Genomic DNA, 56,552 nt, shown 5'->3' with positions numbered 1-56,552 from the left:
GTTTTCCGTCAGGTTGTTGGTAAGCGTAAAGTGAGTGCCGTATTGACGGCTACTTATTGGTGAGATCTACGTTCCATGGCAGACGTTCTGCCACTTTGTTCGACGGCCACTCCGGTAGTACACTCAGGATATAGCGAAGGTAGGCTTCCGGATCGATACCATTGAGCCTGCAAGTCCCGATCAGCCCATACAGCAGGGCTCCACGTTCACCACCATGGTCGCTGCCGAAGAAGATATAGTTCTTTTTACCCAGGCATACTGCCCGTAACGCCCGCTCCGCTGCATTGTTATCAGGCTCTGCAAGGCCGTCACCGCAGTAGTAGCACAGCGCTTCCCACTGATTGAGCACATAAGCGAAACGCCTCGCCCAGCCGGGATTTTTTCGACAGTGTCGTGCTTTTCTCTACCAGCCACTCATGCAGGGATGTCAGCAGCGGTTTGCTCCGGGATTGTCTGACTGCCAGCCGCTCTGCTGACGGGAGACCTCGTATTTCCTCTTCTACCGCGTACAGCTCGCCGATACGTTTCAGGGCTTCCTCTGCTGTCGCCGTTTGCGAGCTTATATAGACGTCGTGGATTTTTCTGCGGGCATGGGCCCAGCATGCGGCTTCTGTCAACGGGCCACCGTCGCGCTCGGCGCTGAACAACCTGTCGTAACCTGCGAAGGCATCGGCCTGCAGCACACCATGATAGTGGCGAAGATGCTGCTGAGGGTGTTTCCCCTGCCGGTCCGGTGAAAAGGCGAACCACGCTGCGGGCGGATCTGACGTTCCTGCGTTCCGGTCATCGCGCACATACGTCCAGATGCGCCCGGTTTTCGTCTTCTTTCTGCCCGGAGCCAGCACCGGCACAGGAGTATCGTCCGTGTGCAGTTTGCGGCAGTTCATCACATAGCGGTAAAGGTCTTCATCCAGCGGAGCCATTAACCGGCAGCAGGCATCCACCCAGTTGGAGAGCAGCGCCCGGCTCAGCTCCACGCCCTGACGGACAAAGATTTCGCACTGGCGATAGAGCGGCAGGTGTTCACAGTATTTCGCGGTTAACACCCGGGCCAGCAGACCCGGCCCCGCGATACCCCGATCGATGGGCCGTGATGGCGCAGGGGCTTCAACGATGCAGTCGCATTGGGTGCAGACCTTTTTCACCCTGACCATGCGGATCACTTTCAGGGCGCTGGAGACCAGTTCCAGCTGCTCCGCGCTGACTTCACTGAGGTACTTCATACCGTTGCCGCATTCCGGACAGCAGGTTTCAGCGGGCTCCAGCCGGTGTATCTCGCGGGGAAGGTTTTCCGGTAAGGGGCGACGATGGCGGGATTGCCGCAACTGGCGAGGTACCAGTGGATCGTCTTCCCGTCCGTTGTAGCGATCACTTTGCTGCTCCTGCTGTTTCAGCAGGGCTTCGGCCTCTTCAACCTGTTGGCGAAGTTTTTCTGAGCGGGTACCGAACAACATCCGGCGCAGTTTTTCTATCTGTGCCCGCAGGTGCTCTATTTCGCGCTCTTCGTTCTCTATTTTCTCTTCAGCGCGGGCCAGCGCCGAACGCAGGAACGACTCAGTCTCTGCAACGAGGCTGAGTTGACTGTCTTTCTGGCGAAGCGCGTCTTCCAGCGCGGCGATACGGGCGAGATAGTCCTGACTCATGACCTCATTTATAATGCGGTCATGTTCTTTTTACAACATTGTCAGTGAGTTAAGGCGTGCTGTTTTTGGCTGACGCCAGTCCAGCTTATCGAGGAGCATGGCAAGCTGTGAGCGGGTGATCGCGATTTTGCCATCGCGTACAGCAGGCCAGATGAACTGGCCTTCTTCAAGACGTTTGGTCAACAGGCACAGGCCATCAGCATCCGCCCAGAGGATTTTTACGGTATCCCCCTTGCGGCCACGGAAGATAAACAGATGGCCGGAGAACGGGTTCTCATCAAGAGCATGCTGTACCAGCTCACCCAGGCCATTGAACGATTTGCGCATATCCGTGACGCCAGCAGCCAGCCAGATACGGGTGCCTGACGGGAGGGATATCATTGGCTTCTCCCGGTCAGCTCACGCAACAGCACTGCAAACAACTCCGGCGAAGGATTTTCCAGGCTTATTTTACCGTGGCGGAACTCCACACTACAGGAGGAAGCGTTCAACGGACTCTGCCCGGAACCGGTATCTGATATTGCCGGGTCAGGTACGATCTCGACAGGCAGCAGTGACAGCTCTGAAGATGAGGTGATGGTAGCTGGCAGGCGACGTGATACCCGCCCCTCGTTTTGCCACATGCGCAGCCACTTAAAAATGAGGTTGTGAGCAACACCGTTTTCGCGGGCGATCTTAGCAACATTGGCATCAGGTTGGGATGCCAGCTCAACGATGCGAAGTTTGAAGTCATTGGAATAAACAGTGCGGGATTCCGTTCGCCAGTCGACAGCATTGTCCATGAATAGAGCTCCTTCTAAATTAGGTGGAGCTCTAAGCTAGCGCTCCCGGAACCAGAATCACAGGCGGCAGTGGCCAGACGCTTACGGTTGCATCTTCCAGATATGCCAGCAGGGCGGACCAGCGCTTCAGTGCATAGTCGATGGCTTTGCGTATTCCTGAGTTGGGAGCCGTCTTCTGCTGTTTTATCAGTAGCCAGCTTTCAAAAGCCGCCAGTCGTGGTCTGGCATAACGTTGCCGCCATCGTCGTCGCTGTTCCGGGGGACGTTTTTTTATCCGTCGCTCCAGTTTATACAGCTCGCGGATTGTCTGCAGGGCTTCCGCTGCCACTGGACTGCCGCTGGCTTTATACTGGTCGAAGAACTTACGCCGCACATGGGCCCAGCATCCCGCTTCCTTCACTCCACCTTCATCGAACAGGGCACGGTACCCGGCATAACCATCCACGACCAGCGTGCCCTGCCAGCCTGCCAGTATCGCACGGGCATACTCCCCGCTACGGCCGGGCTGGCAGTCATACACCACGATACTGCGTTCTGACCCGCTGGCGCTGGTATATGCCCACAGGTATCCCTTCTGGCTTTTACCCTTTTCCGGGTTGAGCAGCAGCAACGGCGTTTCGTCTGCCTGCAGCACAGGTTGCTGCCGTAGATCCTGGCGCAGGGCATCTGCCAGATGTTTTAAGGCGCCCCCGACTGCGCCGAACCACCCGCCCAGCGTGCTGCAGGGGATATCGACACCACTGCGCAGGTATATTTTCTGCTGACGGTACAGCGGCAGGTGGTCACAGGCTTTGGCTATAGTGACCTGAGCCAGCAGTCCCGGACCGGGCTGGCCTTTTTCGATAAGTTGTGGCGGTAACGGAACAGCGTGGACTGTCTCACAGCAGGGGCAGCTGTAGTGCGGGCGCACCGTGCGGTGTACCGCCACCCGGGCCGGGATATACTCCAGCCGTTCGCTGACCTCATCGCGCAGGGGGCGCAGGATATGACCACACTCAGGGCAGTCGTGGCAGTCCAGGTCCAGCCTGACCTCTTCACGGGGAACCTCTGCGGGCAAAGGCTGGCGTTTTGGGGAGGCAGGAGATTTTTCAGACTCTTCCGGTAACAGTGTGGCCAGCTGTTGTTCAAGGTCGGCCGTATCGGCGTCAACATCTTCTTCGGCCAGACTTCGCTCTTCTCCCCGGAAGGTTTCACTCTTACGGCCAAATCGCCAGCGACGACTGGTCTTCAGGGCGTCTTCCAGAGACTGGATTTTTTGTTGCAGCGCCTGATTTTTTTCGCGTTCACGTGTCAGCTCCGCGAGTAACCACTGTGCCATCTGGCGCAGTTCGTCGGGGCTCTGCTCAACCGGTAATGTGCTGATATCCATACGATGAGCATGGCATAATCACGACCAGCAATCACGCTATATCCGCAGATTAATGCCCGTGGCTCAGGTTTCCCAGCCCGACGGGCTGTGCCCGTCAACCTGACGTCAGTCCACGCCTTTAGTCAGCCAGGCAAACTGCTCAGCGGTGAGGCTCCATGTGGTTTCGCCCTCCCGTGGCCAGGTGAAGTGGCCCTGATGCAGACGACGGGTACAAAGCCAGACACCGTGCCGGTCCCACTGGAGAACCCGGATACGCGAGCGGGCTTTATTGCAGAAGACTACGGCGGTGCCGGTATCCCGGGTCACAGCCAGACGGGCGTCGACCAGACGGGTCAGGGTATCAATACCCTGACGCATATCAACGGGGTCGCGTGCCAGCCAGAGAGTTTCAGGAGTCAGCACAGGTTGAGCACCTCCATGATAGCCGGTAGTTGACCGGGCAGGCAGGTAACGGAACAGCATTTCAGGTTCAGGGTGACGCTGGCGGTACCGGGAGAAGGCCCCGGGATGATAACGGCGGGAATAAGCGGGCCCGAAGCTGGCAGTGCAGGGGGAGACCATCGGGCTATCCAGCGGGTAAGGGTTTTGGTGCAAATCTGATGCTGACGGGCATATTGTGCGCGGGAAAGCCCGCTGTTTTTCCACTGAGTGACGTGCTGTTGCTGCTGTTGTCGGGAAGCATATTGCATGGCAGAGCCCCATTTTCAGTTACTGTCCGATAGTGATGAGGTTGCCGAATGGCGGGAAATTCAACAAGGTGAGTTCACCGCGCGTTTACCCCACAAACTGACTTAGAGCCTATCTCAATAGGCGATAAAAATAGACTTTCAAACAACTGTGATTGACAGTCAAGGACTGTAGAAACTAAATTGCTGCAAAGACCTGAGTTCCTGACTCACTTAGTGCTTATTACCTGTTACCTATTGAGGTTGGCTCTTAGCCTCTTCATGTTAGAAGGACTCTATAATAATTTACATGCCCTTCCACTATTCGTCTTAGCCAATGACCGTTTCTCCCGGACTGAATTGCATGAAACCCTTAAGGTGGTCACATAGATTTGGCTTGGCACACAACCACCGCCTGACGTACTAATTTATCCTCCAGATACAGAATGCTCAATGTTTTTTCTGGAGCTAAAAACTCTCGGCTGAAGCCGATGGTTTCAACATTAATGCTATGATGGATAATATCAACACCAACCAACTCAAGTTTTATTGACAATCTTTACAAAAATGTAGAGTTATGTTGTCAGAATGGTATACGAGAATACCAAACAGCAGTTTTGGTATTAATACAGCCGCGCTTTAATCAAGGGCCGTAGTAAATAATTCAGGACGCTACGCTTACCACTGATAATGTCCACTTCAGCAACCATTCCCGGAATGATAGGAAGTGTTTTATCGCCACGTTTTAACTGACTAGCATCAGTTTTTATCAATACCTGGTAAAAAGATTCTTTACCATGAGCGGTGTCTTCTTCAATAGTGTCAGCACTGATTTGCTCAAGCGTACCTTGCAAATCGCCGTAGATAGAATAATCGTAAGCCGTAATTTTAACTCTTGCTGGCATCCCCGGGACCAGGAAGGCCACATCGCGTGGTTTTATCCTGGCCTCAATCAATAACGTGTCTTCAACAGGAGTGATTTCCATTATGGGTTCACCTGGCTGGATAACACCGCCTCTGGTGTTGATTAAGATGGTATTCACCCGACCACGTACCGGGGAAGTTATATCCGTTCGCTGCAGCTGGTCACGTCTTTGTAGCACTATGGGTTCAAGGGCGCTGAGTTCGGCCTTTCTTTGCGAGCGTTCAGTGTAGGCATCCTGAGAGTAGGTGTTCTTAAGCTCGGATAATTTCCCCTGTAGGGTGGTGATATCCTGGCTGAGTCTTAATGCTTCCATTTGACTCACAGCATGTTTGGTCACCAGCGGACGAATGAGGTTTAGCTGTTGCTTTGCAAGGTGAATTTGTTGCGCTATTGCTTGTGCATTTTCCATTAATTTATCCCGACGCGATCTGAATAGCTCATTTTCAGAGCGTGCCAGCGGGCCCCTGGGATCGATGGTGTGTGGAAAATCAATTTCCTTTTTTTCCAGTACTTCTGCGTCAAGACGTGCAATGGTGGCTTGCAGAGCTTTAGCATGATTGGCCGACTCTTGAAAACTTGTTAAAAAATGCGTATTATCAAGGCGTAAGAGCTGCTGGTCGGCCTCAACCAAATCGCCTTCCTTAACCATTAGTTCTTTTAAAATTCCTCCCTCAAGGCTTTGAATTTTCTGGGTACGGCTAAAAGGCACAACCCGTCCTTCCCCTCGGGTCGTTTCATCAAGCTCGGCCAGGGCGGCCCACGCTACAGCCAGTAAAACGACACTCATCACAACCCACAGCAAGGGACGATAAACAGGGTGTGTTGTGGCAAGCATCGGATCGTCTAATTGGCGTCGAAGACGGGAGGTTTTCATTTCAGCGCTGACCTCCCTGTTGGGCGCACGGGGCATTTACCTGATTGCCCTGAACAACTTGCGAAAGACTACCATCCATGATTATTTTCCCGTGACGCAAAACAACGGCTCTGTCGGCGAGGTCAAGTACCTGTTTTTTGTGTGTTGTGATAATCAAGGTTCGTTTTCCCAACCATTGTTGTAAAAACATAATGGCCTGGTTTTCACTGTTTTGGTCCAGCGCCGCGGTGGGTTCATCAAGTAATAAGATGGCTGGATCTTGCAGGATGATACGGGCAAGGCCTACCGCCTGACGTTGCCCGCCTGAAAGGCTTGAATTGCCCTGAAGTGGCATATCAAGACCCAACGGATGCTGCCTGACAAACTCACCTAATCCCACGCCATCGATCGCTTCTAACATCTCATCGTCCTGTATGGCGTTGTTCGCAAGATTGAGATTTTCGCGAAGTGTGCCGAAAAAGAGGGCAACATCCTGAGGCAGGTAGCCGATGTTACGTTGCCTGTCTGCGGGGTCAATTTGATACAAATTCACGCCATCTAATAATAAACGCCCGGACTGCCCATCAAGTAAGCCTGTAAGCAACCGCAGCAACGTGGATTTCCCCGCACCGTTACCGCCTAAGAGTGCCACACGTTCGCCGGGCATAATGGTCAAGGTGTTGATATCCACCACCGGGGGATTATCCCCATGACTTAGCTTCACATTCTGTAGATCATAATGCCCGCTGAGACGTTCACGATGGATAAACTGCTTACCGGGTTCCCTTTCCTGGGGGGCTGCCATTAACTGATTTAAGCCTTCCATCGCCACACGAGTGTGCTGCCAGCGTCCTAAAATGCCCGCTACCTGAGACAGAGGAGCTATCGCGCGCGAAGAAAGAATCGAACAGGCAATCAGGGAACCCACCGTCATTGCCCCCTCGCTGATTTGATAAACCCCAATAACCACCACGCCGACGTAGCAAATTTGTTGCACCATGCTTGCCAGATAACTGAGCGTTGATGTGAGCGCATAGGTTTTTAGCGCCGTATTAGAAAGTTTGCCGGTAAGCCTCTCCCAGTGAAACAGGCAACGTCCTTCAGCCCGCGTACTTTTCACCGTTTCCAGATGTTCAAAGGCTTCAAGCAGGACGCTATTTTTCATCGCCCCTTCCCGAAGATTTTGCCGCGATAAATTGGCAAGGCGCCGCTGAGTCAAGAGCCCGGGCAACACCATTAACGCCCCTGCAAAGAGAGGAACCCAGACTACAGGCCCACCAATGAGCGCGATCAACAATAAAAAAATCAACACGAACGGGAGATCGCTTATAAGGGCGGCACTTGATGAGGTGAAAAACTCTCTCACCGATTCAAATTCTCGCACTTGCGTGCTAAATGCGCCCATGGAGACCGGTTTGGCAGCAAGCCTTGTGCCCAAGACTCTGGAGAACAGCAATGTCGAGAGCTGTAAATCAAGACGCTTGCCCATCACATTTAGCAGGTACCCACGCATAATGCGAAGTACCCCGTCAAACACGATAGCAAGTACCACGCCACTGGTCAGAAGCCATAGGGTATCAAAGGCATTATTGGGCACAACTTTGTCATAAACCTGCATCGCAAACAGCGCTGATACGGTGGCTAACACATTCGCCGTCAATGCCGCGATTGCCACTTCAAGATAAGAGCGCCACAGCCCTTTTAATGGGCCAAAAAACCAGTGTTCGGGCAGGGGTTTGGCGAAATCACCCACTCTGTCATCTGCGCGGTATTGACACTTTGCGAAAATAACTTTTCCACTGTAGTGCTGTTCAAGCTGCTCTAAAACTACGCGTTCGAGGCCACCTTGTGCCTGTGGGAGTAAAACATCAGCATGTGCTTTGTCCACTTTTACCAATATCACCGACTTACCATCATTCATAACCAATAAAGCAGGCAGTAAATACGCGTCTATTTGCCGCAAGGGGTGGAGAATCACTTTTGCATTAATGTTTAAGCGGCGTAGCGCCCGGGGGGCGAGTTGCAAAGGAAGCTTACCCTTTTCAAGGGGCAATCCTTCAATAAGACCTGCCAGACTTACCTCTTTTCCCAGCTGGTGGCACAAAAGATGTAGTCCTTGAGATAAGGGGCAACCCTGTTCATTTGAAACCCGGCTCATCTCATTTTCCCTCTACAAATCGTGAAAGGCTTCTATCCATGTGTTTTATATCTCCATCTTTACGGTTTTCTTCCAGCAAATACGGCAAGAAACCAATTTGGGCGGCAGCACGGTAATCGAGGCGTTTTTGCTCAATCTGCAAATTGATTAATTGTCGTTCAACCTCAAACCGCTCTCGCTGAACATTCAGTAAATCAATAACATCCCGGTGGCCTACTTCAAATTGCGATTTATATAACTCAATAACCTCGTGCGCCGTTTTCATTTGCTGAGTAAGTGATTTAATGCGGATTTTCAGGGTGTTGGAGTTATCTAATAATGTCTGTAGTTGCCTTCTGATATCACGATGAGTGGTATCACGTTGCCACTGCGAGGCTTCAAGTTGCCGGGCTGCGGCCAGGGGTCTTTGGAAATTAGAGAGTCCCTGGAGTGTGTCCATACGGAATCGCAGAGACACGACGGTATCGTTATCCATTCGACCGCCCGTCTCACGGCGAAGCGCAGTGGCTTCTAAATTAAGTTGCGGCAAAAGGGCGGCCTTTGTTTTCTGAAGGGCGGCTTTTGACACATCGACTTCCGCTTTTGCTTTTTTAAGCAACGGAGAATTATCGATGACTTGATTTAAGTCTTTTGACGCTAAGCTTTTTTTTAATGACGGAGGGTGAGGCATGATGAGGTCTCGTGCAGGCTGACCGACCAGGATGTGGTATTGCTCATCGGCCTCCTGCAAACTACCTTCTTCAATAGCCAGTTGCTCTTGTGCACGAGAAAGCTCAAGCCGAGTGCGCTCCAGCTCACTTCGGTCAGAATAGCCTTGTGCATCGCGTACAGTTGTTAATTGCTCGATATCATTCAGGGCGTGAATATGCGCTTTGACGGTTTTAATCCGTTCCCGGGAAGCTAATACATCCAAATAAATCTCAATGATGTTTAACGCACTGTCGTCTTGAGCAACCAGCAGAGCGTGTAAATATTTTCGATGGGTTGCATTGGCGCTCTCAACTTCACTTGCAACCCGCCCCCAGTCATAGAGCATTTGCGAGGCAGTAATATCATAACCAGGCTGCGTCATACGAGACAGCTCAGGGCCTGCAGACACCGTTAAGCTGGGCAGATAGCCGCTTTTTGACATACTGACTTCAATGCCCGCGCGCTCTGCCTCTGCAAGCGCTAAGCGAACTTTTGGGTTTATACTCAGCCCTGCCATGACGGCTTGTGCAAGGGGCGTGGCCTGCCCGGAAAGCGGCAGGCAAGCTGACAGGAGCAAGATTACCCCTGTCAGACCCCGTTTACTGTGGGGAACAGATGGCATCAAGCTTCAACCTTAACGGTGTTTTCTTCGATAAGCAGCGTTGCATTGCCAAAGGAATAAACGTCGTAGGTAATACCCTCAATTTGTTGTGTTGCGCCTGTATTCACCGCCCCCGCCACATGCAAGGTATCGTTGGCTTCACCGGTAATCTGCAGAGTGTCGTTGCCATCCGTGATGGCGACAACCTCTGACGCAGTTAATGTCAGGTTGCTGCCGGTATCCCCTGTCCCCATATCAATGCGTTCGATATTCGCCAGGGTGCCTTTACCGGGGCTGTTGTAATCAAGATTGATGCCATCAGCCAGGAGCAGGGTATCAAATCCCATCCCGCCATCGATGCTGGTGAAATTGGTTTGTACAATCTCAATGGTGTCATTTCCATCGCCCGCACTCACCTGGTCCCCGGTACCAACATGTAAAATTAGGTCGTCACCTGCGCCCGCACTAATGTGCTCAGACATGCCATCCGCACCTGACAAAACGTCATTACCCGCCGTGCCATTGATTTCAATTTCACCCAGGCTGACCGTCACGCCACTTGCACTAAGCCCGATACCATAATCTGCACTACTGTTGCCGTTAGTGTCGGTTGCAGTGAGGTCAAAGGAGAGTTGATCGCCAAGATTTAAAATCTCCTGAATGGTCAAATTCAATTCATTCAATACATCCGGGCTGAGTATATTGAGCGAGAAATGTCCGTTTGCATCGGCCGTCAAGGACAACGACACATCACCTGCTGGCGTCTTAACGGTCAGGGCGATAATTGCGTTAGGGGAAGTGGTACCACTAAAGCCAAAGGTAGGAGGGAAGAGTTCAAAATCCAACCCGAAGTTGCCAATCGTAACGGGTTGAGGGATGTTTTCACCGACTCCGATGGAGGCGACGTTACTGTTATTGCCCGCCGGATCGGTTCCGGTAACGGAAAGCTGTGCATTAAGTAATTGATCCCATGTAAGCGTTGAATCAAAACCTGTCAGTAAATCAAGGGAGCCTTTTCCACTGCCATCTGCCGTAACCGTTGCGGTATGCGTCACACCACCAAACTTGAGTGTGACAGTGAACGTTGATCCGGCATCACCGAGGATCCCAAGTTCAGTTCCTATAACGGATAATACGGGCGTCGCCGGTGGAAGGGTGTCAACGGTTGCATCAACGGCGGCTGAAGCCGGGCCTCCATCTATGTTGGCAGAAATGCTGCTGGCCCCCTGGGGAAACGGTCCCATCTCAGCAGGCGGTATTACCGTTATCGTTACGCTGCCTGCGGCAATATCCTCCGCAGTAACAGTATGAGGAGTGGTGATTTCATAACCATTTTGACCTGAGAAGGTGACATTAATGACTTGCCCCACTGTCATGCCAGGGCGAACGGTGACGTTGACTTGAATGCCATCACTTAGCTCTTGCGCATTTAACCATCCATCAGAGGCTTCAGGCACCGTAATCGTTGGAGCAAGCAGCACAGTAACGGTTGATGGTGGACTGATGTTACCTGAGGCATCCTTTGCCACCGCCACAACTTGCGTTCCCTCTAAAAGCGGTGTTGACGGGGTGAACGTCCAGTTGCCTTCAGCATCGGCCGTTGTCTGGCCTATAGGGTTATTGTTTGTATCGGTTAAAACAACCGTTGAGTTCGCTTCCGCAGTGCCACTGAGGGTATGACCCTCTGTCGGATTAATCACCGGAGCACCCGGGGCGATGGCATCCACGGTGACGCTGGCCACCGGACTCTGGTTACCTGAGGCATCTTTTGCCACTACGTTAACGACGGTGCTGTCCGCCAGCGGCGTAGCCGGGGTAAAGCTCCAGCTGCCGTCAGCGTCGGCGGTTGTCTGGCCAATAGGATTATCGTTGCCATCAGTCAGGATAACCGTGGCGCCCGGTTCGGCAGTGCCATGGAGTGACGTACCGTTGCTGGGGTCAATGACCGGACTCGCCGGAGGAATGGTATCCACAGTCACGCTGGCGACCGGGCTCTGGTTACCTGAAGCATCTTTTGCCACCACGTTCACCACCGTGCTGTCCGGCAGCGGCGTAGCCGGGGTAAAGCTCCAGCTGCCGTCAGCGTCGGCGGTTGTCTGGCCAATAGGATTATCGTTGCCATCAGTCAGGATAACCGTGGCGCCCGGTTCGGCAGTGCCATGGAGTGCCATACCGTTGCTGGGCTCGATGACCGGGGTATTTGGAGCGATAGCATCCACGGTGGCGCTGGCCGCCGGACTCTGGTTACCTGAGGTATCTTTTGCCACCACGTTCACCACCGTGCTGTCCGCCAGCGGTATGGTTGGTGTAAAAGTCCAGTTACCGTTAGCATCCGAGGTGGTTTGGCCCAGAGGGTTGTTATCGCCATCCGTTAAGATGATAGTCATGCCTGCTTCAGCGCTGCCACTGATGGTTGCGCCATTGGTAGGATTAATTATAGGGGTTTCAACGAAATCAGGTGCCTGAATACTTGTCTCTGGACTCACATTACCAGCCGGATCAGTAACGATTACCCCAACTGTTTGCCCGTTTGTGAGTGGCGGGTTAAGAGATGTATTAAAACTTCCATCCAGACCAGCTGTAACATTAATATCTGCCCGGCCGTCGCCATTAGTATCAATGCCAACGGTTGCGCCAGGCTCGGCTTTACCGCTGATAGCGCTGCCGTCGGGGGAAATTTGTAAATCAGTTACCGGATCTGGTGGCGTAGTATCTGGTGCCTGCGTTGAAATCATCGGGCTGTTGTTGCCAGCCGGATCAGTGACGGTTACCCCGACTGTTTGCCCGTTTGTGAGTGACGGGTTAAGTGGTGCACTAAAGCTCCCATCCGGACCGGCTGTAACAGTTATATCTTGCCGGCCGTCGCCATTGGTATCAATGCCAACGGTTGCGCCCGGCTCGGCTTTGCCGCTAATAACGCTGCCGTCGGGGGAAATTTGTAAATCAGTTACCGGATCTGGCGGCGTAGTGTCTGGTGCCTGCGTTGAAATCACCGGGCTGGTGTTGCCAGCCGGATCAGTGACGGTCACCCCAACTGTTTGTCCGTTTGTGAGTGGCGGGTTAAATGATGCACTAAAGCTCCCATCCGGACCGGCTGTAACAGCAATATCTGGCTGGCCATCACCGTTAGTATCAATGCCAACGATTGCACCCGGCTCGGCCTTACCGCTGATACTGCTGCCGTCGGAGGCAATTTTTAAATCAGAGACAGCTTCAGGTGGCGTGTTAACTTCTGATGGTGGGGGAGAGGCTGAGTTGTCTGAATCGCTGCTGCCAGAATGATGGGCAGCGATTGCAATTCCTCCACCTACCGCTGCGATGCCCAGCAGTGCAGCCATCGCGCCAGGCGTACCCTCTTTTCCCTCACTTTCGGTTAATGACAAAAAGCCCGCACTGTTGTTTTGAGGTGTATAGCTTGCTACTAATGGACCATCTGAAGCTGTAGCTGGGAAATCTACCGCAACCAACTTATCTTCATCATTGATTAAGAAGAGATGGCTTGCCGGGGCATTTTCAGGGTAGAAATTGATGATTTTAATTGTTTCACCCGATTTAAGGATGATAGTGAGATCTGCCCCCTCTTTCGCATAACCCGATACCATTTCAGGATGGATATTAAGTGCAACATTACTACTTTGAGTGAGGGTCAATGTACCATTAGTAATGACTTGATGGGAGGCACTCCCGATAGCCTCGTTAGCACTTTCAGGCGTCACTTTTGCTTCTATTGACATATCAATTATCCTTCATTGTTTAATAAAAGCCAAAACAAGTTAGTGAAATGGTTGCTTATTTGTAAATTCCCTCGCGACCATTTGGTAGAAACTGATGCAATTAGCACTTGCCACAACTATACTTAAGCATAGTTGTTATGTGAAAGAAGACCAACAAGCTCCGTTGAAATCATGCAAGGATTGCCAATATGTTAAAGAACAACGAACAGGCTTACGTTCGCGGACAAAAAGCAGCCATAATTTTCAAACACTTGAAAAGGGTTGTGTTAACGTGGGATCAGCGATGTATGGCTTGGGTGAAACACCACAAACTGCCAACATGGCTTGGCCATATGCCGGTAGTTATTGCTGTTTTGGGATCTCTCGCAGGGATTTTATTGGGAGGAGTGGTGATTGCTGGTTGCCTGATTTTCATCTGGGCAATTGCGTTCATACTACAGCAAATTGGCCAGTCAACCAGAGTGCACATAACTAATTGGGATAAACACCCCAAGAGTAGTCATGAGCGTTTTTCACGGGAAAATAACAAAGATAAAAGTACCAACAATGGTATGTTCGAGCCTTATGATCCAGAACCTTATACATATGACGAATACGACAATCGGCATTAGTTATTTCGAGAGGGAGTATAATCTCCCTCTATAGTATTAAAAACTACAACCCTGCGCTTTTCTTCAGGGAATCGACTGCTTGTCCACCTGTATCATGAGCCTTCCTACTACCGGCAGCAATAGCCTTTTCTAATCCCCCCCAGTAGATATACCAGCCCAAGATAACGCACCAACCCAGAAAGCTGGCAAAACAATAAACATCGTCCCCATCACTAGATTCATAATCAGATCATCAGCGCTGTTCTGGAATCCGGCTACATTCCAGCGACTGTGTGAGTCCGAGCTGAACAGTGCCGTCAGCAGCCAGCTGTCCAGCCAGCGCGCCAGCTCCCACCAGAACGTCAGGAAGTTCAGCGCGAATATCACGAACGTCACGGTGATCACGGTTTTGTACTCGTAGGCCGCAAACGCCAGGATAAGCGGCAGCATGACGTATACCGCCATCAGCAGGATGGCCTGCACCATTGGCAACGCCTGGCGCATCGCATCAAACGCCGGATATGCGGCCAGGCTGCCCAGGGCGGTGCCGCCAATGGCGGCCACGCGTGCGGCGGCGTTATCCAGCGTAAAGTCTGCGTTGCCACCATAGCCGGCATAGGCGTGGCCGCCCTGAGAGACCGTCAGGTTAGCCGGGCTCACCAGACGTCGTACCACCGCCTCCTTATAATCCGTGTCGTGCTGTCCCAGCATTTTCAGCGCTGCCGACATACGCAGCATCACGCCCGGCTCAACCTGTTTTACCACACGGGCTTCCAGGCCGGTATCGGCGGCTGACCACCATTCACTGCAGTAAGGATAGCCGCCCCGTCCGGTATTCGGTCGTCCGCTGTCCCGCGCCTCATTCCACGGGAAACTGGCGCGTGGCGTTTTCGACTGCAGGCTGCCGTAGTCGCCCCTCAGGAAGGTTTTCGACCCCAGCCACTCGATATCGCGCAGCGTGCCCTTATCGGTGGTCTGCCCCTGGTCGCGGTTTTTCCAGGTGTACAGCGCCAGCGCGTAGCAGTCACTGGTGAAGTCCTGCAGCTCAGCGGCCAGCGCCGGATTGTTAACCCGGCTGTGCTGCACCTCAAAGCGCACCTGCCTCAGGTCGGGACGGCACGGAATGGTGGCCACCGCCGCCTGGGTTATACCTTTGGATAGCTTATGCACCACCATCCACCACACCGGTACTTTTGCCGTCTGCCCGTTCAGGCTGGAGACGATATTTGCGTATCCGGTGTCTTCAGGCGGTTTCGGCGTCCAGCTGCCGCAGACTGCCGCCCGGCTGCCGTCATACTTAAGCGTGTCCAGGCTGACGTTCAGCAGCGGCACGCAGCAGGCAATCATCACAAAGAACGCGCCGTACAGCAGGTTCTCGATGCGCGGCAGCGACAGCATGCCTTTATTGCCTTCGTCGTCACCTTCCTCCCGCACCTTCAGCCAGATACCCGCCACCTTAAACACCAGTGGCAGTACAAACAGCCCGGTGCTCAGCAGCACGCTCCACAGGCCATTACTCACCACCCAGCCGAGCAGCGTCAGAAAATATTCCAGATAGCTGTTGGTCATCATGACGGCCTTCCTCCGTCGCTCAGCAGCGCGTATTCACACGCCAGGATAAACAGCGCGCTGGCGATGGCCATGCGTCGCAGCGGCGCTTTATACTCCGGCCGGCAGTCCGGGGACTGCCAGATTTTCCTGAAACCCCAGACCAGTGCGGCATAGAGTGCAAACCGCCAGGCCAGCCAGCCGTGGCGGGTACTGTGCATCCAGTCGCGCAGCGCGGCGCTCTCCTGCGGATGACCAATACCCCAGTGGGCGATGGCCAGCGTAATGACCATCATGGCGACGAGCAGGGCAGACAGCTTCAGCACTCGCCCGGCTCTGTAACCGAACCATCTGGCCCGGCGGGACGGGTGCTGTTTGCAGCCTGTTTTTGATTTACTCATTTCAGTTATCCCTGTCATTCTTTGTCACCTTCAGGCACGGCAAGCTGATTAAACCGGGCGTCCGCGTTGTCGGTTGCCTGGCGCTGCGGGTTCATGTCAGCGCGGTTGTTCTCCCGCTCGATAATGGTCAGCACCGCGTTACGGGATATTTCACGCTTCATCTCCATCTCGTTCTTCAGCGCGGTAATTTCCCGGTCCAGCGCCTCAATGCGGCGGGCGCCTTCTTCGGTGGCTGACTTCAGCGCCGCGGCGTTTGGCTCTGACATGCCGGTGGTTATCATCCGTCGCATGATCAACGCCGTTTCAATGGTATCGGCCAGCGCCAGCTCGCTGGCCAGGCGGGCAACCAGCGCGGCGTTGTCCGGGTCGCGCTGCAGGGCGCGGATAACCCCGGCGGTAACGCCCAGGCTGCCGGTTTTCAGCTTCGCCAGGTTAGCGGCGGTCGGCTTCTCAGCGCCGTTGACCAGCCGGGCCAGCTGCTCGTTGTTAACTTTCGTTGCCTCTTCCAGCATCGGGGCAAAGCCGGTGCCGGCCACGGTGCTGCCCGCCTGCTCGGTGCCGTCACCGCTGGTGCACTGCGCCGCGTCCTTACAGGTGCGCAGCGAGGTGTCACCCAGCACCTTCACCACGGCGGCAGCCGCCGCTTCGCTGCTGGGGTATTTCGCGCAGGCACCGCCGGTACAGCTGTCGCCGGTGACGCTGGCGGTGCTGGTCACCGGCTGGCTGTTCATCATGTTGTAGCCGGCGGCCACCAGGTCGTGAGTGGGTTTGATGGCGGGCTGACCGGCACCGCCGCGCTTCTGCCCGCCGGTCCAGGTCTGGCCCGACTGCCCGGTGACCTTTTCCGTGGCGTTCATCGAGCGCACCGCGTCCGTGTCGCCGCTGTTCACCAGGCTTTTCACCTCCTCCATCGCCGCCGCCTGGCTCCAGCCGGCGCTGTCGCTCATCGCCACCATGCGTTTCGACAGGTTCTGGCAGTTGAGCTGCGCCTTGTCGAAGGCGATGCCGCTCTGCAGCACCCCGTTGCTGAGCATTTCATACAGGCCGGGGTTGGCGCGCTGGATAATCATCGCGGGCAGGCTGGCCACCGCCCCGGTCGCCCCCTGAATCACGTTGCCCATCAGGCTCTTAAATCCGTCCGTCACCCCGTTGAGCTGATTGCCGACAGTGGTTTTCAGGTCGAAGTTGCCGCACATCAAATCCGAGCTCCAGCCGAGGTTCATGCCGAGGCGCTGCATATTGCTGCGCCTCGGCGGCTGGGAAATCACCGAGCCGCCGCCCAGCGAATAAAACAGCTTGTCCGACACCGCACCGCTGGCGTTTTTCCCGTAGCCGATATTGCTGTCGTTCACCTGCGGTAACGACACGTCAAACAGCCTGCCGCTCCCCTCATTGTTATCTGCAAATGCGCCACTGCTGATTACAGTGAACAGCAGACCGCTTATCACAACAGCCCGGGGCGACAGGCTGCATCGCTCCCGGTATACCCCATCATTTGTGTTTTTCATCACCATCGTTTATGACTCCGTTAATAATCGGTGTTGTAGAGGAAGCGCTGCCCGCGGCGCTGGCAGCAGCTGTAGGGCTGCCACAGGGCAAAGGCGGCGTTCGCATCGGCAGCAGCCGGATGTTCGCCATCAGGAAATACCGCGCAGGAGGAGCTGAGCTGCGGCGACAGGCGCTGCCATTGGTGGTTGCGGGTCCCGGTGTTCTCTTTAACTGCATCCGGCGGCCAGTAGCCTTCTGAACGCTGACCCGTCAGCGGCTGATAGACGTGGGGCTGACCGGTACGCGTAATAATGTCAGCCACGCGCTGCGCCACCAGGGCCCCCGCCTTGTCATCATCAACCTGAGTAACAAACCCCGAGCGGGGATAAACGTTGCCCCACATGTTCGCAGCAGCCTGACTACCCAGCTCGCGCTGCCCCGGAATCAGCGCCTCGGGATAAAGCGACTCCGGCATGCCGCTGCGCCAGACCAGGCTGTCCAGCGTGCTGAGGAAATAGGGAACAAACGGCGTTGCCGCACTGCGGCACGAGTAGCCGGAGATGCTGCCGCCGATTAAAGAGGTCGCCGGATGGCCGAAGGCATCGGCATATTTGAAATGCAGGTTGGTTTGGCGCTGGCCGGGCAGTTTCAGCGCGCTGTTGCCGCCGCCGGCAGACACGCCCGCCAGCGCACCGGTGATGCCGTTCTCCAGGCCGCCCGTGCTCTGGCTGACCATCGCCATTTCCTGCCAGGGATTGCCGCCCGGCGTGTGGTAGACCGACACCACCGCCTGCGGAATAAAGTGGGTCACTTTGACCGAGGTGCGCACCTTGCAGCCAAATGGCGTGCAGAACAGCCAGTAGCAGATGCCGCTGACGCGCCAGCTGATGCAGGCCTGCGATACCGCGCTGGCGACAATCTGCGCGCTGTTCAGTGCCGCCGTCGCGGCCGGTACGCTGGCCGCTGACAGCATAATGGCTACACTAAGGGATGTGAGGTTAAGGCGTGACTGCCGCTGGATCACCCGATATGAAGGGGGTTGCTGCATCTCACCGTCCTCCCTGCGCGCGCAGCGCAGCGGCCTGCGCCACGTCGGCCGTGCCGTACACCACATCCTGGTCATCGAACACCACCGCCGGCACTTTTTTAATCCCCAGCTCCCGGGCGCGGACCACGGCTCGCCAGGCGGTTGTCAGTTGCTGTTCGTGCTCCCGCCACTGCGGTGAGCGGATAATGGCTTTCGCCTGACGCGCTGCCTCATCCGGGTCAGAAGGCAGCGCCCCGAATATCTGCGCCTGCAGCTGCTCCGGACCGTCGAGATAAATGACGGCCACTGACGCATCCGCGTTGCGCGGGGGATGGTGAGAATCGGTATAGAGTACCGTACCGGCGTAAACCGATGCCGGCATCAGCAGAGGGAATAGCGTCAGCAACAAAGGGATTTTCATGACCTGCACTCCTGCGTGGACTGGAGCCACACAGGGTGCAACGTTCAGATTTTCAGCACAGCAAAGAACTCTTTACCGGATTGTGATAATTTAATTCCCTGCACAATAAATGGATAATGCCCGCAAATATCAATGGAGATGGCAGTTGCGTATGAAAAAAATACTTTCCCTTCCCCTCGTACTGGCAGTTGCTGGCTGCCCCCTCACAGAGGCCGTGGCAAAAAACCAGAGCTGTGAGCAGAGAAAGGAGGCCATCCAGCGTCAGATGAGCTATGCGAAAAAATACAATAACGCACATGAGCTTGCAGGTCTGGAACGCGCCTTATCAGAGGTAAAAAGGAACTGCAGGGATCCATCCTGGCGATACAGCGATGAAGATGACATACGACAAAAAGAGCGCAAGGTTAAGGAGCTTCGCAAAAAGCTGGAGCGTGCAGAGGACGATCTTGACAATGCCCGTGATGATTAGTTTTCCCGGCAGGGGTAATCACAGGAATGATGCAAATAATGAAACGACGTTATTTATTTTCCCTGCTTCCCGTGCTGTTCATCATTGGGTGTGCGCAGAGAAACACTGCACCTGAAGCTTTTCAGAAAAAACCACTTATGCAGGTTCAGGTCGATTTATCGCCTCAGGCCAGAGAGGCCCTGCTACGCGGAAATGAAAGTATTATTGTTTCTGCAAGCTGGTACGGATGGCCACTCCCGGGAAAAGAAAATGCCGCAGATGATGTCGGACAAATTGATCTCGGTCGCCCGCAAATTCTTCTGCCCGCCAGCGCTGGAGTAGCCCGGTTTGCCCCGTCGAGCCTGAAGTCAGAGAGGCTTGACTGGATTAAAGAAGGCGTACAGGTGGACGTCAACGTGTATTCGGCACGACACCACTGGCCTGATAATATTCTCGCCTGTGACGCTATCGATGGCGCTCTGTCCGAAGTTAACCGCCAGACTGTCATGCTGAATTGCTCACTCATCAGCGAGCAACAGCCTGGACGGGTGGGTGGGCGGCAATACGAACCACGGAAAACTATTCTGGCCGAATAAACAGGACATTAAACTCACATCTATAATGAGATCATGTATTCAATGTATGTATCGCCATGTGGATGAGCAAAAAAGTGAACGGTTTAAGCCCCCTGAAATGTAGGCATGTAACACTAACATTTTCGTTGTTTGCTTAATGCTCGATCAACGCATTGAATACATGCGCTTTTTCTTGATGCGAGATAAAACATGAAAATAAAAGTCCTCCCTCTGGTCCCTGTTTGCCTTGCTGGTTTAAGCGGTTCGCTGCCGTTAGCCACCATCGCAGCCTGTTCATCCACTTCTCCTGTAAGTGGCGCCACCATCACTTGTACCGGGGTGACAACTGCCGGCGTGGTGGCAGCAACCGGCAGTAACAATGTCACGATTAATATCGATTCAACGGCATCCGGCAGTTTTTCTCATTCCGGTACACCGACACCCTTTTCCGTAGACACCTCCAGTTCCATCACTAATAACGGCTCATTGGGCTTATCTGGCGACGGAAGCGGCGTTGCCAACCGTGGCGCTGTGCTCATCGGCACAGCCAGCGGCAACACGCTGACTAATGGCACGTCGGGCAAGCTGAGTACCACCGGTGCCTACAACGACGGTATGGCGGCCAACGGTAATAATAACACCCTGATAAATAATGGAGCGATTACCACCACAGGCAACAACTCCTACGGCATGAACGCCGCCTGGGGGCAAAGCAATCCGGGCGCGTCGGGAAATACGATGACCAATACCGGAACGGTAACGACCTCGGGCAGCAACGCCAGAGCGATTTCATTACTGGGGGGGAGCGGCACGGTTAACAACAGTGGCAAGCTGACCACTACAGGCAGAGATGCGCCGACGGTTTATATGCAGGGGAATAACGCCACGCTGAATAACAGTGGCTTAATTCAGTCTACCGGGACGGCGACGTCGAGCGGCAGCGTTGATGGGGTGGTGTCGAATACCCTTGGGAGCAGTTTTACTGCCACCATTAATAACCTGGCTGGCGGGCAAATTATCAGTAATAACGGCATCGGGATCCGCTCCGCCAACGGCAAGACGGCTATCACTAATGCCGGATTGATTAAGGGGGGAGGCGGCATCGCCATTCAGGGCGGCAACGGCGATGTTGCCCTGACGCTCCAGACCGGCTCGCAAATTATCGGCCTCGCTGACGGCGGACGGGGCAATAGCGCCGTCACGTTAGAGGGAACGGGTACAGCGTCTAACGCTTTTACTCACTTCAGGACGCTAACCATGAAGGGCAGCGACTGGACTTGGGCCGGCACCGGCGCGTTCACCACCGCCCTGGTGCAAAGCGGAACGCTTGATCTCACCGGCACGCTAGGCACCAGCACCGGTTCGGTGACGGCTTCGGTAAGCAGCGGCGCGACGCTTCAGGCGAATTCAACCAACCTGCCGCTGTCGGTGAACAACAGCGGATGGGTTCGCTTCCTGCAAAACAGTGATGGCGACTATTCGGGGGTTATCACAGGGAGCGGTGCCGTTGAGAAAAGCGGTAGCGGCGCGCTACGGGTTACGGGGGTCAACAGCCACAGCGGCGGGACGACGCTTACCGGTGGGATGCTTCAGGCTGCCGCAGATAGTGCACTTGGGGCGGCTGCGGGCGGGCTTATTTTTAATGGCGGTACGCTTCAGTTCGGCAGCGCTTTTGACCTTGCGCCATCCCGTGCGGTGTCGATAACGGCCAATAGCGGGACCATTGATACCCAGGGTTTCACCTCAACTATAGGGCAGGGGATAACCGGTGCGGGGGGGTTAACCAAACTGGGCAGTGGTACGCTGGTACTTAATGGTGTCAACAGCTATGCAGGCATCACAGGGGTATATGCCGGTACGCTAGTGGTCGGGGAGAGTACCCACGCTTCAGCGGCTATTGCTGGTGGCGCAATGGTCGCTTCCGGTGCCGTGCTCGGGGGTTACGGCTCGGTAACTGGCGACGTCACAAATAGCGGAACGCTCGGGGTGGCCAATGCGCTGCCGTATCTTTCTGCTGGCCCTGTGGGCAACTTCAACATCAATGGCAATCTAACCAACCCGGGGCTGATTCAGCTCGGCGGCAGCAGTGTAGGCAATACCCTGACTGTTGCAGGCAACTACAGCGGTCAGAACGCCACGATTGCGCTGAACTCTGTACTGGCGGGTGACGGTGCGGCTTCGGACAGATTAATCCTCAACGGCGGCAGCGCAACGGGCAGCAGCACGCTGGCCGTGACCAACAGCGGAGGCGGTGGGGCGCAAACGCATGCGGACGGGATCCAGGTTGTGCAAGCCATCAACGGCGCGACCAGCTCGGCGAATACCTTTCGTCTGTCCGGCAGCACCCTTAGCGCCGGGGCTTATTCATACTATCTGGCGAAGGGCGGAGTGTCGGACGGCAGCAATAACAGCTGGTATCTGCGTAATACCGTTGTCGTCCAGCCTGTCGTGCCGGTTCCACCGGATGAAGGGACGCCAACGCCTCCGGTTACGCCGGGAGAAGGGGCGCCAACGCCTCCGGAAAGCGTGACTCCGGTTACACCGGCGGAAGGAACGCCAGACTCCATCGTCGAGGCAGGCAGGGGCGGTCAGGTTTCGGGCGGCAGCGAGACGATAAATGTTTACCGCCCAGAGGTGGCGCTTTACGCAGAAGCACCTGCGGTTGTCCGCCAGCTTAATCTCCAGCAGATCGACACTTTCCACGACCGTCAGGGTGAGCAGAGCCTGCTCACCGGCGATAGCAAAGCCCCGGCATTCTGGGCCAGAAGCTGGGGAAGTCACGCGGATATTCACCAGCGCGGTGATGTTAATCCTTCCTTCAACGGCACGCTGTGGGGGCTGCAGCTGGGGCAGGATTTGTATACCGCTACGCAGGACGGCGGTGCGACCCACCATGTTGGCGTGCTGTTCGGTTTCTCCAGAGCCACCGGTGATGTCGACGGGTTTGCACTGGCAAAGCAAGGGATGCGGGTTGGGAAATTACAGCTTAATAACTACAACTATGGGGCGTACTGGACCCGGGTTGCGTCTTCCGGCTGGTATACGGACACGGTATTAATGGGCAGCGCGCTGCGGCTGAGTACGAATTCGGTGAACGGCGTGGGCGCGTCCTCCAGTGGCAATGCGATTACCGGCTCTATTGAAACGGGGCTTCCTGTCAGCTTAAGCGAAGGGCTAACCCTGGAACCCCAGGCGCAGCTGGTCTGGCAGAGAACCTCGCTGGGTTCGCTGAATGACGGGGTTTCCGACGTTCGCTGGAACAACGGCAATACCCTACAGGGGCGAGTCGGCGCGCGTTTGCAATGGGCGCTCGAGGCAAACGGCGTTAACTGGAAGCCTTATTTGCGTGCCAACGTTCTGCGGTCATTCGGGCAGGATGATGAAACGGCTTTCGATGGCAGTACCACCATAGCGAACAGCATCGGACAAACTGCCGGGCAGGTGGGGGCGGGACTGGTGGCGCAGGTTAGCCAGAACGGCAGCCTGTATGCCACGACGGGTTACCTGGCTAATCTTGGCGGCGAGCATCAGCGCGTGGTCACCGGGAATGTCGGCGTGCGCTGGACATGGTAGGGGCACAGTGGAAGCCACCCAAAATATTTTCCTGAGAGTCAGGCATCACTGGGTATGAGCCTTGTAACTACCATTGTCTCAGAAGCAGCATGGAAGATGTGGGAACCTACAGGGATAATGCGGTAAATGGAACGCTTCAGGAGCAGCCTGAAACACTTGACCAGTCCCCTGTCAACGTAAAATCCCGGTAAAAGCCAGCGCGCAAAACGCCATAACTTATTCCTGCGATCAGGCTGCCACCAGAGGCCGGTGCAGAACATTATTCAGATACAGCAGCAGATACACCACGTCCGCCGCATCCGGTACCGTGATATACCAGCGGGGATGCGCGTAATGCTCCGGCAGTAGCCACAGAGTGTTGCCTGTCACCGTTACCAGCAAATCGATGCAGCGCCCCAGTCGTCCCTGCAGATGCAGGGCCACGCTGTTGCGGCTGCCATTCCGGTGTGGGTGAACCGTCAGTGTGACCGGCCCGGACAGCCGCGCCGTGATGGCGCGGTACAGCGTATCCAGTGCCTGCCCGTGCATGACGCTGACCGTTGCCGGGCCCTGTGGCGGCAGTGAAAACAGCGAGGGGCTGCTGCCAGTATGATGAGCACAGACAACTGGCTCCGGGTACTTCAGGGCCATCATGCCGCAGCCTCCCCCGCAGACCGGGCCGGAATGCCCCGTTTTCTGTCCATGCTTTCCGCCACTTTATACGCGGCGTCCAGCTCACTGCAGCCGTACTCGTCCATCAGTGCACGGCGGGCGGCCTTCTCCTCTTTTTCCGTCTGCCCCAGCGCCAGGTACAGGCTGGGGGGCACCGCCCGAAACAGCGCTTCGAGCTTTTTCGACAGCACCACGCCTTCGGTATAGCAGCCGGACAGCTTGCCGGCCGATAACAGCACGACTTTCTGCTCGTCAGTCAGCGCCTTAAAGCGGGCAATCTCATTCACCTCTTCCGGCGGCATGGTGAGACAAATCCACCACTCCGCCATGTTCAGCATCTTCGCGGCGATGTCCGGGAAGTCCTGCAGGTTCTGCGTCGCCAGCCACAGCCAGGCGCCCAGCTTGCGCCACATTTTGACGATTTTGGTCATGTACGGTGCCAGCAGCGGGTTCACCGTCACGATATGCGCCTCATCCACCGTAAACACGATATCCCGTGCAGAGTACTGGTCACGTTCGGCAATGTTGTTGATGGTGTTGGTCAGGCTCACCATGGTCAGCGCCATCTGCGCCTCATACCCTTCGCGCGCCAGGTGACCGAGATCAATCATCGTCACGTCCGCCTCCGGCCACAGGCTGCCCTCGCGGTTAAACAGCTCCGCTTCAAAGCTCCCGGCCTGGGTAAACATCCCCAGCGACTCCGCCATCTCCGCCGCTCTGGCCCGTCGCTGCGCGTTGCGGATCTCGCTGCCGTCGTCCCGGGAAATGACATACAGCGCCTTCTGCAGATCGGAGGGCAACATCTGCCGCCCCTCGTCATACGTCTGACGCGCCGCCATCAGCAGCGCTTCGCGGATCATCGCGCGGTCGGCGCGTTTCAGCCCGGCCTCTTCCCCCGCATCACCGCCGGTGATCATCATGCGCGCCGAAATTTCCATTTCGCCGAGGTAATCGCGTTTGTCGCCATCTTCGTCATCATCAGCATCGATATCCGGCAGGCTGTTTTCATCCAGCGCCAGAGCGGTCTGCGGGTCCTCAACCAGTTTGTGCGCATACGAGAACGGCGGCAGCGAGACGCCGCTGCCCGGTTTGATACTCACCTTATTGACGGTAAGCCCCTGACTGGCAAAGTAATCGGCCAGCAGACCAAACGAGTTCCCCGCTTCGGCAATAAACAGCCGCGGGCGGTGCACCGCCATCACCTGCGACAGTGCCGCGCACAGCGTCGCCGACTTGCCCGCCCCGGTCGGCCCGAACAGCAGTAAATGAGCATTCTGGCTGCGATCGAGCCTGTTGAGCGGGTCAACCGTCAGCGTATCCCCGCCGCGGTTGAAAAAGCTTAAGCCCGGGTTACCGGTGCCGGTCTCCCGCCCGGTCACCGGCAATAAGCCCGCCAGGTGCTGCACCCAGGTCAGGCGCGTGTACCAGTGTTTTTTGTCGGTCTCGGGGTTAAAGCACATCGGCAGCGCCCGCAGGTACGTATTGAGCGGTGCCACGTCAAACTCCGGACGTACCGGCTGCAGACCGGCACCGAGCAGGATGTTAGTCAGGGCAACACGCCTGTGGTTCAGTGTGGTCAGGTCAGCGGCGCGCAGCAGGAAGGTGATGCCAGCCCGGTACAGCTTGTGGCGGTTGCCAAGGTATTCCTTTACCTGAGCCACGTCCTGGCGCACGCGGCCGGATTCGGTATTCTCGCCAACCGCGTTTTTTGACAGCCGGTTGAAATCATTCTCGAGCCGGTCCTGTGGCTGCACCACGACAGTCATGCACACCATCGTCCCTTCCGGGAACGCATCCATCAGCGCGCTGATTTTCTTCTCACCGCGCTTCATTTCCCCGGTCAGGGTGCCCGGCTCCGGGGGGTGGCGCAGTTTTTCAACCGGAATGGCGCAGTGCGCCTGGTTATCGAACCACCACACGCCGTGCTGCGGATCGGACTGCGGCGGGGTAAACCACAGCGTCTCGGCAAAGTCGTTCATTACTGGCATCGCGCCATCCGGCGTATCACGGCTGTCAAAATACGCTGCCTCGCGGTACAGCGCCTCTTTATCCACCCACTCAGGTTCGGGGTTAAAGTGACGCAGCAGCCAGTCATGCACCTGCGCCCCGTTCTGGCGGACACAGATAATGCCCGCTCCGGCCAGCGCGCCGGTGACGCGCTCACAGGTCTGGTTCAGCATGGCCACCGGCGGCATCGGGTCAGCGTTGCTTTTACCGATCCGGCGGTACACCACCATGCGGGTCCTGCGCTGCTGCCCGCGCCACGGCTGGTCGGTGATCAGCGTGTCTTTAAACAGCCCCTCCTGCCGCGCGACGCCGCGCAGGTGACGCTCCGTTTCTTTTAACCAGTCTTCCGTGAACGCGCTGCCCCGGGCATGGGGTTTGACGTAGTTTCTCAGCCGGTCGATATACGCATCAACGTTGTTCTCATCCTGGCAAAAGAACTGCACCACCCAGGGGTTTTCGTCATGCTCGTCAAACGAATCCTGCAGCGCGTCTTCCACCGTGTCGCGCATCTGCTCCAGGCGGTCGGCGGTACGGCCCTCGGTGGCCGCCGGCGTGATGTCAAAAACGGCACCCACCGAGACGCCGTCGTCCAGCAGAATGCACTGTTCCCGGTCAAGAAACTCCGCCCATGGCAGGTAATCAATGATGGAGGGACTGGCGTGATACAGCTGCTGTTCGTCCTTTACCGTCATTTTCCCCGGACGCGTCAGGGCTGCGCGTCCGGCCACCGTCAGCGGCACACCCTCACCGGTGACCATCATGGCTTCAGGGGTAACGTCGACAGAGGTCGCCGGCTTCCGGCGCGTCAGGCGCTTTTTATCAAACAGGGAAAATCGCATCAGTACGCCTCCGTCCGTTCGCCCGGCATCGCGTATTGCACCTGGCTGTAGAACGGAAACACGGTGCTGTAGCCCGGCACCGGCGTGTTGCCGTTGGCCAGATGGGGAAACACGTACATCACCAGGTCAGGATTGGGCAGGCGCGGAAACTGCTGGCTGATTTCGCTTTCCTGCGTGCGGCTGTAGCTGCTATCGGCAGCGGTCGCCGACTGCTGTTCCCCGTCAGTGAGCGGCCTGCGCAGGCTGTCACGGGCGGCTACAGCATTGCGCGCGGAGCCGCCGCCGTCTTTACCCTGCCACAGTTCCAGCATGGTATTATCACCGGCTGGCAACATATCTTCTTTTGATGTCGAGCAGCCGCTCAGCAATGTGGCAATCAGAACAGCGGCCATCGTCACCTCTGTTTTTTTCATCATCATGAAATATTTCCCCTGTGTTCAGTCCAGACCGCCGGTGCTGCCGTCAGCGTCCGGCAGGCTGAAGTCGTCATAACGCACTTTGCGGCCCCTGTCCTCGTAATCCAGCGCCAGCTGGCGGGTAATATGCACCGCCAGCGTCTGGCCTGGCGGCACGTACACGGCGTCAAACATCATGCCGTAACGTTCACGCACCCAGTCGACTGTCTCTTTCATTCCGCCGGACAGCGCCTTGCCCAGCATCGCCTGGCCGGCACTGCCGGTCATGGTCGAGGTGATGCCGTTGACGTTGTTCTGCGTGGTGTACTGCCCCTGGCTGATACCCTCGCCGGCGGCGCTGGCGGCAGACAGGGCGGCAATGGTTGGCAGATAGGTCGAGGCATTGGATTTGCGCTCGCCGCCGATGCACGGAATACCGTTGTCATCCGAAATCCAGCCGATACCGGCGCTGGTGCTGACGTCCTTCGCATTGCCGCCAGAATTCGTGTTATTTCCATTGGCATTCATGTTGGTGTTGGGTTTTGGCAACGTGCGCACGGTGCCGTCGGCAAACACAAAGGTGATGCTGTTGACCTGGCCGCGCACGCACGACAGCGTCCAGTCGCCACTGGCGGTGCCGGAGACAATCGCCCCCTCAACATCCGGTAATTCAATGCCGTTGGCCGTCAGGTTGTCTTTGCCAATCATCAGTTTGAACGGATAGGGGTCAGTTACGGTGCCATTAACCGGTACGCGGCCCAGCAGTGCGGTCATCGAGCGGCTGCCGACCAGCGTCGAGTTCTCGGGCAGCGTGAACACCGGCTCAGCATGCTCTTCAGCCCCTTTTTCATTGGTGTGACCTTTCACCTGCTGCTCATACGCGGCTTTCTGGCGGGTCAGCGCGTTATCGGCCAGAAACGACGTCGGGAACTGCGGCCCGTCTTTCGCGCTGCCTGCCTGGCGCGGGTCGGGTTCTTTCTGGTCCTTCGGCCCCACCCACATCAGGCCATCGCTGCCCGCTGTGGCACTGCTTTCGCCGGCACCCATGCCATCCAGGCCAAGCCCCAGCGGGATATCGCTGTCGCTTCTGGCTTTGTCCTTATTCAGGGCAAGCTGGTCGGTCAGGCTCTGGATTTTACCCATCAGCGTCTGCTGTTCCTGCTCGAGCTGCTGCTGGCGCTGTTGCGCCTGCTTCCCGAAGTCAGCCATCGCGTTGCTCACCTGACCGGAGACATTCTGGTCGCGTCGTCGAAGTGCCTCGTTCTCTTTGAGCACCTTATCAATATTTTTCTGCAGCTCTGCCTGCCGGGTCCTGGTGGTGCGCAACGTACCAATCAGCGTGCGCAGCGTATCTTCCGGCGTATCGCCTTCGACACCGAGCGCATGCAGTTCCTCCTGCGACAGGCTACCCAGCACCGGGTGGCCCGGTGATGACGACTCCGTCGTTCTGCCACCACCACAGCTTTTCAGCCCAACCGCAATGGCGGCGGCCAGCACGCCTGCAACAACCACCTTCGGCAACAGATTGGATTTAACGCCTGCCATGGTTGCCCCCTTGTTTCGCCGCTTTCACTGTTTTGGGTGTTACCGCAGGCTCAGCGATGAAGGCACCGTCCGGGCGACCGGCCGTCACCAGATACAGGGTGGTGGTGTCTTCCGGCGTCCCCACGGGCCCAAGATAACGGTGCTGGAAGGTGGCGGTGACGAACTGCCCCTGCAGCAGGCGCGGGTCGAGGGTGATTTTGCGACTGGCGGTGTTCTGCACCTTCAGGGCCACCACGTTACGGCTGCCAGTGCCCCAGCCTGCCAGCGGCGTGATAGTCAGCGGCTCGGACGGGTACAGCGTGGTGATACGCACGGGCAGGTGGTGGTTAACCGGACGAATACCGTGAACGGCTTCAACCGTCCGCACCGGCCCGTACAGGCTCTGTGCCGCATAGCGGGCCAGCACCACCGGCAACGGCGCGCTGTATTTGATTTTCCTGCGTTTCGCCTGTGACTCGCCATCAGATCCGGATGTGGCGCTACTGCCGCCCGATGGGCCGGGAGCGTCATTGCTGCTGACCGACGTCACCTCACCGCTATAGACGATGCGCACCGGCTCGGCAGAGCCTTTGTCAGACGCGGTAACATCGAGGAGAATGACCTCCCCGTTCTCCACATCCTGCAGCTGCAGGCGGGTCTGCGGGAAGGCGCTGTCGGCTTTAAGATAGACTGCGCCGCCGCTGCTCTGCACCCGCAGCTTACCGTTGAGCGCCGGCGGGAAGCCGACGCGCACATTTTTATCGGCAAACAGCACCCGCTCCTGGCCGACGGCCAGCGGGATTTGTAATGGAATACGCTCCCATTTCATCAGCTCCTCTGCCTGGGCAGGCTGCGTTGTGAACATCAGGACCGGTGGCAGTAAACTCAGGGAAAGCGCCAGTACAGGTAATTTCATCACTGGAATACTCCTTTTTTCTCCGGGGTCGGTGTTTCCGGGGCGGCGGCAAGACGCAGCGGCATGCTGTCGTAACAGTCCAGTGCAAGCCCGAACTCATTGCGCTCCGCATCGCCTTCGGCACGCACCACTTTAAGCGGGTAGCGGGTCAGCGCGCGCTTGACCGGCTCGCCGGCAAAGGCCTCGTCCGCCACCAGGTCAAGGCGCACCACCCAGTTATCCCGGCCCTTCACCGTCACCGGACTCGGGTTATAACGGCCGCCATAACCGTGCTCGGGGATTTCGAACACCACGCGCGTCCTGCCGGCCAGCTCGCCGCTGTCGCTGCGCTTTTTCGCCTCCGCCTGCAGGACGGTCTGACATGAGGGCGTCAGGTAGGGTGACAGAGCGCTGATTTTTGCCGGGTAGTCTGCTTCGCCGTTTTTCGGCCAGGCGTTAAGCTGCTGGAAGATATAGAAGGCAAAGCTGTACACCGTGGATGGCGGCACTTCCCACCAGGCTCGCGTTGAGCCGCTGCGCAGGTCCGGCGGATTGTGGATGGTGAGGTTAGCCGGTGCCCGCATCCAGCCGATGCTGGTGACCAGCAGAAAAAGGACCAGCACGCCGCAGGCAATACGCAGGGTAAGAATATGCTGGTCGCGGTTTTTTACCGCGTGTCGGAAACGACTCATGCGCCCCCCTTAACGTAGCGGCTGCGACGCAATGACCAGCCCTGTTTATCGATAATCAGGGCGGAGTCGCCCCAGCCGATGCGGCGCTTACGCATCTCAAGACGCTGCCAGATGTAGTTCTCCGGCTTGCCGCGCTTAAGTCGCGTCAGCCGGCTGCCGCCAAACCAGATAACCAGTAGGGGCATCACCAGCATGCCGGTGGGCACCACCACCCAGCCGGCAAGCGGAAGAAACGGCAGCGAGGCGAGCAGGCCGAGCCCCGTGCCTGCCATCGCGGCCAGTCCCATCTCCGGGGTGGTAAATCCGCGGAACACCACCGGCTCGGCGTTGAGGCGGTCGGGCAGAAAACGAATAGTCTGCATGGCGGGTATCCTTACACCAGGATTTCAGCAGATTTGCCGACCAGCCAGATAACGGCAACCAGCAGCACGACGCCGACCACGATAATGGCGCCAAATTTACCCCAGTTGGATTTTCCCTCACGCACCTCGTGGAAAGTAGTGATTGCCGCATTCGCCACCACCAGGAACGCGGCGGCCGCCGCAACCAAGCCCAGGATGACCAGCCCGTCCTGGAGATATCCCTTCAGCGTGTTCATCAGACCGCCACCGCCGCCTGATGACGGCGGTTCAACATTGGGCAGTCCCGCAAGGGCTGGCTGAGTGACCAGCCAGGCCAGGGAAAGTATCAGCGCCGTGCGCGGTGAAAAACAGCGTAAACGTTGTACAACAGGGTTCATAACAGGTCCTTACAGACAGAAAATGAAGATGAAAAAGAGAAAAGCGCATTCCGGACCGGCGTCCCGGGACGCCGCTTGCCTTAGCTGGCAAACATCCAGATGCAGAACAGCAGCAGAACGACCAGCCTGACGGCAAAATGCACCAGCGCAGCGTTGCGGACTTTTTCGTTGCCCCAGCCCTTCCAGACATCCGTCAGCGCCCAGGCCGCCCACACCAGCAGCGTCGCCAGCAACCCACCGATACAAATCAGCGACAGGAGACTGACTTCAACGCCCCCGCTGGCCGCCTTAAAAGCCAGCTCCTGTGCAGGATTCATCAGGGGCGCTCCCTGCGGTAATTGCCCGCGACAGAACCCGCATCACGGGGCTGCGCCCGCGAAGGTGCCAGATAACGGTCAATGCCGGTATCAATGGTGCTGAGGTCAGCGGTCGCACGGCGGTAGTCGAAAAAGAAACGACCGCGCTCTGCCGGGTCGGCCTGGACCGCCGCCACGCGGGCGCGCTCCAGTGCGGCCTGCACCTGAACCAGCAGGCGCTGAGCGGAAGCCAGCTCGTCTTTTTCAGCCGCGCAGGCGGGCTGTCCCGCCAGTAAAGCCAGCGCCATCAGGCTGCTGGCAACGAAGGGGATTTGCATTCACGAACACTCCTTAGACATTCAGAGCGTCCATGATGCGACAAGGGGGAAGGCGGGGCAGCGGATAACTCTTTATGATTTTTTGATAATTTTGCCGTACCACGGAGTGATGCTGCTATTAACGGGGAATAACGGTTATCCTGAGAAAGAGAGTGGTGTCGTCGCTAATCCATAATCTGTCGGAGTCTGTGGGCATGGTTCCAGCGATGGACAAGCTCAACATCGCCTTTCATCTTGTTACAGGAGCAAAGAAAATATGCTTAAGCTGATTGTTATTACCGCATCGTTAACATCGATTTTCTTAAGCTCGTCGGCATTCGCCTCTCGCCTTCCCACCCCGGTCTATCGCTATGATGCTGAAGATGACAGCGTAGCGCTGCATCATAAAACTGCTAAAGATATTATTCCGCGAATAACCCTCGATGGACGCACATATCGATTCGAAGAAAATACGCTTGTTGATATTCAACGCGCCCTGGGAGGTGAAATACATCACACGCAGCGAACGGAATGGATCTGCTTTTATAACCGGGCGGACCAGCAGACCTTGTGGTTCCTGTCGAATAAAGTGATGCAGCATGGACGTTTGTCCGGTGTCGCCATTTCCCAGAATGGCTCCTCTGCGGACTGTACTAAAACGGATAAACCGCTATCAGTTAGTTATTCTGTTCCTGGTCCCGGCGCGCAGCACCAGACGCTTTCCCGTTATTTTGACACCCCTCCTGGCGCAGGTAGCCCGGACAGTTTTTACTGCGAACACGCCCTTGATAAAGGGGCAACCCAGCTTAACGGCCTACAGTATTATTTTACGGGAGATAAAGTGTCTGAAATACTTTTCAGTCAGGTCACCACGATGTAGCCGGGGGTGACTCTACGTCAGTAGTTTTAACCGATGCCAACTACTCAGTGGAGCAAACGGCTGATAGCGGCGAATACCCAACATTGGGGATATGACGGAGAGTCTGACCCGCATGCTCGCTGCACAGATCCCTTTAGAACTCAGTTTTACGTCAGTGCTCAACATCACTGAAGAACGTCAGACAAAAGGTTTGAAATACATGGAAAATGCACGGAAAAATCTGGATATCGGGCTTACCGACGACGAAGCGATTTCGCTGGTTTTACTTCTTGAACGCCTCAGGGAGAACGGGGTTGGTCCATATGCCTGTAACCTGTCAGAGTCTGAGGATATGGTTACAGCAATAGATAAGCTCACCATCGCCCTTCATCTTGACGGTTACGTTATCGGGGGAAATCCCGACGTTACCCCTGACGGTTGCGGATAACTGACGCGCCGTAAATGTTTTTACATCGCTTGTCTGCTGACTACCGCGTACAAAAAACAGTTTTGTACGCGGTAGTTCAGCCTGTTGTTTAATGTATTGATAACTAGAGATATTTTTTGAATGAGGCTGTCGTTACCGTTACTGCAACTCCCAGCAGAACAGCGGCCGGCAACAGCAGCAGATTAGGCCAGACTGCTGCTGGCCAGGACAGGTACAGCATGCAGGGAATATAAATAGCCAGCTTTACCATCCGTTTGGCATGGTGATACACAAAGCTTGATTCATAGCCGGCACCGTAGCGCCGGACATCACGCCGTCCCAGCCCCTCGGTCAGCGCAACCAGCACTACCAGAACAAACAGCGGAATAGAGAGCACCAGAATGGTTACCCGTACCAGGGTAATGACGGTGACATAAACCGTTGCCACCAGGTACTCTTTGAGCGTGATGGCCAACCAACCGCTCCAGCTGTTCAGCTCCCTGGCAACCACATTCTGGCTATAAGCCTGCGTATCATAAGTACGTTGGAGCCAGTCCAAAAATCCGCTATCCACGAAGGTCCATTGATACGCCACCATAATCCAGCGGGTGACGGTCACCGAAGGCTCAGACAGCAACAGGCTGCGGGTAAATTCTGATGACAGGTAACCGAGCTCCGTGTGCATCACCGCTTCGCTGTGCGCGGCCCCTGCTCAGTCCAGAAAAACGCCATGCCCGCATACTCAATCACCAGGCTCACCAGCAGTGAGGCCAGCAACATCCCGACCAGCATCCAGGGCCAGCCCCACAGCAGGTTGTAAAGCAGGCCGTGTTTTCGCGGTGGTGCCGGCTGCCGTGGCTGATTACTGACCGCCTGTGACATCAGCCCCTCCTTTAACTGCGGCATCCGGCATCACCGTACTTGCCGACCACCAGGCTTCGCTGGTGCGGTAGTTGCGCCGCATCTCCTCGGCGATTTTCTGCAGATTTGCCGGCATTAGCGCATCATCCGTGTCACCGCCGGGCAGAGGCATGCGGATTTTCCACAGCTGGCCCCCTTCCAGCAGCGCGAACGCCTGCCCTTTTGGCAGGCTGATAATATCTGCCTGCGTGAGTAATGGCGTTTTCACCGTGCCCACGCGGTCCTGGGTGCTGGAGGTAAAGTCCTGCCCCTTCTCAACGTCAGCGGTGTCGGCATGCCCGGAGACCAGCGTTTTGGTATAGATATCCACCTCCGGCAGCTGCGTTGTCAGCAGCTGTGCCGTGCGGTTCTCACGCACGCGCAGCATAATCAGCGTGTTGAAGTTGCCGGTGACCTGCGCCGCTTTGGCACTGCTGCCGGTGCGCACCTCGATATCCGATTCGGTCTGCGTGTAGGCGGTGACCTGCATACCGGCACCACCGCCTTTGTTAATCAGAGGAATAAACTCATCGCCCATCAGCTCACTGAACTCGTCGCAGTGCAGGTTAATCGGCAGTTTGCCGTCGGCGCGGGTCGGCAGACCGCCGTGCATACCGTGCTTGTAGATATGACCGGCCATCGACACCAGGTCGGCGAACATGCTGTTACCCACCGCCGAGGCCACCACGCCATCAGACAGCGCATCCAGTCCCACGTAGACGATACCGCGTTTACGAATCACCTGCTCCCAGTCAAAAATAGGGCGGACATCGGTCATGTCCATATAATCCGGTGCCAGCAGCTCCGCCGTTTTGCCGGTGGTGAGTTTTTCAAGCAAAGGCAGCAGCGAGGCGACAATTTTGTCAAAGTAGGTGCGGTCGTAGCGCACCGCGCTGCGGGGCCATCAAGAATCGGGTCGTACAGCTGTTTACCGGCCTCCGAACTCAGGGCCATCTCCACCGCCATAATTTTCACCGCGTTGGGCTGCCCCTGCATCGTGCGCGGCACGTCGTCATCGGTCAGCACCTGCAGGCTGTTCTCGATTTGTTGCTGCAGTGCCGGCATCCGCTTCTCAATCACCTTTTTAGCGTAAGTCTCGTACAGCTCGCTGATGTTGTTCACATAGCGGGTGATGAGCTGGTAGTCCGGGCGCTGCCCCAGCGCAACCAGCGCGCGGGCGACGATGTTGACGAAGCGCCAGGCAAACTCGCGAAACGCGGCGCTGTTACCTTCACCGCTCAGCTGACCGGAGATACGGCCCGCCACCTCCGACACGCGTTCAAACCGGCCGACCGCGTTGTAACGGGCCGAGATATCCGGCCAGCCCAGATGAAAGATAAACAGCTCGTCGCCACGCCCGGCACGGTGCGCCTCTGCCCAGACGCGGCGCAGCAGGCCGGCATCGCCTTTAGGGTCAAACACGATAGTGATGTCTCCGCGCCGGATATCCTGGGCAATCAGCAGCTCGGCAAGCCGCGTTTTGCCGACACGGGTAGTGCCCAGCACCAGGGTATGCCCCACGCGCTCGCGCAGGTCCATCGACACGTCCAGCTCATCCGGTTCAATGCCGTGAATCGCCGGATTGCCACCCACCGGCGGCAGGGGGCGCACCGGATTCAGGGGCGAATCGGTGCGCAGCAACCGGGACAGCCAGGGCAGCCGGTACTCGGTCTGCAGTTCCAGACGCCGTGCCATCTGGTACAGTCGTGGTGGCTGGACGTACTTCTCCACCTCCGGCCGCCGCGTGTCCATCAGGCGCTGGGTATGCTTCTGCTGCCAGCGAAACCCTCTTCCCAGGAACAGGCGCTGATGGCTGACCGGGATTTGCGCGCTGGTCATCACGTAGCGGGGCAGGCGGCGCAGGTTGCGGCGGTAACGGATGATCTTCATGCCCTGGCGGGCGCGCACGGCGGCCATAACGGCAAAGCCTCCGGCGGTGACACAGCTTACCGACGGTGCCAGCGCCACGGACCAGGGGGCGACAGCACAAATGACGGCCGCCGCACCGGCAACGGCGGCGGTATTGAGCTCAACGGCGGGGCGCAGCAGCGCCTCCATGACGTGGCGGTTACTCATCACCAGCCCCTTGTCTCAGCGCCGCCGTGGTGACTTCTGCCAGGAAACCGGTGAAGACCAGATTCTGCCAGAGCGCCCGCAGCATGGCGTGCTTCAGCGTCAGGGCGCTCCCGCTTTCGGGCGACGTAAGCAGGGTCAGCAAGGCCAGCGTGGCCAGTACGAGGCCGGGCCAGTAAAACAGGATGCGGAACGCGGTGCGCAGTAAAAACCACCCCAACGTTAGCGTGTATTCAAAACTGTGAGGCATCAGAGACACTCCATCCGGATTTAACCGGGAAAGGTATTGAGGAAAGCCAGGCCGCATCGCCGGCCAGTAAATTCAGCAGGCGCTGTCCGCTTATCAGCCGTACCTGAGGATACGCGTGCAGCAGCAACCGGCTGAGGTTGCCGGTGCGCCCGGTATGAATAAAGAAGCCGCCACAGCGTTCACGCAGCAGCAGGGTGCCAAAATTCCGGATATGGGCAGGGGTGATGGTTTTGCCGTAGCGCTTAGCCTGAATCAGCCAGCGATGACCGTCGATAAACACCTGCCCATCCAGACCACCATCACCGCTGTACGACGCATTACGCTGAACCGGATGGCCCTGACGCTCTAGGGCCAGCAACAGCAGTTCTTCAAACGCGTAGGGGTTGATTCTGCGCAGATAAACCAGCCGCTGCGCGTCGCCGGCCAGTTGCGGTAACCGCTGAAGAACCCGCTCCGCCGTTGCACGGTAACGGCGGTGACAGCGCTGGCTTGACGTCACCCGTCCACGACCGTTCAACGCCAGCATAACGGCAACAAACAGCCCAATCAGCACCACCGCCAGTAACGGGTTCATCATCAGCGCGGCGGCGATATGCTGCGCTGACATCACGGGCTCACCTGCTGCGATAAACCGGTGTCGGTGATGAGAACCGGGTAATGCGACAGCTGCAGGCGACGCGCCAGCTCGCTGCCGGACGCCGCTACCATCGGTACTCCCGGTGCCAGCTCACGCAGCTGCTGCAGCGCCGGTAAATCGCTGACGTTCACTACCAGGCCAGCCGCGTGGCGGGATTTGAGTTGCTCTGCATTCACCTGCAGCCAGGCGCGTGAGGCCTCATCATTGCCCACGATAAACAGGGTACCGAGACCCGGCAGCTGCAGGGGACGCGCAGCCACGTCGCCCGGGCTGAGTTCCGGCGTTGTCACCGGCAATACCGCCGCTTCGGCTTCGCCCTGAGACAGGGGTACCGGTGGCAGCACCGGCGAAACAGCGGGCTCATCCTGCCGGTTAATTCCCTCAAAATACGGTGAGGCATCTTCCCCGCCGATATCGGCGATAACATTCAGGCTGGCCAGTGCGGTAGTTGTTACCAGGCACAGACCGAACAACACGTAATTGAATTTATTCATCACTGTTGGCTCCGTGGCTCAATCCAGGTCAGCGCGATAGTTTTTGCAAGTACTGCCGCTGGCGTGGGGGTTGTACCCGTCATCCTGGCTGGGGTTGTCGCCACGCCGCTGATACGGGCCAGCTTTATTTTCACAATGGACTTATACCGGGCGGCGGGTGCACCACCTGCGGGATGGTGATAACAGCCTGCTGCGGCCAGCCAGCTACCCGGATGGCGGTCATAACATTCGCGCAAAATGGCCGCTGCTGCGCTGAGATTGATATAGGGGTCGAAGGCTTCCCAGGTTGAGGTAAAGTGATGGCCGTTCCAGCCCAGGTTCACCTGGGCAATCCCGACATCGATGCGCTTACGCGGGTACGTTTTCAGAAAACCCTGCAGCGCATTCCAGGCCTGCAGGCGGGTGGCGTAGCGGTAGCCCCTGCCTGCCACGTTGAGGGTCCAGGGCCAGGGGCGCTCAGTGGAAGGAACAGCACCGATTCCCCGCGTCACTGCGGAGATGCTTTTCGGTGCCAGCGAGGTTTCGGCCAGCGCGACCGAATACAGCGATTCCGGCGGTATGCCGTGGCGCATGGCCTCACTCAGTAGCGCGAATACCAGTAACATCACGCGGGTCAGAACGTGGCGACGGTCCATCCTTTTTCTCCCTGTTGCAGCACCACCGGCATCAGGCCGCTGCCGAACTTCATCCAGCGCCCGCCGTCATGATTGAGCGTAATCTGACGCGAGCGAACCCTGTCGGCCGGAATACGGTGCGCCCTGGCCCAGTCGCGTAGCAGGCTGTCACTGCCTTTGCTGTCAACGAGGTAAATATCGACCGGACGGTTATCCGCCAGCACCGCTGCCAGCCGTGCGTCACACTGACCACAGTTCTTCGCCTTCACAAACAGCGCCAGCCGACCGCCGGTATCGTGCGCAATACCCGCGGCATTCCCCATGCTGACCGGCAGCACGCCGAGACGCTGCCAGGCCGCATCCACCTCGCGCTGAAACCTCAGCTCTTTCTCCGTGCGGGCGAACTCCTGTTTAACCCACTGTTCGGCATACTTTTTGCGCTCGGCGTCGCTCCGGGCCTCAATGCCCAGCGCGGTAAGCGGGTCAAGTCCGGGGGACTGCGTGCCGCGCAGCCCTTCCATCAGCTGCCGGTAGCGCTGATAGTCTTCACCGCTCAGCCCCCACTGCTGCCCCTGCTCAGCGGTTTTGCTGACCTGGCTTTGCTGAAGCTGGTCTGCCACAGCCTGGCTGTTGTTCACTGTGGTCTGTTCTGCCGCCCGGGTTAACGGACTCATCAGCAACAGGGCAAACAGGCTAAATTTCAGTTTCATCATTGCCCCTCACTGCACGCTGACCGTCTGCAGACGGCCATTAACCCGAAACGTGGCCTGGCCGGCACCGATGCTGACCAGCTGCCAGCCCGCTACCGACTCCCCGACGCCGGTTAGCGTCACCTGCGATAAATCACTGAACCCCGGCGGGGCCACCGCAGCGAACGTGGCGGTACCCCGCCGTTCAGTGCCGGTCAGCACAAAGGGCACCTTAAGCGCTGTCCGGCTAGCCGCTTTAGCCGGTGCAGCCTTAACAGGCGTGGATTTGTGTTTTTGAGGGATACTGTTGCTGGCGGGTAGTGCAGGGACCACCGGCGCAACAGGAGAAGGTGCCGCCGTTTTTTTCAGGGCATCCAGGTGGTCTTTCAGAGCAGTCAGCTCCGTCTGCTGCGCCGTTAACTGCGCCTGCAGCTGCTGCAAAGTGGTAGCGTCCTGGCCAGTTAACGTCAGCTGACGCTGATATTCAGCCTGCCTCTCTTCCAGGGCAGTCAGCTGTTTTTGCTGCGTCAACACCGTCCCGCGCAGAGTCGCCACGTCATCCTGTGACGTCATGGTTTTCTGCGACCGCTCCAGCTGGTCAATACGCTGCTTAAGTCCCCGGGAAACGTGGATATCGACCATCCCCGACACAAGAACAATCAGCACGCTGCCGGTAAACATCCAGGTGGCACGACTGCGCAGCCGGTTTTTTTTAACCGGCGCCGCAGGTATTTTTTGTTCGTCTGGCCCGGTCATTTTTTCAGCCACCCTCCGGTTGCAGGTACCGCTTTCACTGCGGGCGGCGCAATGGCTGTTGGGGTACCCGCCGCTACTGGCTGGACTCGTGATGCGGGAACAGGCGGCAGTTGCGTGGCCGGCAGCTGATAGCCATCCCGCAGGCTGTGACATACCACGCGCTGCACGTCATCGACTTCTGGCTGCCAGGCTGGCCCCGCCAGCACCTGCAGGGCAGTACGCAGACGCATCGGCCCCAGCTGATACTGCACCGCTGGCAGCGCCTGGCGGTACAGCACGCCATTGGCCGGTCCGGTGGCGCACAGCGTGTAGCCTGACTGGCGCAGCGCATAACGCAGCGCATCCGCAACCGTCGGTTTCACCGAAGCCGGAATGCGGATATCGATGATCTGCGAGAGCGGATCGTGCTGGACGGCTGCCGGGTCGGTGCTGACCAGTAAATAACGGTCATAGCGCACCACTTCCGGTGCCTGCGCATACGCATCGGGCCTGACCGGCTGGACATTACGGGTGACAGCGACAGAGGGGGTGACGGGTGAAACATCACGCTGCTGCAGGGATTGCTGAGGGGTGCACCCGACCAGCATGAGAGCCGCGAGGGCAGAGATAACGAGCGTTTTTTTCATCCGGAGGACTCCAGCAGTGACAAATAGAAAGGTGTCACTGTGCGGCGACCGTCCCGCGGCCTCAATTAACAACTCTTTATCGCAAAATAAAAAAAAGCGCCAACCAAAGGTCAGCGCTCATATTTCCTGTCCTGATCTACAGTTCCGGGTAGAAGTCTTCATCCAGTATCTGAGCAGAAGACCAGACACAGTTTTCAGGGAAACCATCGAGACCGGTCTCTTCTGCAGCACTTGCCACAGCATCTGACCAGACCTCTTCGAACCACCCAGGATCTGCCAGGCAGCCCTTCAGGCTTGGGGTTTTACGTATACGCAGGCGAACTGATTTACGCTGCTCTTTTATTGTCCTTTGCCAGCTTGATCCACGACGCCCGGGCTGGAACTGCCATTTCAGAAGGTGAGCCAGTAACACCGCCATCCGGCTGGCCAGTTCGCGTTTTTCACTTTTGCCCACGTCCTCGATCTCCTCGGCAATGTTCTCAATATCCAGCTGACTGAGTTTACCGGCACGCAGTAATGCCGCCTGTTCATTCGCCCAGGCGACCACGTCGGTATTGTAACGAGTTCCCATGAGAGCCTCCGGTAAGTAGAAAGAAAAAACTGCACGCAGCAGACGCTGTGTGCAGTATGTCAATGAAGGCTGACCACGTCAAAGCGCATGAATTGCTGATTTCGCTATGCCGTAACCGTGGCCACTAAACGGAATATCGTCCTCCCACGATAATGCGTCACCACCGGCGGAGGCCGGAGACGATCCGCTGTGAGCCGGGGCTGATGGCTGCTGTGGCTGCCTCTGGCTTGCCGCAGCACGCTGGCCCGGCGAAGTATCCTGAGCGCGACCACCCAGCATCTGCATACTCCCCTGCTGACCGACCACGATTTCGGTTGTAAAGCGATCGGTACCGTTACTTTCGTCAAACCACTTGCGGGTCCGCAGCTGGCCCTCGATATAAACCTGAGAACCTTTGCGCAGATATTCGCCGGCGACCTCAGCAAGCTTGCCAAACAACACCACGCGGTGCCATTCGGTTTTTTCTTTCTGTTCGCCAGACTGTTTATCACGCCAGGTCTCGGAGGTGGCCAGCGACAGCGTCGCCACTGCACCACCCGCAGGCAGATAACGGATTTCAGGGTCCTGCCCCAGAAACCCGACGAGTATCACTTTATTGATTCCACGGGAAGCCATGTGCGTATCCTTGTTAAAGAAAAACACGCCCCGTAAAACTACGGGGCGAGAGACGCGCTCAGAAAGAGTTGTCCGCGTATTGCTGCTGTGCGGAACCCTGCTGAGGCGGCATAGAGTCGGATTTCTCAGCCTGGAACACCTTTTCCTGACCGATTTTGATCCAGTCGACCTTGATAAGGCGGGCTTTCAGGCTGACACGTTGTTCGCCGGCATGCTCACCGCTGTTAAGCGTGAAGATGTCCGTTTTGGGATTGCTGAGCACAAAGCCAATCAGAACTTTTTTGTCTTCATCTGCCGCTTTCTGGCAGCGATTGATCAGGCTGCTGGCCTCTTTGCCGGCGACCGTCACATCGAAACGCGTGTAGCTGGCGTTATCGGTGGGACCGGAGAGTCCGTTGACGACACAGCTGATAAAGGTACCATTCGGGCCATTGACCTGACGAATGTTGCTGAGGTACCCCATGCCTTTAATGGTCAGGTTGAAGTATTCAGTTTTGTTGGACGCTTGTTGAGTTTGAACAGACATGATGTTTTCTCCAGGAGTGTAGATTCGGTGACGGAGAAATACACCTTCCCCGACGGGAAAAGTGTTTCCCGTCGGGGTGTCTGCAAAATCGTACGTCAGTGCAGACTGTCTTGATTGTGAAATGGACCTTCATCACCGTTAAGTGATCCCCGTTCTCAAAGGCTAAACGGAGTTACCGCCACGTGGGCTTCCTCTTTCAGGCTACAAGGCTGTTGGCGATCGCCCGAAGGCGTTTCTCACAGATCGCTGAAACTTTGGCTGGCACTCACCCGAAGGCGCTTCTCACAGAGTGCTGAAGCATTGGCTGGTTGTCGTGAGACAACAAGTAAGCCTGTTCATTTTTAATGCAGGCACCGGGAGTGTCAACCGTAATGTTCCGTTTTGAGAGCCATAAATAAAAACGGCGCTGATCCGAAAATCAGCGCCGCACGGCCGGTACCTGAGCCTTATGTGAATTCTGTCTCACTCCGGGGAAGGAACCTGATCTCCCGACGCGTTTTTCACGGAGTTGCATGCGTCTTGCCAGCCAGCCTGAGTGTGGAGGCCGCTGACCGAACTGAAGCAGAAAAAAAACTATGGAAGAATTTTCCCACCACCGCAGTTACGGGGTACCCTGCATCAAAGCCCGCTCACCTTAGCAAAACTTTCCGCGATAAACATCAGACAATCTCTTACTCCGATCCGGTTGCTTTATTTTTAGCCGGTGATTTTCCTTTATAGCGCTTACCCTTACGGCTGCTTTTGACCTCAATATTGACGATGCCCTGGCAGGTGGGGTAGTTGAGGCATCCCCAGAAGGCACTCCCGCCTTTCTTGCCGGCACGCCGGCGCATCATCTCACCGCATGCCGGGCAGGGCGGCGAAGGCGGCGCGGTAAACTTCACCGCCTGCGTTTTCCCTTTCTCGACCAGGTGCCCCGTCCACTGTGCCTGGCGGCTCATGAACGAGTCGAGTGTCATCTGGCCCTGGGCAATCTCGTCCAGCGCCTGCTCCCACAGTGCCGTCATACCCGGGTTTGTCAGCGCAGTCGGTATCGCATCGATCAGTTCGCCGGCGATCGGGGTGGAAATGAGATATTTGCCCTTCTTCTCCAGGTAGCCCCGTTTAAACAGCGTCTCCAGGATACCCGCGCGCGTCGCCTCGGTACCGAGGCCGGCGTTCTCTTTCAAAACCTTCTTTAATTGCGGATCACTGACGAACGCTGCGGCATTTTTCATGGCGGCGATCAATGTCCCGTCAGTGAAATGCCCAAGAGGCTTCGTCTGGAGCGTTTTAAGCTCCGCGCCTGCGACTGCAACGGTTTCCCCTTTGACCAGGGGCAGTAGCCTGACATTATCCGCATCGGCCTGCTCATCTTTCACCTCACGCGCGTCATGCTGGAACAGCGCTTTCCACCCGGCCACCACCTCGGCCCTGCCCCGTGTGCAGAACAGCTGTCCGCCGATGTTAAAGGTGGCGTCGGTGACATCTGATTCATGCAGCGGCAGGAACTGTGCCAGGTAGTGCTGACGGACCAGCTGATAGACCTTCAGCTCATCGGCAGACAGCTTGCTCAGATCGAAGGCTTGCTTCGTCGGGATAATACCGTGGTGGGCAGTGATTTTTTTGTCGTTCCAGATACGGGAAACAAATGCCCTGTCGAGCGTTGCCGTTCTCTCGTTCAGCGTCGGGTCCGTGCGGGTGACGGCATTCAGCACATCGGCAATGTCTTCCCGCATAGAAGTCGGCAGATAGCCGCAATCCGTCCGCGGATAAGTGGTTGCCTTGTGTGTTTCATACAGCGCCTGAGCAATGCTCAGGACCTGACTGGCACTCATCCCCCACTTGCGGGAACAGGCCTGCTGCAGCGACCCCAGATCGAATGCCAGAGGCGCAGATTCTTTCCTGCGCTCAGTCCCCACCTCAAGCACTACGGCGTGACCCGTTTGCTGGCACAACTGCACGACGGCCTGCGCAACATTCTGCTGAATACAACGCTTTTCTTCATCACAGTAGCTGGCGGCTGGTACCCAGTTTGCAGGGAAGTTAATATCCTCTTTCTGCAGCGTCGCCCTGACTTGCCAGTGGGGTTTGGATATGAAGCTGGCGATTTCACGGTCACGGTTGACGACCAGTGCCAGCGTGGGGGTCTGCACCCGGCCTATCGACAACACCTCCCCGTATCCCTGCTCCCGGGCTTTGAGCGTGTAAAGCCGGGTTAAATTCATCCCGGTCATCCAGTCAGCCCGTGCCCGGGCCAGGCCAGCTTCATACAGAGGCGCAGTCTTCTCCCCCGGGAGCTTGTTCGCCAGGGCATGCCGGATACTGGCCTCGTCCAGCGCCGACAACCAGAGCCGCTGAACCGGGCCGGTAAAGTGGCAATGCTCCAGTAATTCCCTCGCGATAACCTCCCCCTCACGGTCCGCATCCGTCGCAATCACCACAGAATCAACCTGTTTGAGCAACCCACGGATGACAGCGAACTGATCGGCGGTGTCTTTTTTTACCACCATTTTCCACCGGGTGGGCACGACAGGCAGTACGGACTCCCGCCAGGGGCTGCCAAACTGCTCGCCGTAGGTCTCTGGCTGGGCCTGCTCCAGCAGATGCCCGATGGCCCAGGTGACAATCACGCCGGCACCCGCCAGATAACCCTGTTTACGCTGGGTTGCCCCCAGAATGGCGCCAATATCTTTACCCTGGCTGGGTTTCTCGCACAGGTAGAGTTGCATCAGTCAGCCTCCGGCCGTATCTGACCTTTGGCGACCTGCTGCAGCTGCGTCATCAGACGTCCCAGATAAGTATCGGTCAGATGCGGTGCCTCCGGGGAGCTGTAAGTCACTTTTAAACGGCTGCCGGCGCCGGATTTAACCACTTCAAGCTCGAGACGATCATTCCCTTTCCATTCCTGCCCCATCCTGTAGTAGCTGCCTTTGTTCGCTGACCAGACCGGACGCGCTTCATCAATCGCGCTGGCGCTCCAGTCACCATGCTGGTCACGCCAGCGCAGACTTTCCAGTTCATCGGAGGAAATAAACTGATAATGGCTTTTCAGGCGAGCCGCGGCGGTATCAACATCCACCGGGAGCGTATACGTATGACGGACATCCTGACGAGGTCCGGTATTACCGGCTCTGGTCATCCAGGGCATCCCTCCGTCACCTGAGCCACTTCCGCTCCTGCCTGCCAGTGAATGTGCGGCGTCACTGATTTTTTGATTCCACTCGCCCAAACCGGCGCCCGCACACCCTGCTAACAGCAACGTGGCGCAAAGTACACCCGGCATCAAAAGATGATTAACCTGTCGATTCATGCTTTGGCCCCTTTATTGTCGATACCGGGTAGCGCTGACACCGACGTTTTACTGAGTGGCGGAGAAAAAGAGGAACGCGACGTGCCAGACATAATGTCTTCAGCAGGCTCACCCAGACGTTTTACCGCATCAATCCCGACCTGAGTCTGGAGACGAATATCATCACGCGTAACGGCAGCGGACCGATACTGTTGCACCACCCCATAGACCTGACGGACCCAGTGTCCCCCCTGGCTCAGTAAGTCATCCCGCTTTTGCCGTGAAATTAATCCGTAATGCCATGCCTGGAACGCTTTCATCGCCAGCTGATCGAAGCCGACGAGTAACCAGACGCAGCGATACCCAAGCGGGGTACGACTGAAGACACCGATATTCAGCGGAGAGACCGAAGATACCTCAGACATCGTTATCTGGCCTGGCAAGCTGGATAAGACGGTATCAAGCTCTGCTACCGCGATTTGCAATCGCGTGGTGCCACGTTCAATGACCTGCTCCAGTAACAACATCGCGCCATCGGCGTACGGATTACCAGCATTTGAATCAGCATTAATTTTTCCCGCCCGGGCAATGACCTGAGGCATGCTGACTATTTGAGGTTTATTTGACTCTTTCTCTCGCTGGCGTCCTTCCCATAACAAAATTGCATACTGTGTATGTAACTGAACGGTTAACGTCGATTTGAGAGCACCTGCACGGGCTGGAGAGGGCTTGTTTTCTTTACTGCTCGCTGAATCAACCATTTGAAGCATCCTTTCGGGATTATGTGTGGCTTGAAATAGTTGCGCCGGCCTGTTTTGACAACAATCCAAAACTCTTTTTTGCGCTGTAAACAAAAACGAAAACACAATAGCGTTCACTTTTTGACCTGTGCTGCCAGTGGCAGCACAGTACGTTTTTTAACCTCTGCTGCCACTGGCAGCAAAGTACATATTTTGAACAACCCGCAGACTCTGTTCTCGCGGCTATTTTTTATCTGCATCATTTCTATGCTTACTTTTCAACCTGTGCTACCAGTGGCAGCGCAGTACGTTTTTTGACCTCTGCTGCCACTGGCAGCAAAGTACATATTTTGAACAATCCGCATAGTCTGCTCTCAGGGCTGTTGTTTTGCCCGCGTCATTTGCTGGCGCAATTTGGCCACAACGGTGCTCACATGTTCCCGGGATGCCACGAGCTGACGAACCGGGCCTGTTGATTTTACCCGCGAGGGGCGAGGCGTGGGGTCCGTCGCAGCAGGACTCGCAGACCCAGAGGACTTAGCTAACGCATACGGCTCGCCGTTCCGGGCACGTTTGATCACCGTAAGCAGCCAGCCAGTGGGGTTATTCAGGCTGCCTCTGGCCATCGTCTGGCCAAGACTCTCCAGCACCTGACGGGCGGCGTCGTCAGGTAATGCCTGAAGCTGGGCGGCTATCTGCCGCTGATCGTCTTCCGCCATGCTGCGCTGCAGTTCGGCAGGCAGCTCGGGTACGTACGTTTTTTTATTCACACTCTGTGTGAAAGAACGTACGTTACAGTTCGGTTGGGTTGAGGTGCCGTAAGTTGCTGATTTCAGGCTGAGTTCGGAAAGCGAACCCGGTGTTTTGCAACCCGGTTTTACACTGAGTTCGGTAGCCGAACCGGGTGATTTTTTACTGGGTTCGGTAACCGAACTGCGGAGATGTTCTGCCCGAAGAGAGACCCGCGCCGCCATCTGCTGAGGCGTTTGCGGTGCGCCCAACCGTTCGGCGATGGCCGCCATTTGGGAATGCTGATGGCGCATCGTCGGGTCGTTTTGAATATCGGACAGTACCGACCAGGCCGTCTGGCTGATGGTTCGGTTCCTGTGCGCGCAGCCCATTGCGACCGTATCAAGCCAGGTCGGATCCAACGTCTCCGCATCACGGGCCGAAAGCGGTTCATCGTGTTGTGCATAGATGTTCCCCCTCACGCGTCCCTTGTCGTCACGCATGCGCCGGCACAGACTGAGCCAGCCGGTCAGACGTAGCATCAGCAACACGCGGCTGACCGTCTCGCGGGACGCTTTACCGTTAAACGGGGAGGCTAACTGCAGCTGCAGCTCGTCATAGGTCGGAAACACGGCGCCCTGATTCTGTTGGGCGTACAGGCGGATCATTATCCACGCCGTTTTATCCAGCGGTGACAGACGGGCGTCCAGGAGTAACCGGCGGGGAATGGAATCGTGCACATTGCCCATATACAAGAGGCCGCTGCGCAGATTAGTGACATCAGTAGCACCTGTGTGCTTTTCAGCCCCTGTTCGTTCTGCCAGTCGGGCGTTCATTTGTCCGAGCGTAAAAGCGATCAGGCTGTCATCAGGTGTTCTGTTTATGCTCATCGATTTTGCGCATCCTTATTACGCTGCCTCTGCCCGCAGGGCGAAGACATCAGGGGGTTGTCGTGCAGACGTTGCTGCATCCGGCTGAAGGCACTCAGGCCTGTACCCGACCATCGGATACAGGATGAATGTCATCACTTCCATAACGCGTTGTTGTAGCGTTCGTGGGTCAACAGCTCCCAGTCATCACCACTGTTGCGGCTCAGCAGGCGCCAGCGGATGCCGATATCAATCTTCATCCAGGCACATCCGGGGGCGTGTTTACCTTTGACATGGAGATATTTGTAGTTTCGTTCACCGCGGCGGAAGCGTCTGACCTGCTCCTTAGCCTTTTTCTGACAAGATGGCGGGGCCGAACGGGGGACCTGCAACCCCGGCATTAACATCATGGGTTTCATGCCCGCCTCCTGGCGTTTCCTCCCCGCGCACCACGCTGCGTACGCACGGCCTGAATGGCTTTCCGGGCGGTAGCGGTCTGAGGGGCATCAAAGCCGCGGACAGCGTGCCAGACGGCTGTCAGGGAAATATCCATTTGCTCAGCAGCCAGCATCATGACGTCCAGTCCATCCGCACTGGCGGGGTCAGCGACGTCCGCCTTTTGCCACTGACGGCACAATGCGGCGTTCTCGTCGTCGCTGAGCGCAGCACAGCGCCCCTGGCGAATGTTGATACCGGTCATACGCCGACGCGCGGCAACTTCAACGGTGGAGAGGCCAAAGTAGTGCTGCATCATTTCGATAGAACCGCCCAGCGCCAGTGCACGGTCGATCCGCTGCATCCGCTGTTGCTCGCGGCGCGCGTGTTGCAGCATTAATGAGAAATTCTCGTGATGGATTTGAAAGGTCAGCACCGATACCGGGCTGTTCATCAGATAATGTAGATCCTCGACGGTCAAACCGTGTAGCAGCTGCATCTCTTCCGTTGTCAGCCCCAGCGACTCACAGCGACGGATATAGCCCGATTTCAACTCCATCACCAACTGCGTGAGCAGGCTGTTGGTTGCCTGCGATAAACTGTTACTCATTGTTCAGTTCTCCCAGTCTGCAGTAAGTCACGCTGCAGTTCACGCAGACGGCGCAGAACGCGAATAAGGCGCATTAACTTCACGGCATGAATGTCATCAAGCAAAGGCCAGTCAGCAGGATTTTCCGAACCAATAAGGGCCTCATTGAGCGAGCAGGCGTCGGTACTGACCGGGTTGCTGCCGGCAAGGGTAAGAAGTAAAGCAGTGAAACGAGATGGGCGCCCGGCAGACAATGCGTAGCCGGCAGCCTGCAGGTCCGCTTTATCGGCTTTGATTTCAGCTTCACAACCCGCCACTTCGGCCAGTTCGAATGCCAGCCGGAAAGTGATCACCTGCAGGTGTTCGATATCATCCTGCAGGTCAGGAATGGCCCAAATGGAGGCCACAGGTTCAAGACCCACCTCAGCGAAAGCCACGTCTGAAGTGAGGATTACATCGGATTGTGGCTTTTCCCCGGTATTGAGGTGGAGTTCAATCGGCTCATGCGGGCCAGGCAGGGTATTTTCATTGATGGTGGAATCATCACCGTCTAAAACTTTTTCAGTCTCGCCAGACAACACTGAAGGTGCACCGTATAAATCAGGCTGAGTTTCAACACGCGATTCAGTTCGGGTTGGCGGAGTTTCCTCGTTCTGAGAACCCTTTGATGTATGGTCAGACGAGCTCGCTGACTCAGGCAAAGCGCTGTCCAGCGCCAGAGGAGAACCGCCTGCTGGCCCCGGCACTTCAGGTGCCGTTGAGGGTAACCCACCGGTTTCTTCATGCTGCAGCTCAGATGCCGGCGCTGCATTATCACCCCCACCTGACGGTTCAGGCGTTGAGGTCGGCTCGCCGAGGTGTTTACGCCGGTTTTGCTCTTTAGGATCGAGCTCCAGTAACCAGCGGTCATAATTGAACAAAGGGTGTGGCAATGCGTTGATAAGTGCCCCAATCAACTCATCACGGAACATATCCAGCGAATAGACCTCAGGCGAATCAAAACGGCGGCATACGTCACCGAAAACGATATCAAATGGCTGAGTTGTATCCTGGGCAATACAGTGCTTCTGCCACGTGGTTTCCGCATGAGATCGCATCGCCAGTAATTGCAGAATTTGCGAACGTCCCAAACCAGTCTCCAGCAAATGAGGCATATAGGGATACAGGTACCGGACCGCGTCTTCCATCCGGCTGATACTGGAATTATGGACCGGGTAACCTTCAGCAGAAAGGAGGGTCGAGAGTTCCCGCAATGTGACGGACTTACCCAACTGCGCTTCATAAAGCTCCCGGGCCTGGCGTATACCAAAGGCTTTTTCAATGAAGTTCAGGTCACCGCGAACCTCATTCTCAGCGAGGTGACCTATCACGCAGGACAAACGTCCCGGCCAGGGTTTGAACACACAGGAGAAACGGTAAAATCGCTCTTCACCTGTCTCCTGCCACAGTTCTGACAAAATGACATAGCGCGTATTGCCACCGTCACTGAAAAAGTACCCCAACTCAGGGCGATCCGGGTCACGCGTCACCTTCGGTACCGTATCCAGGCCCCGGGCACGGATTGATGCTTTTATTTCATCATATTTGGGGTTGCGGGAGGTGCGGGGGTTATCCGGGAACGGGTTCACTTCGTCCAGTGTCAAAACCAGAGGCATTTCAGTGACGGGGATCTCCATCACCGCTGGAACCAATGGCTGTGTGCCGGCCGCTGTTTTACCCTGTTGCAACAAGGCGCTGCTCAGATCGAAAATTTTGGTTTTTGAACGCGCCATGCTTACGCCCTCCCTGAGCTGTAGTCATACTGACCGTCGTGGAGGTCACTGAACGCGGTGAACTGTCCTTCAAACCTGACGCGGACGGTGCCCGTCGCGCCCTGACGCTGTTTACCAATGATAATTTCGGCCGTGCCGGCATCAGCAGAATCCGCGCAATAGACTTCATCACGATAGATGAACGCGATCACATCGGCATCCTGCTCCAGTGCACCGGAATCACGCAGGTCACCATTGACGGGGCGTTTGTCAGCACGACTTTCAAGCTGGCGATTCAGCTGAGACAGTGCCACTACAGGACAATCGAGTTCTTTAGCCAACGCTTTCAGGCTACGGGAAATTTCCGCAATTTCCTGCGTACGATTTTCCTGACCAGGGCAACTCATCAGCTGCAGGTAATCGACCATAATCACGCTGGGTTTACCGTACAGTCGGGTGTAGCGCCGTGCCCGCGAACGCAACAGTGCGGGGGTCATGAGTGACTCATCATCAATAATCAGACGGTCATTCCACGGCACCATTTGCTCTGTCGCGTTGAAAATTCGCGCCCAGTCTTCATCATTCAGTTGACCATTTCGCAGCAGCGAGAGCTCAAGGCGTCCCTCCATCGCCAGCAGTCGCTGCAGCAGCTGCGCGCGCGGCATCTCCAGGCTGAAAAAGAATGCCGGCTTGTCAGCGCCGCGAAGTGCTCCCGTATAGCACGACAGCGCAAACGCGGTTTTTCCCATGGAAGGACGTGCGGCGATAAGGATAAGGTCACCGGGCTGCAGGCCACAGGTCATTTCATCAAGCCCGGCGAAGCCGGTGGGGGTACCGGTAATACCGTTACCGCCGGTCACTGTCTCCAGATGGTTAATCACGGAATTCAGCCCATCAATCAGGCTGACATTTTGCTGTAATTGCGTGTGCTCCGACAGCTGGAGTAACTGCTGTTCAGCCCGCGCTGTCAGCGCTGCTGATTCAGCCCGGGGATTTGCAGCTTCAGCGCTTAACTCACGCCCCAGAAACAACAGCCCACGCAGGCGACTGCGCTCAGCGACAATGTGGGTATAGGCGACAATGTTCGCCGCACTCGGTGTGTTTTTTGAGAGTTCGGCCAGGTATGCAAAACCGCCAACCAGCTCAATAGCATCACTCTGCTGGAACGATTCAGACAACGTGATAAGATCAATTGGCTGCTGGATAGCCATGAGTTGCCCCATTGCCTGAAAAATTCGACGATGCGCCGGCAAATAGAAATCGGTGTCCCGGATCAGGGGTAACACATCGTCCCACCGCGCGTTATCCAGCATCAAACCACCGAGGACGGCCTGCTCGGCATCAGAGGAGTAAGGAACATTCACGATTGCCTGGCTCATGGTTGCACCTCCGCATTACCATTACGGAACCGGTCAAAAACTGCCTTCCATCCAGGGAACAGTTCACAAGCAAGCATGTACATGGTGTCAGCGGCTGCCGGTGTCGATGTGCGAGTCGTCGTTTTTTCGAGGCGGTGAACGGGTTGACCGGAGGCATGCCCCATTTTGTAAATTTCAAGCCTGGGTATGATGGTGTCGAGAAGAGAGACATCGAAGGCATCTGCACGCAGATATTGGCCATTAGTGATGATACTGCGCAGACTTTCCAGCGTCTGCCAGTCCAGATTGGTGTACTCCATACAGTTCGTCAGAATGCGCACTGCGGGTAACTGAATGCCGAAACCGGTCAAGGGTAACAACCCTTCCAGTACCCCGAGCGTGCCACGCAGAAACTCACGCGTATCCGGCAGTATCGGCTTGATAACCCCGAGGGTGAACTCCGTAGCAGCAAGCAGGATGAGCTCCAGCATCACCGACGCGGCCCCTTTTGAATCAACAATAATGACGTCGTACTGAGTAAACAGGGCGTGCTGCAAAACATTACGCAAACGCAAACGGCCATCAGGAGCATGCAACATCGCGACCGGTAGCCGGTCATGGGGGTCATTGGAAATAATGACATCAAGATTGGGGATGAAAGAGCGGGAGATTATCTGTTCTGGCTGGCAGAGGTCGACCGATTGCATCAGCAGTTCGTAAAGACCGCAGGGAGCCTCATATTTAAGGGCAAAGATGCTGCTGGCCGTTGGCTGAGAGTGGTCGCCGTCGATGAGGAGCGTTCTAAGGCCGGCATCCGCAAGAAAACCTGCAAGATTTCCGGCCTGAGTAGATTTTCCCTCGCCACCTTTTGTGGACGTGACGGGAACAATCTGGGGTTTAGCACTGACTGAGACCTCAGCGGTTTTTGTGAAGATATTTTCCATGTGTACACTCGAATAAAGTATTCGATGAGTACAAATACGATGAAAAAACTATTTTCACACCGTGATAATTCAACTTGCTAGCGAAGAGAGGATTGAAAATCCCCGTGTCCCTGGTTCGATTCCGGGTTCGGGCACCACTATTTAAAGAACCCGCCGCAAGGCGGGTTTTTGCGTTCAGGAGGCCGTACCCGTCCCCGAACGTTCGATGCCCTCGCCACCTCCTGTGGCTCGCCCTGGCGTTCCTTTCTCGATAGCTGGCAATAATTCACAGCGAATCCCTCTGAATGTCCGTATTCATAGATGAAGCAAGCCTCTGTTCGAGCGCCTTTCTTTGGTTACTGTATCGGAAAGAGGGTAAGCGCAGCTTGGAGGATAGAGCGGTAGAGGCAATGTAATATTTTGAAGCAGTACTGGCTTAGCAGCACTGCTTGTGTCATTGGCTGTGCGTATTTACATGCCAACGAGTACTACAATGTATTGATTTGACGTAAGATATTCTGCTTCAGAATTAGCTTTTTCTTCTCGTCCTTCATCAGTTCTGGTTGCTGTTTCAACGCATCGTCCAGCTTATCACCCAGGGTTGGTGTTCCCTCAATCCAGGCATTAGTCGCTTCATCTCCGATGGCTTTCGCCACAATTGAAGCCGCTTTTTCATATGTTTGTATATCAATCCACGGCGTTTCAAAGGAGAAGGCTGGTGTCGATGAGGTGACAGTAAGAGGAACCTCTGTATGGATGTCCCGCGAAGAGCTGCCGATACGCAATGTGAATCGGCCCGGTTCAAGTACCCAGTCATTCCTGTCCTCGTCAAAATATGAGAAGGCACGCTTGTCAAGATTCAGCGTCACCTGCTTCTCTGCTCCCGCAGCCAGGCTGACCTTTTCAAAAGCTTTCAGCTCCTGTTCCGGTCTGTCGAGACGCGAAGCGTTGTCGTGCACATAGAGCTGAACCACTTCTTTTGTCTCTCTCTGAGAAAGATTGTGCAATTGAACGCTAATCTTAATACTTTCCTGCTTATCGAGATTAAATACCGGTTTTTCAGGACGGGCTTTCCCATACTTTACGCTGGAATACGAAAGCCCATAGCCAAACGGGTACATCGGAGCGATACGTCGGGTGTCAAAATAACGGTAGCCGACATAAATCCCTTCACCATAGATAACCGTTTTGGCGCTGCCTGGATAGTTGCCAAAGCCTGGTGAATCTTCCAGGCGTTTGGGGAAGGTTAACGGCAGTTTGCCTGAAGGATTCACTTTACCGGTAAGAATGTCTGCTACAGCGTTCCCTGCCTGTTCACCAGGCTGCCAGGCAAGAAGAATAGCGTCAGCGTTGCTCTCCCATGACGCCATCTCGATAGGCGAACCTATGTTGAGCACGACCACTACCTTTTTATTTTGCTGATGGAATAGTGCGGATACCCTTTCAATCATTGCTACTTCGTCTGCGTGCATGGTCATCGAATAGCGATCGGCCCCCTCTGTAGAACTGCGTCCTACTGAAATCAGGGCGATATCACTCTGCTGCGCCGCACGGGTGATGGCAGCATCGTTGGCCTGCTCATTGAGCGGTTGTCCCTCAATGGTATCGATAAGAGTTAATCCGGCATTTTTCATTCCCTGAGACAAGGTCACCAGCCGTTTGGGATCAATATTGACTTCCGCGCTACCGCCCCCGATAACAAAAAAGTTGTTAACGTTGTGACCGAAAGCCGCAATGCGAAAGGAAGAGGGCATCGGCAGGGTCGCTGAATCATTTTTTAGCAATACCATGGAATCAGCTGCAACCTGACGCGCCAGTGAAGAGTGATCGATAGGTTCCGATCTTCCGGCAGCGCCTGCATCTTTGAAACGGTGTGTTTTAATCACTCCATTAAGGATATTGCGGATATTTTCGTCGATCTGATGCTGGGTTAACTCACCGGACTTCAATGCCGCGAGAATAACGTCTTTCGGGTCAGTATTACGACGCAGGAAAGGCGTCTCTTTTTCTGACAGGCCGCCGGGCATGTTGAGATCATTACCGTTCTGCAGCGCCCTGACAGGGTCACTGACGCCATACCAGTCAGACATCACAAAGCCATTGAACTTCCACTGATGACGCAACACGTCCTTTAGCAACCACGAGTTTTGTGAGGAGGGGGTTCCGTTAATGGCAGGATAGGAACTCATTACCGCCCAGGGCTGTGCCTTTTCCATTGCATATTCAAAACCGGGGAAATAGATTTCCCGCAAGGCACGGGGAGAAATAATTTCATTAACCGTCTGTCGGCGCGTTTCCTGATTATTAGCGGCAAAGTGTTTGAGTACCGCACCAACCCCCTGAGCCTGCATGCCATTAATATAACCAACGGTAATCATGGCATTTAGCCACGGATCTTCCGAGAAGTGCTCGAAGTTTCGGCCATTTAGCACATTGCGCTGTATGTTAATTGCCGGACCAAGCATGAGATCAACGCCATACTGCCTGGCCTCATTACCTATCGCTCCACCCACTTGTTGGATCAACTGCGGGTCCCAGGTCGCGGCCATCGCGACGGAAACCGGAAAGCCGGTAGCAAAACGTTTCTCACCGCCGGTTGGGCCAGCCCCTAACCTGACGCCTACCGGTCCGTCTGCAAAGACAATTTGAGGGATCCCCAGCCTCGGGATGGCCACCGTCGAACCGGCAGCACCCGCCACTTTTTCTGCATTGTTCATGCCGGTGCCAGAGACCAGTGAGGCTTTCTCTTCGGGCGTCATAGCAGCGATAACGGCAGGTATCGAATCAGTTCCCTTTAGCTGCGGAACCGCCCAGGCAGGCATTGAAAGGAAGATAGCGGCAGCAGACAGCCCTGCTTTATGTAGTTTCATACTCATCCCTTAGTTTTTTATGAGCGCTTTCGTCCGTTCTGTGCGAAAGCGGTAAGGTACAGATAGCAAGCGCGTCTGGCCTGCTATCTGCACCTTACAGGAGCACAAAGCGAAGCTCTCCTGACTTTCATCAATGAAAACGATAATAGGCAAATATCTTTAAATTTTAGTGGGATGGATAACGATTTTCATTGGCGTAAAATGGCCGGGAGTGATTTAAATAACGCTAATAAACTCGCTGCGCGAAAGGGGGATCTGCTTTTGGCTAGCCCTTTCAGGACAGGGGGAAGGATTTTCGTAGCCGGACGACGCTGTATCATGTTCAGTCATTACGGATAGCTTTTCGCCGGAAAGTGAAATCAATCAGGTACGACTGCCAGCCCGTCGAGGGTAGGCCACCGTCAGCGTGCGGAAATTTTCCGGATTCGATGTCCTCGCCATCTTCTGTGCTCACTCTGTCGGACCGGTTTTTCCTGGAGAATTTGCAACTCCACACCCTTAGTGATTACGCATCCGAAAAATAAAGTCATACGGTGAACAAGACATTTGACACAATTATGCTTTGTTGCGACGAACCCTCGGACAAAGGAAACGGCGATGATTGCGCTGTGCTGGTTTAAACGTTTCATGCCACTTAATATCCTGTGCCGGACACAATTATCCGTTGCTAATCGCGTTTTATGGTGCTCTATTTACAGATAAAAACTGGCAGGCAAAATACCCTTTTTATACTTATACATAATTGCCATGTCTGACGAAGCGCTGCATCAGCAGATACAAAATCTGAAAAAGCATAATGCGCGGCTCAAGCGTATAGCGCACGACGCACGTAACAAATTAAATGCAGCGCTGGATGGCACAGGTTTATGCTTATGGCAGCTAGAAATTCCCAGCGGTAAGCTGGTGATTTTTAATCGTCGCTGGGGAGCCATGCTCGGTTTCCAGCCCAGGGAAACCGCCGCCAATTTTGAATCGTGGAAAGAATGTTTACATCCTGACGATGCAGACGAGGTATTAAAAGCTTTTTACGATCATATTGAAGGCGTTGCGCCCTATTACGAAGCCTTGCACCGCATGATCGGTAAAAATGGCAAAATCACCTGGGTATTGGATCGTGGCCGGATCAGCGAATGG

Annotated in this window: 50 protein-coding genes and 4 pseudogenes; 7 read left to right on the top strand and 47 right to left on the bottom strand. The window is 56.1% G+C overall.

All coding sequences use genetic code 11. The features are described from left to right. Positions 1-49 precede the first annotated feature (49 nt). From tnpC (QRY16_RS14420) to QRY16_RS14375, 10 genes and pseudogenes are all read right to left on the bottom strand, one after another. A pseudogene (tnpC, locus tag QRY16_RS14420) lies at positions 50-1,643 on the bottom strand (IS66 family transposase). Between the two features lie 30 nt (positions 1,644-1,673). After that, positions 1,674-2,024, bottom strand: coding sequence for an IS66 family insertion sequence element accessory protein TnpB (tnpB, locus tag QRY16_RS14415; protein WP_289777077.1), 351 nt, complete (start codon positions 2,022-2,024; stop codon positions 1,674-1,676). Next, positions 2,021-2,425, bottom strand: coding sequence for a transposase (locus tag QRY16_RS14410; RefSeq protein WP_289777076.1), 405 nt, complete (start codon positions 2,423-2,425; stop codon positions 2,021-2,023). The genes tnpB (QRY16_RS14415) and QRY16_RS14410 overlap by 4 nt, the downstream gene beginning before the upstream one ends. A 31-nt stretch (positions 2,426-2,456) precedes the next feature. Further along, positions 2,457-3,794 (bottom strand): IS66 family transposase, encoded by a 1,338-nt coding sequence (gene tnpC, locus QRY16_RS14405; protein WP_289777075.1) that lies wholly within the window; start codon positions 3,792-3,794, stop codon positions 2,457-2,459. 105 nt (positions 3,795-3,899) lie between these two features. Then, positions 3,900-4,196: an IS66 family insertion sequence element accessory protein TnpB gene (tnpB, locus tag QRY16_RS14400; RefSeq protein WP_289777074.1), complete on the bottom strand. Its 297-nt coding sequence runs from the start codon at positions 4,194-4,196 to the stop codon at positions 3,900-3,902. After that, complete coding sequence (gene tnpA / locus QRY16_RS14395) at positions 4,190-4,483, bottom strand: IS66 family insertion sequence element accessory protein TnpA (protein WP_289777073.1); 294 nt, start codon at positions 4,481-4,483, stop codon at positions 4,190-4,192. Before tnpA ends, tnpB (QRY16_RS14400) begins: the two co-directional genes overlap by 7 nt. A 599-nt stretch (positions 4,484-5,082) precedes the next feature. Further along, the gene (locus tag QRY16_RS14390; protein WP_289777072.1) at positions 5,083-6,258 is read right to left on the bottom strand and encodes a beta-barrel domain-containing protein; all 1,176 of its coding nucleotides are present in this window, start codon (positions 6,256-6,258) and stop codon (positions 5,083-5,085) included. 1 nt (position 6,259) lies between these two features. Continuing rightward, positions 6,260-8,395 (bottom strand): type I secretion system permease/ATPase, encoded by a 2,136-nt coding sequence (locus QRY16_RS14385; protein ID WP_289777071.1) that lies wholly within the window; start codon positions 8,393-8,395, stop codon positions 6,260-6,262. A 1-nt stretch (position 8,396) separates the two neighbouring features. Beyond that, the gene (locus tag QRY16_RS14380; protein WP_289777070.1) at positions 8,397-9,662 is read right to left on the bottom strand and encodes a TolC family protein; all 1,266 of its coding nucleotides are present in this window, start codon (positions 9,660-9,662) and stop codon (positions 8,397-8,399) included. Between the two features lie 44 nt (positions 9,663-9,706). Continuing rightward, positions 9,707-13,420, bottom strand: coding sequence for an Ig-like domain-containing protein (locus QRY16_RS14375; RefSeq protein ID WP_289777069.1), 3,714 nt, complete (start codon positions 13,418-13,420; stop codon positions 9,707-9,709). Positions 13,421-13,608: 188 nt separating this feature from the next. On the opposite strand from QRY16_RS14375, the gene QRY16_RS14370 reads away from it, so the two are divergent. Beyond that, positions 13,609-14,031, top strand: a complete 423-nt coding sequence (locus QRY16_RS14370) for a hypothetical protein (RefSeq protein ID WP_289777068.1) — start codon at positions 13,609-13,611, stop codon at positions 14,029-14,031. Between the two features lie 43 nt (positions 14,032-14,074). Here the strand turns inward: QRY16_RS14370 and QRY16_RS14365 are convergent. From QRY16_RS14365 to QRY16_RS14345, 5 genes and pseudogenes are all read right to left on the bottom strand, one after another. Further along, positions 14,075-15,582: pseudogene (locus QRY16_RS14365) on the bottom strand (conjugal transfer protein TraG N-terminal domain-containing protein). Then, on the bottom strand, positions 15,579-15,959 hold the full coding sequence (locus QRY16_RS14360) for a hypothetical protein (RefSeq protein ID WP_289777067.1): 381 nt from the start codon (positions 15,957-15,959) through the stop codon (positions 15,579-15,581). The pseudogene QRY16_RS14365 and the gene QRY16_RS14360 overlap by 4 nt, the downstream one beginning before the upstream one ends. 14 nt (positions 15,960-15,973) lie before the next feature. After that, positions 15,974-17,467 carry an integrating conjugative element protein gene (locus QRY16_RS14355; protein ID WP_289777080.1) on the bottom strand — a complete coding sequence of 498 codons (1,494 nt, stop codon included), beginning with the start codon at positions 17,465-17,467 and terminating at the stop codon, positions 15,974-15,976. Positions 17,468-17,487: 20 nt separating this feature from the next. Next, positions 17,488-18,495 carry a TIGR03756 family integrating conjugative element protein gene (locus QRY16_RS14350; protein WP_289777066.1) on the bottom strand — a complete coding sequence of 336 codons (1,008 nt, stop codon included), beginning with the start codon at positions 18,493-18,495 and terminating at the stop codon, positions 17,488-17,490. 1 nt (position 18,496) lies between these two features. Next, complete coding sequence (locus QRY16_RS14345) at positions 18,497-18,895, bottom strand: TIGR03757 family integrating conjugative element protein (protein WP_289777065.1); 399 nt, start codon at positions 18,893-18,895, stop codon at positions 18,497-18,499. Positions 18,896-19,004: 109 nt separating this feature from the next. Here QRY16_RS14345 and QRY16_RS14340 point away from each other — a divergent pair, with 109 nt between their 5' ends. The 3 genes from QRY16_RS14340 (at position 19,005) to QRY16_RS14330 (ending at position 23,491) form a co-directional block, all read left to right on the top strand. After that, complete coding sequence (locus tag QRY16_RS14340) at positions 19,005-19,364, top strand: DUF1090 family protein (RefSeq protein ID WP_289777064.1); 360 nt, start codon at positions 19,005-19,007, stop codon at positions 19,362-19,364. Between the two features lie 38 nt (positions 19,365-19,402). Then, the gene (locus QRY16_RS14335) at positions 19,403-19,939 is read left to right on the top strand and encodes a hypothetical protein (protein WP_289777063.1); all 537 of its coding nucleotides are present in this window, start codon (positions 19,403-19,405) and stop codon (positions 19,937-19,939) included. Between the two features lie 189 nt (positions 19,940-20,128). Next, entirely contained in the window at positions 20,129-23,491 is a 3,363-nt protein-coding gene (locus QRY16_RS14330) for an autotransporter outer membrane beta-barrel domain-containing protein (protein ID WP_289777062.1), read from the top strand. Between the two features lie 228 nt (positions 23,492-23,719). Here the strand turns inward: QRY16_RS14330 and QRY16_RS14325 are convergent, their stop codons facing one another. The 10 genes from QRY16_RS14325 to QRY16_RS14280 form a co-directional block, all read right to left on the bottom strand. Next, positions 23,720-24,124: an acetyltransferase gene (locus QRY16_RS14325; RefSeq protein WP_289777061.1), complete on the bottom strand. Its 405-nt coding sequence runs from the start codon at positions 24,122-24,124 to the stop codon at positions 23,720-23,722. Beyond that, a complete protein-coding gene (locus tag QRY16_RS14320) occupies positions 24,121-26,988 on the bottom strand; it encodes a conjugative transfer ATPase (protein ID WP_289777060.1) in 2,868 nt (955 codons plus the stop codon). The genes QRY16_RS14325 and QRY16_RS14320 overlap by 4 nt, the downstream gene beginning before the upstream one ends. Continuing rightward, positions 26,988-27,401 (bottom strand): TIGR03751 family conjugal transfer lipoprotein, encoded by a 414-nt coding sequence (locus QRY16_RS14315; RefSeq protein WP_289777079.1) that lies wholly within the window; start codon positions 27,399-27,401, stop codon positions 26,988-26,990. The genes QRY16_RS14320 and QRY16_RS14315 overlap by 1 nt, the downstream gene beginning before the upstream one ends. A gap of 24 nt (positions 27,402-27,425) precedes the next feature. Then, complete coding sequence (locus QRY16_RS14310; RefSeq protein ID WP_289777059.1) at positions 27,426-28,928, bottom strand: TIGR03752 family integrating conjugative element protein; 1,503 nt, start codon at positions 28,926-28,928, stop codon at positions 27,426-27,428. Next, positions 28,915-29,826, bottom strand: coding sequence for a TIGR03749 family integrating conjugative element protein (locus QRY16_RS14305; RefSeq protein ID WP_289777058.1), 912 nt, complete (start codon positions 29,824-29,826; stop codon positions 28,915-28,917). Before QRY16_RS14305 ends, QRY16_RS14310 begins: the two co-directional genes overlap by 14 nt. Continuing rightward, positions 29,823-30,494, bottom strand: coding sequence for a PFL_4703 family integrating conjugative element protein (locus tag QRY16_RS14300; RefSeq protein WP_289777057.1), 672 nt, complete (start codon positions 30,492-30,494; stop codon positions 29,823-29,825). The genes QRY16_RS14305 and QRY16_RS14300 overlap by 4 nt, the downstream gene beginning before the upstream one ends. Next, complete coding sequence (locus QRY16_RS14295) at positions 30,491-30,856, bottom strand: TIGR03750 family conjugal transfer protein (protein ID WP_289777056.1); 366 nt, start codon at positions 30,854-30,856, stop codon at positions 30,491-30,493. Before QRY16_RS14295 ends, QRY16_RS14300 begins: the two co-directional genes overlap by 4 nt. 11 nt (positions 30,857-30,867) lie before the next feature. Beyond that, positions 30,868-31,233, bottom strand: coding sequence for a TIGR03745 family integrating conjugative element membrane protein (locus tag QRY16_RS14290; protein ID WP_289777055.1), 366 nt, complete (start codon positions 31,231-31,233; stop codon positions 30,868-30,870). An 80-nt stretch (positions 31,234-31,313) separates the two neighbouring features. Next, on the bottom strand, positions 31,314-31,550 hold the full coding sequence (locus tag QRY16_RS14285) for a TIGR03758 family integrating conjugative element protein (RefSeq protein ID WP_289777054.1): 237 nt from the start codon (positions 31,548-31,550) through the stop codon (positions 31,314-31,316). Then, positions 31,550-31,867 carry an integrative conjugative element protein, RAQPRD family gene (locus QRY16_RS14280; RefSeq protein WP_289777053.1) on the bottom strand — a complete coding sequence of 106 codons (318 nt, stop codon included), beginning with the start codon at positions 31,865-31,867 and terminating at the stop codon, positions 31,550-31,552. Before QRY16_RS14280 ends, QRY16_RS14285 begins: the two co-directional genes overlap by 1 nt. Positions 31,868-32,123: 256 nt before the next feature. On the opposite strand from QRY16_RS14280, the gene QRY16_RS14275 reads away from it, so the two are divergent. Together QRY16_RS14275 and QRY16_RS14270 are read left to right on the top strand one after the other, a co-directional pair. After that, positions 32,124-32,726, top strand: coding sequence for a hypothetical protein (locus tag QRY16_RS14275; protein ID WP_289777052.1), 603 nt, complete (start codon positions 32,124-32,126; stop codon positions 32,724-32,726). 112 nt (positions 32,727-32,838) lie between these two features. Beyond that, on the top strand, positions 32,839-33,153 hold the full coding sequence (locus tag QRY16_RS14270; RefSeq protein ID WP_289777051.1) for a hypothetical protein: 315 nt from the start codon (positions 32,839-32,841) through the stop codon (positions 33,151-33,153). Between the two features lie 103 nt (positions 33,154-33,256). Here the strand turns inward: QRY16_RS14270 and QRY16_RS14265 are convergent. The 22 genes and pseudogenes from QRY16_RS14265 to QRY16_RS14160 all read right to left on the bottom strand — a co-directional run bounded on the left by QRY16_RS14265 (position 33,257) and on the right by QRY16_RS14160 (position 55,418). Continuing rightward, positions 33,257-34,014 (bottom strand): annotated as a pseudogene (locus QRY16_RS14265) (TIGR03747 family integrating conjugative element membrane protein). Beyond that, positions 33,995-36,108: pseudogene (gene traD, locus QRY16_RS14260) on the bottom strand (type IV conjugative transfer system coupling protein TraD). The pseudogenes QRY16_RS14265 and traD overlap by 20 nt, the downstream one beginning before the upstream one ends. Then, positions 36,101-36,355 (bottom strand): hypothetical protein, encoded by a 255-nt coding sequence (locus QRY16_RS14255; RefSeq protein WP_289777050.1) that lies wholly within the window; start codon positions 36,353-36,355, stop codon positions 36,101-36,103. The pseudogene traD and the gene QRY16_RS14255 overlap by 8 nt, the downstream one beginning before the upstream one ends. Further along, positions 36,339-36,965, bottom strand: coding sequence for a restriction endonuclease (locus QRY16_RS14250; protein ID WP_289777049.1), 627 nt, complete (start codon positions 36,963-36,965; stop codon positions 36,339-36,341). Before QRY16_RS14250 ends, QRY16_RS14255 begins: the two co-directional genes overlap by 17 nt. Beyond that, a complete protein-coding gene (locus tag QRY16_RS14245; RefSeq protein ID WP_289777048.1) occupies positions 36,962-37,486 on the bottom strand; it encodes an integrating conjugative element protein in 525 nt (174 codons plus the stop codon). The genes QRY16_RS14250 and QRY16_RS14245 overlap by 4 nt, the downstream gene beginning before the upstream one ends. After that, on the bottom strand, positions 37,486-38,121 hold the full coding sequence (locus QRY16_RS14240; RefSeq protein ID WP_289777047.1) for a transglycosylase SLT domain-containing protein: 636 nt from the start codon (positions 38,119-38,121) through the stop codon (positions 37,486-37,488). The genes QRY16_RS14245 and QRY16_RS14240 overlap by 1 nt, the downstream gene beginning before the upstream one ends. Continuing rightward, complete coding sequence (locus QRY16_RS14235; protein WP_289777078.1) at positions 38,100-38,810, bottom strand: TIGR03759 family integrating conjugative element protein; 711 nt, start codon at positions 38,808-38,810, stop codon at positions 38,100-38,102. The genes QRY16_RS14240 and QRY16_RS14235 overlap by 22 nt, the downstream gene beginning before the upstream one ends. Positions 38,811-38,819: 9 nt before the next feature. Then, positions 38,820-39,545, bottom strand: a complete 726-nt coding sequence (locus tag QRY16_RS14230; RefSeq protein WP_289777046.1) for a hypothetical protein — start codon at positions 39,543-39,545, stop codon at positions 38,820-38,822. Further along, positions 39,542-40,171, bottom strand: a complete 630-nt coding sequence (pilL2, locus tag QRY16_RS14225) for a PFGI-1 class ICE element type IV pilus protein PilL2 (RefSeq protein ID WP_289777045.1) — start codon at positions 40,169-40,171, stop codon at positions 39,542-39,544. Before pilL2 ends, QRY16_RS14230 begins: the two co-directional genes overlap by 4 nt. 136 nt (positions 40,172-40,307) lie before the next feature. Beyond that, positions 40,308-40,742 (bottom strand): DUF29 domain-containing protein, encoded by a 435-nt coding sequence (locus tag QRY16_RS14220; RefSeq protein ID WP_289777044.1) that lies wholly within the window; start codon positions 40,740-40,742, stop codon positions 40,308-40,310. 78 nt (positions 40,743-40,820) lie between these two features. Then, positions 40,821-41,357, bottom strand: a complete 537-nt coding sequence (gene ssb / locus QRY16_RS14215) for a single-stranded DNA-binding protein (RefSeq protein ID WP_289777043.1) — start codon at positions 41,355-41,357, stop codon at positions 40,821-40,823. Between the two features lie 58 nt (positions 41,358-41,415). After that, on the bottom strand, positions 41,416-41,883 hold the full coding sequence (locus QRY16_RS14210) for an STY4534 family ICE replication protein (RefSeq protein WP_289777042.1): 468 nt from the start codon (positions 41,881-41,883) through the stop codon (positions 41,416-41,418). Positions 41,884-42,554: 671 nt separating this feature from the next. Beyond that, positions 42,555-44,594 (bottom strand): DNA topoisomerase III, encoded by a 2,040-nt coding sequence (locus QRY16_RS14205; RefSeq protein WP_289777041.1) that lies wholly within the window; start codon positions 44,592-44,594, stop codon positions 42,555-42,557. Further along, positions 44,594-45,175, bottom strand: coding sequence for a hypothetical protein (locus QRY16_RS14200; protein WP_289777040.1), 582 nt, complete (start codon positions 45,173-45,175; stop codon positions 44,594-44,596). Before QRY16_RS14200 ends, QRY16_RS14205 begins: the two co-directional genes overlap by 1 nt. Continuing rightward, a complete protein-coding gene (locus QRY16_RS14195) occupies positions 45,172-45,915 on the bottom strand; it encodes a PFL_4669 family integrating conjugative element protein (RefSeq protein ID WP_289777039.1) in 744 nt (247 codons plus the stop codon). Before QRY16_RS14195 ends, QRY16_RS14200 begins: the two co-directional genes overlap by 4 nt. Before the next feature lie 353 nt (positions 45,916-46,268). Next, positions 46,269-47,513, bottom strand: a complete 1,245-nt coding sequence (locus QRY16_RS14190; RefSeq protein WP_289777038.1) for an STY4528 family pathogenicity island replication protein — start codon at positions 47,511-47,513, stop codon at positions 46,269-46,271. Between the two features lie 134 nt (positions 47,514-47,647). Further along, positions 47,648-47,911, bottom strand: coding sequence for a ParE family toxin-like protein (locus QRY16_RS14185; RefSeq protein ID WP_289777037.1), 264 nt, complete (start codon positions 47,909-47,911; stop codon positions 47,648-47,650). Then, positions 47,908-48,537 carry a DUF2857 domain-containing protein gene (locus tag QRY16_RS14180; RefSeq protein WP_289777036.1) on the bottom strand — a complete coding sequence of 210 codons (630 nt, stop codon included), beginning with the start codon at positions 48,535-48,537 and terminating at the stop codon, positions 47,908-47,910. The genes QRY16_RS14185 and QRY16_RS14180 overlap by 4 nt, the downstream gene beginning before the upstream one ends. Then, the gene (locus QRY16_RS14175; RefSeq protein ID WP_289777035.1) at positions 48,534-50,288 is read right to left on the bottom strand and encodes a ParB family protein; all 1,755 of its coding nucleotides are present in this window, start codon (positions 50,286-50,288) and stop codon (positions 48,534-48,536) included. Before QRY16_RS14175 ends, QRY16_RS14180 begins: the two co-directional genes overlap by 4 nt. 2 nt (positions 50,289-50,290) lie before the next feature. Continuing rightward, the gene (gene dnaB-PI, locus QRY16_RS14170) at positions 50,291-51,646 is read right to left on the bottom strand and encodes an SPI-7-type island replicative DNA helicase (RefSeq protein WP_289777034.1); all 1,356 of its coding nucleotides are present in this window, start codon (positions 51,644-51,646) and stop codon (positions 50,291-50,293) included. Beyond that, entirely contained in the window at positions 51,643-52,569 is a 927-nt protein-coding gene (locus QRY16_RS14165; protein ID WP_289777033.1) for a ParA family protein, read from the bottom strand. The genes dnaB-PI and QRY16_RS14165 overlap by 4 nt, the downstream gene beginning before the upstream one ends. Positions 52,570-53,036: 467 nt before the next feature. Next, on the bottom strand, positions 53,037-55,418 hold the full coding sequence (locus QRY16_RS14160; RefSeq protein ID WP_289777032.1) for a beta-glucosidase: 2,382 nt from the start codon (positions 55,416-55,418) through the stop codon (positions 53,037-53,039). Between the two features lie 747 nt (positions 55,419-56,165). Here QRY16_RS14160 and QRY16_RS14155 point away from each other — a divergent pair. Further along, on the top strand, positions 56,166-56,552 hold a 387-nt coding region (locus tag QRY16_RS14155), incomplete at its 3' end, for a PAS domain-containing protein (RefSeq protein ID WP_289777031.1).

Source organism: Mixta mediterraneensis, from assembly GCF_030283135.1.
In the GTDB taxonomy this organism is placed as follows: Bacteria; Pseudomonadota; Gammaproteobacteria; order Enterobacterales; family Enterobacteriaceae; genus Pantoea; species Pantoea mediterraneensis.
This window is presented reverse-complemented; position numbering and strand designations above follow the sequence as displayed.

What these genes read in the sequence shown, in the direction of transcription:
- QRY16_RS14175 (WP_289777035.1), bottom strand. Translation starts at nt 50,288, where the DNA reads ATGGCGCGTTCAAAAACCAAAATTTTCGATCTGAGCAGCGCCTTGTTG.
- QRY16_RS14190 (WP_289777038.1), bottom strand. Translation starts at nt 47,513, where the DNA reads ATGAGCATAAACAGAACACCTGATGACAGCCTGATCGCTTTTACGCTC.
- QRY16_RS14370 (WP_289777068.1), top strand. Translation starts at nt 13,609, where the DNA reads ATGTTAAAGAACAACGAACAGGCTTACGTTCGCGGACAAAAAGCAGCC.
- QRY16_RS14325 (WP_289777061.1), bottom strand. Translation starts at nt 24,124, where the DNA reads ATGATGGCCCTGAAGTACCCGGAGCCAGTTGTCTGTGCTCATCATACT.
- QRY16_RS14195 (WP_289777039.1), bottom strand. Translation starts at nt 45,915, where the DNA reads ATGGTTGATTCAGCGAGCAGTAAAGAAAACAAGCCCTCTCCAGCCCGT.
- QRY16_RS14235 (WP_289777078.1), bottom strand. Translation starts at nt 38,810, where the DNA reads ATGAAACTGAAATTTAGCCTGTTTGCCCTGTTGCTGATGAGTCCGTTA.
- QRY16_RS14410 (WP_289777076.1), bottom strand. Translation starts at nt 2,425, where the DNA reads ATGGACAATGCTGTCGACTGGCGAACGGAATCCCGCACTGTTTATTCC.
- QRY16_RS14275 (WP_289777052.1), top strand. Translation starts at nt 32,124, where the DNA reads ATGCTTAAGCTGATTGTTATTACCGCATCGTTAACATCGATTTTCTTA.
- QRY16_RS14230 (WP_289777046.1), bottom strand. Translation starts at nt 39,545, where the DNA reads ATGACCGGGCCAGACGAACAAAAAATACCTGCGGCGCCGGTTAAAAAA.
- tnpB (WP_289777077.1), bottom strand. Translation starts at nt 2,024, where the DNA reads ATGATATCCCTCCCGTCAGGCACCCGTATCTGGCTGGCTGCTGGCGTC.
- QRY16_RS14335 (WP_289777063.1), top strand. Translation starts at nt 19,403, where the DNA reads ATGAAACGACGTTATTTATTTTCCCTGCTTCCCGTGCTGTTCATCATT.
- tnpC (WP_289777075.1), bottom strand. Translation starts at nt 3,794, where the DNA reads ATGGATATCAGCACATTACCGGTTGAGCAGAGCCCCGACGAACTGCGC.
- QRY16_RS14385 (WP_289777071.1), bottom strand. Translation starts at nt 8,395, where the DNA reads ATGAGCCGGGTTTCAAATGAACAGGGTTGCCCCTTATCTCAAGGACTA.
- QRY16_RS14160 (WP_289777032.1), bottom strand. Translation starts at nt 55,418, where the DNA reads ATGAAACTACATAAAGCAGGGCTGTCTGCTGCCGCTATCTTCCTTTCA.
- QRY16_RS14390 (WP_289777072.1), bottom strand. Translation starts at nt 6,258, where the DNA reads ATGAAAACCTCCCGTCTTCGACGCCAATTAGACGATCCGATGCTTGCC.
- QRY16_RS14360 (WP_289777067.1), bottom strand. Translation starts at nt 15,959, where the DNA reads ATGAGTAAATCAAAAACAGGCTGCAAACAGCACCCGTCCCGCCGGGCC.
- QRY16_RS14270 (WP_289777051.1), top strand. Translation starts at nt 32,839, where the DNA reads ATGCTCGCTGCACAGATCCCTTTAGAACTCAGTTTTACGTCAGTGCTC.
- QRY16_RS14295 (WP_289777056.1), bottom strand. Translation starts at nt 30,856, where the DNA reads ATGCAGACTATTCGTTTTCTGCCCGACCGCCTCAACGCCGAGCCGGTG.
- tnpA (WP_289777073.1), bottom strand. Translation starts at nt 4,483, where the DNA reads ATGCAATATGCTTCCCGACAACAGCAGCAACAGCACGTCACTCAGTGG.
- QRY16_RS14320 (WP_289777060.1), bottom strand. Translation starts at nt 26,988, where the DNA reads ATGCGATTTTCCCTGTTTGATAAAAAGCGCCTGACGCGCCGGAAGCCG.
- QRY16_RS14310 (WP_289777059.1), bottom strand. Translation starts at nt 28,928, where the DNA reads ATGGCAGGCGTTAAATCCAATCTGTTGCCGAAGGTGGTTGTTGCAGGC.
- QRY16_RS14240 (WP_289777047.1), bottom strand. Translation starts at nt 38,121, where the DNA reads ATGGACCGTCGCCACGTTCTGACCCGCGTGATGTTACTGGTATTCGCG.
- QRY16_RS14355 (WP_289777080.1), bottom strand. Translation starts at nt 17,467, where the DNA reads ATGAAAAACACAAATGATGGGGTATACCGGGAGCGATGCAGCCTGTCG.
- QRY16_RS14285 (WP_289777054.1), bottom strand. Translation starts at nt 31,550, where the DNA reads ATGAATCCTGCACAGGAGCTGGCTTTTAAGGCGGCCAGCGGGGGCGTT.
- QRY16_RS14345 (WP_289777065.1), bottom strand. Translation starts at nt 18,895, where the DNA reads ATGAAAATCCCTTTGTTGCTGACGCTATTCCCTCTGCTGATGCCGGCA.
- QRY16_RS14245 (WP_289777048.1), bottom strand. Translation starts at nt 37,486, where the DNA reads ATGAATAAATTCAATTACGTGTTGTTCGGTCTGTGCCTGGTAACAACT.
- QRY16_RS14330 (WP_289777062.1), top strand. Translation starts at nt 20,129, where the DNA reads ATGAAAATAAAAGTCCTCCCTCTGGTCCCTGTTTGCCTTGCTGGTTTA.
- QRY16_RS14280 (WP_289777053.1), bottom strand. Translation starts at nt 31,867, where the DNA reads ATGCAAATCCCCTTCGTTGCCAGCAGCCTGATGGCGCTGGCTTTACTG.
- ssb (WP_289777043.1), bottom strand. Translation starts at nt 41,357, where the DNA reads ATGGCTTCCCGTGGAATCAATAAAGTGATACTCGTCGGGTTTCTGGGG.
- QRY16_RS14255 (WP_289777050.1), bottom strand. Translation starts at nt 36,355, where the DNA reads ATGCCTCACAGTTTTGAATACACGCTAACGTTGGGGTGGTTTTTACTG.
- QRY16_RS14200 (WP_289777040.1), bottom strand. Translation starts at nt 45,175, where the DNA reads ATGAATCGACAGGTTAATCATCTTTTGATGCCGGGTGTACTTTGCGCC.
- QRY16_RS14315 (WP_289777079.1), bottom strand. Translation starts at nt 27,401, where the DNA reads ATGAAAAAAACAGAGGTGACGATGGCCGCTGTTCTGATTGCCACATTG.
- QRY16_RS14165 (WP_289777033.1), bottom strand. Translation starts at nt 52,569, where the DNA reads ATGGAAAATATCTTCACAAAAACCGCTGAGGTCTCAGTCAGTGCTAAA.
- QRY16_RS14180 (WP_289777036.1), bottom strand. Translation starts at nt 48,537, where the DNA reads ATGAGTAACAGTTTATCGCAGGCAACCAACAGCCTGCTCACGCAGTTG.
- pilL2 (WP_289777045.1), bottom strand. Translation starts at nt 40,171, where the DNA reads ATGAAAAAAACGCTCGTTATCTCTGCCCTCGCGGCTCTCATGCTGGTC.
- QRY16_RS14205 (WP_289777041.1), bottom strand. Translation starts at nt 44,594, where the DNA reads ATGCAACTCTACCTGTGCGAGAAACCCAGCCAGGGTAAAGATATTGGC.
- QRY16_RS14375 (WP_289777069.1), bottom strand. Translation starts at nt 13,420, where the DNA reads ATGTCAATAGAAGCAAAAGTGACGCCTGAAAGTGCTAACGAGGCTATC.
- QRY16_RS14220 (WP_289777044.1), bottom strand. Translation starts at nt 40,742, where the DNA reads ATGGGAACTCGTTACAATACCGACGTGGTCGCCTGGGCGAATGAACAG.
- QRY16_RS14300 (WP_289777057.1), bottom strand. Translation starts at nt 30,494, where the DNA reads ATGAGTCGTTTCCGACACGCGGTAAAAAACCGCGACCAGCATATTCTT.
- QRY16_RS14290 (WP_289777055.1), bottom strand. Translation starts at nt 31,233, where the DNA reads ATGAACCCTGTTGTACAACGTTTACGCTGTTTTTCACCGCGCACGGCG.
- dnaB-PI (WP_289777034.1), bottom strand. Translation starts at nt 51,646, where the DNA reads ATGAGCCAGGCAATCGTGAATGTTCCTTACTCCTCTGATGCCGAGCAG.
- QRY16_RS14350 (WP_289777066.1), bottom strand. Translation starts at nt 18,495, where the DNA reads ATGCAGCAACCCCCTTCATATCGGGTGATCCAGCGGCAGTCACGCCTT.
- QRY16_RS14210 (WP_289777042.1), bottom strand. Translation starts at nt 41,883, where the DNA reads ATGTCTGTTCAAACTCAACAAGCGTCCAACAAAACTGAATACTTCAAC.
- QRY16_RS14340 (WP_289777064.1), top strand. Translation starts at nt 19,005, where the DNA reads ATGGATAATGCCCGCAAATATCAATGGAGATGGCAGTTGCGTATGAAA.
- QRY16_RS14185 (WP_289777037.1), bottom strand. Translation starts at nt 47,911, where the DNA reads ATGAAACCCATGATGTTAATGCCGGGGTTGCAGGTCCCCCGTTCGGCC.